Consider the following 57,671-nt stretch of genomic DNA (forward strand, 5'->3'; position numbering starts at 1 on the left):
GAGATAGAATCACCAAATCCACAAATTGATCCTGCTATTTGCGTATCAAAGAGAGGGGAAGGAATAACACCTCCAAGATGATAAATTGTTTCAATATCTTGGCGCGCAGCATGAAAAACTTTTACAACTTTTTTATCGATCATAAGGTCAAAAAAAGGTTGTAAATCAATATCTGGTGCTATGGGATCAATCAAAACTGTGACATCTGGTGATGCGAGCTGGATTAAACACAGTTGAGGCCAAAAAGTTGTTTCGCGGATAAACTCAGTATCGACTGTTACAAAATCAGAGGTACGTAGAGCGTTAAGTGCAATTTCAAGATCTGTTGTTTGTGTAATAAGATTCATCATTTTATTATAATTCGATAAATTAAATTTGTGCTTTATTGACTTTATTTTTGAGTTTTTATTCTCATATCTTGACAAATGGTTATTAAAAAGCGTTTGTAGCGCATGTGAATATTATAATCAAAGGCAAAAAACATGCACCGTTATCGCAGTCATCATTGTGCGGCTCTTCGTAGATGTGATGTAGGAACACAAGTTCGTCTTTCGGGGTGGGTTCATCGTGTTCGTGATCATGGAGGGATTCTTTTTGTGGATTTACGTGATCATTTTGGAATCACACAAATTGTTGCTGATCCTGCTTCACCAGCTTTTAAAGTTATTGAAAAAGTGCGTTCTGAATGGGTTATTCGTGTGGATGGGGAGGTGTGTGCTCGTTCTGATGAGGTTATTAATGCAACGCTTCCAACAGGTGAGATTGAAATTTTTGCACAAGAGGTAGAAATTCTTTCGAAATCTGATGAGCTTCCTTTACCGATTTTTGGTGAGCCTGATTATCCAGAAGATATTCGATTAAAATATCGTTTTCTTGATTTGCGTCGGGAGACTATGCACAAAAATATCATGCGTCGGACTGAAATTATTGCGGCTATGAGACGGGCTATGCAAAATAATGGTTTTACGGAATTTACGACGCCACTTTTGACAGCTTCATCGCCGGAAGGAGCGCGTGATTTTTTGGTTCCAAGTCGTGTTCATCAGGGAAAATTTTATGCGTTACCGCAAGCGCCACAGCAATATAAACAATTGTTGATGATGTCAGGTTTTGATCGTTATTTTCAGATTGCTCCATGTTTTAGAGATGAAGATCCAAGGGCCGACCGTCTTCCTGGTGAATTTTATCAATTAGATGTTGAAATGAGTTTTGTTGAGCAAGAAGATGTTTTAGCAACTATGGAACCTATTATGCGTTCTATTTTTGAAGAATTTGCAGATGGAAAGACTGTGACACAAAGCTTTCCTCGCATTTCCTATGATGAAGCAATGCAAAAATATGGTTCTGATAAGCCTGATCTACGTAATCCGATCATTATGGAAGATGTTTCTCAGCATTTTTATAATTCTGGTTTCAAAGTCTTTGCTCAAATTTTAGCGAATGATGAGAATGCTCAAGTGTGGGCTATTCCAGCTAAAACGGGTGGAAGTCGTGCTTTTTGTGATCGTATGAATGTATGGGCACAAGGTGAGGGGCAACCAGGGCTCGGTTATATTTTTTGGCGTGAAGAAGAAGGAAAATTTGAAGGAGCAGGGCCTATCGCCAAAAATATTGGTGAACAGAGGACTGAAGCAATCCGTATACAGCTTGGGCTTGAAAGTGGGGATGCCTGTTTTTTTGTAGCTGGCGATCCAAAAAAGTTTTCATCTTTTGCCGGAGCAGCACGCACAAGGGTAGGAGAAGAATTAGATCTTCTTGATAGAGATAGTTTCTCTTTGGCGTGGATTGTTGATTTTCCATTTTTTGAATGGAATGAAGATGAAAAAAAGATTGATTTTGGACATAATCCTTTTTCTATGCCTCAAGGGGGAGAAAATGCCCTTGCCTGTCAAGATCCTCTTACTATTAAAGCTTTTCAATATGATCTTGTTTGCAATGGTTATGAAATTGCATCAGGTGGAATTCGTAATCACTTACCAGAAATGATGCTTAAAGTTTTTGAACTTGTAGGACTTTCTAAGGAAGTTGTGAAAGATCGTTTCGGTGGTCTTTATCGTGCATTCCATTATGGGGCTCCACCACATGGTGGTATGGCTGCGGGAATTGACCGCATCATTATGCTGTTGCAAGGTGTTAAAAATTTGCGTGAAGTTGCTTTATTTCCTATGAATCAACAGGCGCTTGATCTTTTGATGAGTGCTCCGTCTGATGTTTCTCCTACACAATTACGTGATTTAGGAATCCGCATGGCTCCTACTCACAAAAATAGCTCATAAAGTTGATAATGGATTGTTTTCATCTTTTCTACGTAGAGTGAAGTTTTGATGCCTTTCAAGAGCCATCGGTGTGTGTGGCTGTTTGTGAAATTTAGATAGGTAAAAACGCTATTGTGTTGATTCTTTACGAGGCATTTTTATTCCTTGTTTCTATAGTGGCTCTTCCACTTGTGATAGGTGAGGAAATGATTATGATTGCTTGATCATGAATAAATTAGAAATGAAAGAACTCTATAATATTCGGGAGTCTCATTTTAGTTGAAAAAAATGAATTATCTTTATGTGTCAATATATTATTTATTTTTTATTGAAGTTTTTACAACGTTGTAGCAGAGAATTGTGTCTCTTCGTTTTTATGAAAATAATGTGATTTTCCATTCTATGGACTTACTCTAAAAAGTTTAAATTTCATAAGTTTTGAATATTTTTTAGTTTTTCATAGAAAAACTGAAGGGGATTGTTATACAATTTATCTTTATAATAAAAGATGATGTTTGAAAGGTGCTTTTGTCATTCCAGAAAGGATGAAATAACTCTTTGTAGGCAGTTAAATTATCGTCGGATTTGACAAAGCTTTCAATAAATTACTTAGGACAAGGGGGACGGACATGTATAAATTTTTCAAATTGATATAATTTTCTGTTCATGTTCTAATTGCAGCGTTTGTTTTTATGTAATTGACTTTTAATAAAAAAGTCGACTCATAGAAGATTTCACTAAATAAATCCTATAAGATAATTTCTTATTATTGTGGGAATTGTTGTTTTAATACTATGTCTGATAAAATGAATTTACCTTTTGATAAAGAACATATTGAACCAATAGAATTACGTTCTGCTTTACAGGAACGTTATTTGGCTTATGCACTTTCTACGATTACACACCGTGCATTGCCTGATGTACGTGATGGATTGAAGCCGGTCCACCGGCGGATTGTTCATGCGATGCGTCTTCTCAAACTAAATCCTGGACAGTCTTATGCGAAATGTGCGCGGATTGTTGGTGATGTCATGGGAAAATTTCATCCTCATGGGGATGCGTCTATTTATGATGCCTTGGTGCGCTTGGCTCAAAGTTTTGCTGTTCGTTATCCGTTGGTTGATGGGCAAGGCAATTTTGGTAATATTGATGGTGATAATGCTGCTGCCATGCGTTATACGGAAGCACGTATGACTGAAGTGGCTGCATTGTTACTTGAAGGAATTAATGAGAATGCTATTGATTTTCGTTTAACCTATAATGAGGAAGATGAAGAGCCGGTTGTTTTACCAGGAGCTTTCCCTAATCTTTTAGCAAATGGTTCTTCTGGTATTGCTGTTGGTATGGCAACATCTATTCCACCCCATAATGTTGCTGAGCTTTGTGATGCAGCACTCCATTTGATTGCGCATCCCGATGTAAATGATGAGGCATTAAATCAATTCGTTCTTGGTCCTGATTTTCCGACGGGGGGAATTTTAGTTGAACCTAAAAAAAGTATTGAGGAATCCTATCGTGTTGGGCGTGGATTCTTTCGCTTGCGTTCACGTTGGCATCAGGAACCTGGTAGCCGTGGTTCTTATGTGATTGTTGTGACTGAAATTCCCTATCAGATTCAAAAGTCACGTCTTATTGAAAAAACAGCAGAGTTATTGCTTGCACGCCGATTGCCAATGCTTGAGGATATCCAAGATGAATCAGCAGAAGATATCAGAATCGTGCTGGTTCCTAAAAATCGGTCGGTTGATCCGGAGCTCCTTATGGAGTCTCTTTTTAAATTGACTGACTTTGAAGTAAGATTTCCCCTCAATCTGAATGTTTTGTCTTTGGGAAAAATACCCAATGTTCTTTCTTTGCGAGAAAGTTTGCAGCAATGGCTTGAACATCGTCAAGAAGTGCTTATTCGTCGCTCTCATTATCGGCTTGATCAAATTGATAGCCGATTGGAAATTCTTCATGGATATCTTATTGCCTATTTAAATCTCGATGAGGTCATTCAGATTATTCGTGAAGAGGATGAACCGAAAAAGAAGCTGATTAATCGGTTTGAATTAACAGAAAATCAAGCTGAAGCTATTCTTAATATGCGCTTGCGTTCTTTGCGTAAACTTGAGGAATTTGAAATTCGTAAAGAATTTGAAAGTTTGAAAGCTGAAAAAGAAAAGCTACAGAATTTATTAGCTTCTCCTATAAAACAGTGGAAAATAATTTCAGAAGAAATCAAAAAAGTTCGAAACACTTTTGGTCCTGAAACACTCTTGGGGAAAAGACGTACGACGTTTGAAGAGGCACCAAGACATGATCTTGATGATATTCAACAAGCAATGATCGAAAAAGAACCGATTACTATTGTTATTTCTGAAAAGGGGTGGATGCGCGCTTTGAAGGGACATTTGACCGATTATAAAGCGCTTTCTTTTAAAGAAGGAGACAGTTTAAAGTTAGCATTTCCGGCATTTACAACCGACAAGATTGTGCTGATCAGTACGGGTGGAAAGTTTTTTGCTATTGGTGCAAATAGTTTACCTGGAGGGCGGGGACATGGTGAACCTATTCGTCTTTTAGTTGATATGGATGATGAGCACGATGTTCTCACAGCTTTTGTGCATCGCGCCGAGGAAAAATTGCTCTTGGTTTCATTTCACGGTAATGGTTTTATTGTTTCTTCTGCAGAAGTGATCGCCAATACACGAAAAGGAAAGCAAGTGATGAATGTGAAAGCTCCTGATAAGGTAAAGCTTTGTGTTCCGGTAAATGGTGATCATGTGGCTGTAGTTGGTGAAAACCGTAAAATGCTTATTTTTTCTATTGAACAAATACCAGAAATGAATCGCGGTAAAGGTGTTCGTTTACAGCGTTATAAAGAAGGTGGTGTTGTTGATGCCAAGACTTTTAATTTATCAGAAGGCTTAAGTTGGCAAGATACAGCTGAACGAATCTTTAACCGTCAGGCGGACGATCTCTTTGAATGGATGGGAACGCGTGCGGGAGTTGGGCGTTTGGTTCCAAAAGGATTTCCAAAATCAGGAAAATTTATTAATTAAATGTATTTTATAAATGGGGAAAATTCCCTATAGTTTTATGATTGTTTAAGATATTAATTTATAAGGATAATTTATTATTTTTTATATTGAAAGAAAGACCTAAAGCGTAAGTTTTTCTCTTATTTCGATCTTGTTCAGGTTAAATCAATCAAAACTGTTTGTTTGCCTATCATGAGATGAGAGACCAGCCCGTCTTCATAAAAACTATTGAAGAAAAGAATAAAAATATTTTTTAATAAACCGTTTCACATACAAGAGTTGTTGCAACAATAGGTATGTTTGTTTTTTTACATTATACCATTTATGGGTGCTGTCGTGAAATGATTTGATATTTCGAGAGCTGTACCTTTAAACAAACAATGTGAATGTTAACACAAGAGTGTTCTATTTGGAGATGTTTTATTTTGTCTGATAGGTTTATCTTCTTATTGTTCAAGAGAGATGTTATTAATCTTTCATAGTAATATTTATTCGTTAGGATTACTATGATATTGTCTAAAAAGATGACCACGTTCAGCCCATAAGACGAGAAGTATGGCAGTGAGACTCAGAAAGAAAAATCCTGCTGAGTTTGGGATGGTTGTTTCATCAAATTGTTGGGCAATAAAAAAGCTAAGTCCTGCACCGATAGATGTTTGAAGAAAGCCGGATACAGAAGAAGCTGTTCCAGCTATTTCTCCTACAGGTTCAAGAGCGAGTGTATTGAAATTGGCCATAATACCACCGCAGGTAAACATTAATATACAATATAACGTCATATAAAAAGGAAAAGGGATAACACCACCTGCTAAGATGGACCCAATAAACCAAATGCATGAAGCAGCACAAAAGAGCAAAAGCATAGTATGAGCAATACGCCGCATTCCAAGGCGTCCAACGAGTTGAGAGTTAAAGAATGATGATAGAGCTTGAAATGCAGCACCAACTGCAAAAGCAATAGGGAACCAAAGTCCTAGATTATAGATCCCTTCATATGTTTGTTGTGATGTATTAACGGCGGTAAAGATACAGCCTAAAATAATGGAAGTTGCAAGTGTATAGCAAAGTGTTGTGCGATTGGTTATTACAATCCATAAGTTGTGTTTAACTGAAAAAAAGGAAAGAGAGCGTTGCGTATAAAGAGTTTCAGGCAAGCGCAGTTGAATCCAAATCATCAGTCCTAAACCAATCATTGCCATGAAAATAAAAATATATTGCCAATGTCCGAGCAGTAAAATGAGCTGTCCTGTTGCGGGACCAACCATTGGTGCAACAAGAAAAACCATCATAACAATAGACATAACTTCTGCCATTTTTCGACCACTGTAAAGATCACGTACGACGGAAACTGTAAGAACCCGCATAGCAGCCCCTCCAATACCTTGCAAGATACGTAAAATAAGCAAGAGAGAAAAATCAGTTACAAAGGCACAGCCAATCGCCGTAAATGAATAAAAAGCAAGCCCGAGAAGAATAAGTTTACGTCGTCCATACCTATCGCTTATTGGACCGAAAAATATTTGAGCAATGCCATAGCTAATAAGATAACTCGAAATGATATAATGTTGATCATTTTCATTGAGAACATTTAAGCCGTCTAAAATATTGGGCATAGCTGGCAGCATAATATCAACAGCTATAGCGTTAATAGCCATAAGCGAAGCAATAAGAATAACAAATTCTTTATAGCCAATTTTGTTTCTAATCGCATCTCTATGCGTTTGTTCATCGACTGAATATGACATATGGCATCCTTGAAATAAAAATTTCGTCTGAAAACAGCTCTTTTTAAGAGTCTGAATAAAATGAAAGATACCTATGATTGATTACAGGGAATATTTTTTTCTTTCAAAAGTTTCTGTAACTCATTGTTTTGAAACATCTCTTTAACAATATCACAGCCTCCGATAAATTCACCTTTGATATAAAGCTGTGGAATTGTTGGCCAATTTGAGTAATCTTTAATCCCTTGACGCAATTCGTTAGAAGTTAAGATATTAATCCCTTTATAATTCAATCCTAAATAATCAAGGATTTGAACCACTTGTCCTGAAAACCCGCATTGCGGAGCGTCAGGTGTTCCTTTCATGAATAAAATGACGTCGTTTGTTTTAATTTCGTTGTCAATAAAATCATGAACAGTGGTCATTTTTATCCCTCGATATTTCAGATTTTTATCAGTGTGTAATTTATATCCATACTGCTTTTAATCGTATTAAATGTGTGAATGCAAGAAAAAATTTTAGATTATTTTGGGACATTTGTTTGCAACATTAAGGCGTGAAGGTCATTTCCCATATTGCCTTTAAGGGCATCATAGACCATTTTATGTTGTTGAACACGGGTTTTACCACGAAAACTTTCAGAAATAACTTCTGCAGCATAATGTTCCCCATCTCCAGCAAGATCACGAATTGTTACAGTAGCATCAGGAATGCCTTCACGAATAAGCGTTTCAATTGCATGGGCACTCATTGCCATCATTATTCTCCTATGTTGTTCATTTTTTTATAAAGGCTGTTTAAGAGAAAAAACAATTTTTATTCTTCACCCATAAATTGTGGAAACCAGTTTTCATAGGCTTTTGTGAGTTTGTCTACTGAAAGTGTTAATATCCCATCTATATTAAGAGAAGTTCCCTCAACTTGACCTAGCTCTGTTAAAGAAACTGTATTGATTTGTGCAAGCTCTTTAAGACTATTAAGAGAGTGAGGTTTGACGGCTAAAAGATAACGTCCTTGGTCTTCTCCAAAAAGTTCTGCATGATGGGGTGATTTATTGCTTAATTTTACTTTAATTCCTTTACCTGCTTTAATCACCATTTCAGCAAGTGCTATCGCTAATCCTCCGTCAGAAAGGTCATGGGCGGCGTGAATAAAACCACGATGTATGACATCTCGAACAAATTGACCATGCTTTTTTTCAAGTTGTAAATCTACAGGGGGGGGGGCGCCTGCATCAATATTTAAAATGTTACGTGCATAGATTGATTGTCCTAAATGGGAGCCGCAATTTCCTACTAAAACAAGAATATCTCCATTTTGCATACCACTTATTGTTACCATTTTAGACCAATCATTAAGAAGACCTACCCCAGCAATTGTGGGGGTTGGAAGAATGGCTTCCCCATTTGTTTCATTGTAAAGAGAAACATTGCCTGAAACGATAGGAAAATCGAGGATTCTACAAGCTTCTCCTATACCTTTAATAGCAAAAGCCAGCTGTCCCATAATTTCAGGTTTTTCAGGGTTACCAAAATTGAGATTATCTGTAGCAGCCAGTGGTGTTGCACCTGTCGTACTAATGTTTCGCCAGCATTCTGCGACAGCTTGTTTCCCCCCTTCATAAGGGTCTGCTTCACAATAGCGAGGTGTTACATCAGAAGAAAAAGCAAGAGCACGTTTGCTGTTGTTTCCTACACGGATAACGCCTGCATCACCTCCTGGACAAACAAGGCTATTTCCTTGGATAAGGGTATCATATTGTTCATAAACCCATCGCCGTGAACTTTGATTAGCAGAATTCAATAAGGTCAGAAGCGCATCACCAAGATTTTCAACTTTTTTGACGTCTTCTGCTTTCAAGGGTGTTTTTTTTGCCGGCTCACTCCAAGGACGATCATAAACAGGCGCTTCATCACCAAGCTCTTTGATGGGAAGATTGACAACTTCTTCCCCTTGATGAAATACACGAAAACGTAAATCATCGGTTGTTTTCCCAATGATAGAAAAATGTAGCCCCCACTTATGAAAAATTGCTTCTGCTTGCTTTTCTAGTTCTGGTTTAAGGACCATGAGCATACGCTCTTGACTTTCAGAAAGCATCATTTCATAGGCTGTCATGTTTTCTTCTCGAACAGGAACTGTATCGAGATTAAGCTGTATCCCTAAATTTCCTTTTGCCCCCATTTCAACGGCAGAAGAAGTGAGTCCTGCGGCTCCCATATCTTGAATAGCAACCACGGCTCTAAGTTCCATGAGCTCTAAACATGCTTCAAGGAGACATTTTTCTGTAAAAGGATCACCTACTTGAACAGTTGGGCGTTTTTCACTGATTGAATCATCAAATTCAGCAGAGGCCATTGTTGCTCCACCGACACCATCACGTCCTGTTTTTGCACCAAGGTAAACAACAGGGAGTCCAATACCTTGCGCTTTAGAATAAAAAAGGGCGTTTGTCTTTGCAATACCGGCGACAAAAGCGTTAACAAGGATATTGCCATTATAACGCTCATCAAAATTTACTTCTCCACCAACCGTTGGAACGCCAAAAGAATTGCTGTAACCACCTATTCCAGAAACAACACCAGAAACAAGATGGCGTGTTCGTGGGTGATCAGGAGCACCAAATCGCAATGCATTCATAGCAGCAACAGGACGGGCTCCCATTGTAAATACATCACGTAAAATACCACCAACACCTGTCGCTGCACCTTGATAAGGTTCAATATAAGAAGGGTGGTTATGGCTTTCCATTTTGAAAACAACACATTGTCCTTCGCCAATATCGACAACACCAGCATTTTCACCAGGTCCTTGGATGACACATTTTCCTTCTGTCGGAAGAGTTTTTAGCCATTTTTTAGATGATTTATAGGAACAATGTTCGTTCCACATTGCAGAAAAAATTCCTAGTTCAGTAAATGTTGGTTCTCTACCAATTAACGTTAGGATACGTTGATATTCATCTTCTTTTAGCCCGTGTTGTGCAATGAGTTCTGGTGTAATAGTGATGTTATTGCAAGGCTTCATGAGTATTTATCCGTCAAGTTAATCGAAATTTAGCATTTTTATTTTTTTAACCTAGCAGCTTATATTATAAACAATAATGTTGTTTAATAATAAAAATATTTATAGACAGTAAGCTGAAGATTTTGTCCGTTTGTTTGGTGGGATTTAAGACTAAAAATGGTCTTAAATAATTATGTGTTTAGAAAATAATATCCATTGTTGTTTGTGAAGAGCTTTGTTTATAGATTTACGATGCGAGAAATGGTATAAATCCTTGTTTTTTTAAATTATGGAGCGCGAGTATTTTTGCAGCATTATCCATTTACTAACTCTAAAGCACTTTGAAAAAGCAAACGACCGTCAGTACCTCCATGGGCGGGTTCAATAAAGTTTTCAGGATGGGGCATCATACCAAGAATATTACCAGTTTTATTAACAATACCAGCAATATCTTTCATTGAGCCGTTCGGGTTTGTATTTTCTGCATAGCGAAAAACAATTTGTTCATTGTCTTCCATTTGTTTCAATGTTTCACTATCAATAAAATAATTTCCGTCATGATGGGCAACAGGACAACGAATAATTTGTCCTTTAGAATAATATCGAGAAAATTTTGTCTTGGCGTTGACGACTTCAAGTTTGATTTCACGACAAACAAACTTTAAAGAAGCGTTACGCATTAAAGTACCGGGTAATAATCCTGCTTCCAACAAAATTTGAAATCCATTACAGATACCTATAATTGTCGTACCTTCTTGTGCTTTTTCACGAATGGCTTTTAAGACGGGAGTTCGCGCTCCAATCGCACCACATCTTAAGTAGTCGCCATAGGAAAAGCCACCAGGAATAATAATAACATCTACATCTGGAATTGTTGTTTCTGTTTGCCAAATTTTTAGTGGCTCAACTCCCGTTATATGATGTAATGCTGCAACCATATCTCGATCACGATTTAATCCAGGAAGTTGAATGATGGCAGTTTTCATGAGCGTTTCACTTAAAAAAGTTCGATTGTATAATTTTCAATGACAGTATTTACGAGTAACTCTTCACACATTTGTTCAAGTTTTTTCTTTGCGGTTTCAGAAGGTAGTTCATCAAGAACAATATCAAAAACCTTTCCTTGACGAATGGATTGAATGCCTTCGAAAGCTAAACTTTTTAAAGCACCGACAATTGCTTCTCCTTGTGGATCAAGAACGCTTTCTCTTAAAGTAACTGTAATGCGTGCTTTCATTTTTTGCTTCCTGCTTTTTTAAAGAACCTCTCCTTTGAAAGAGGGGTATTTATATAAGGTGATGTTTTTTTACCTTGTTTTTACTTTACGAGAACGGGACCACTTGGTCGTGTTGGTTCATTTTCATTCATAATACCAAGACGTTTGGCAACTTCTTGATAGGCATTAATAAGCCCACCCATATCACGACGAAAACGGTCTTTATCCATTTTTTCTTGTGTGTGCATATCCCATAGTCGTGCAGAATCAGGAGAGATTTCATCAGCAAGAACAATGCGCATCGTTTCATCTTCCCACAGGCGACCAAATTCCATTTTAAAATCAATTAATTGGATGTTAACACCGGCAAAAAGCCCAGAAAGAAAATCATTAATACGAATTGAAAGTTGCATGATATCTTCTATCTCTTGTGGGACAGCCCACCCAAAAGCTGTGATATGTTCTTCCGTTACCATAGGATCATCGAGAGAATCATTTTTATAGTAGAATTCAATGATGGATTGCGGAAGCGGGGTTCCTTCTTCCAGTCCTAAACGCTTAGCAAGAGAGCCAGCAGCAACATTGCGAACAACAACTTCCAACGGAATGATTTCCACCGCTTTAATAAGCTGTTCGCGCATGTTTATACGTTTGATAAAATGTGTTGGGATGCCCAAACGTCCAAGATGGCTAAAAATATGTTCCGAAATTCGGTTGTTTAAAACCCCCTTTCCGTCGATAATTTCATGTTTTTTTGCATTAAAGGCAGTTGCATCATCTTTAAAAAATTGAATATAAGTCCCTGGTTCAGGTCCTTCATATAAAATTTTAGCCTTGCCTTCATAAATACGGTGGCGACGATTCATCATGATTCTCTATTTATCTTGAGAGGTTTTTAATAACATTGATAAATGATACTATCCTAATTGATAGAATTTCTCAATGATATTGCTATGATACTTTTATAATTTTTATCATTACACGTTTACCCAAAGGTGAAGATACATAAGCGATGAGAAAGAAGATCACCTCTTTTGGATCAAATTTTTGCAAGAAAGTGAGAGAGGACCATAAGCCCTTCAGGCCAAGGTCCGTGTCCGGATTCTGCGTTAATATGGCCAGAATACCCAGCATCAACAAAGAGTGATCCCCAATCATTGGCAATTTTTTCTGCTACTGAAAATTGACAAAATTCATCGTTGCGACTGGCTATGACAATAGAAGGAAAAGGAAGCTTTTGGCGATGATAGGGGCCAAATGTCATTAAATGTTTGGGACGTATTTTTTCATTGGCGACATCTGGAGGTGCAACAAAGAATGCGCCACAAATTTTTTCTGTATTTTGTACAGTTGCATGAATAACACTGGGAACTCCTAATGAATGAGCAATAAGCATAACAGGCCTTTGAGCTTTTGCGATGGCGGTTTTAACTTTGTTAACCCACTCTTCACAAACAGGCTTTGACCAATGGAGTTGTTCAATGCGGCGGGCTGTCGACAATTTTTTTTCCCAGCGTGTTTGCCAATGATCTGGACCAGATCCTTTGTAGCCAGGAACAATAAGAATATCGAGTTGATTTGCTCTCATGAATTGTTTTCTTTGTTACAACAGATTTTTGATCATAGGTGGAATGGATTTTGGTTTTCTATGTCGCTTTATTGTTCTTCAAAAACACGTTTAAAAATCGTATTGATATGTTTGGTGTGGTAAGAAAGATCAAATTTTTCGCGAAGTTCTTCTTCACTTAAAGCTTTGGTAACATCTTTGTCATTGAGGAGTTCTTCTAAAAAATCTTTTCCTTGTTCCCAAACTTTCATCGCATTTCGTTGTACAATTCGATAAGAATCTTCACGACTAATCCCTGCTTGTGTGAGGGCTAAAAGAACCCGTTGTGAGTGAACAAGACCGCGGAATTTATTGAGATTTTTTTGCATATTTTCTGGATAGACAATAAGATTTTCAATGACAGATGTGAGGCGAGAAAGAGCAAAATCAAGTGTAATAGTCGCATCTGGAGCAATATAACGCTCAACAGATGAATGGGAAATATCACGTTCATGCCAAAGAGCTACATTTTCCATGGCTGGGAGTGCAAATGCACGTACCATACGGGCTAATCCAGTTAAATTTTCTGTTAAAACTGGATTACGTTTATGAGGCATTGCCGATGAACCTTTTTGCCCAGGTGAGAAATGTTCCTCTGCTTCAAGAACTTCTGTTCGTTGTAAATGGCGTATTTCTATCGCTAGCCTTTCAATAGAGGAAGCAATAACACCAAGTGTTGCAAAAAACATAGCATGACGATCTCTTGGTATTACTTGGGTGGAAACTGGTTCAGCACGCATCCTCAAGGCTTTTGCTACATGTTCTTCAACGCGTGGATCGATATTTGCAAAAGTTCCTACGGCTCCTGAAATCGCGCAAGTAGAAATTTCTTCTCGTGCTGCAAGAAGACGTTTGCGACAACGGGAAAATTCAGCGTATGCAAGAGCAAACTTGATTCCAAATGTTGTCGGTTCAGCATGAATGCCATGACTCCGCCCAATAGTGATTGTCTCTTTATGCTCAAAAGCACGTCTTTTTAATGCTTCAAGAAGTTGATCTATATCCTTTAGCAAAATATCACTCGCACGCATCAATTGAATGTTCAGCGTTGTATCGAGAACATCAGATGATGTCATGCCTTGGTGGATAAAACGTGCTTCTGGTCCAATGAATTCAGCTAGGTGGGTTAGAAATGCGATAACATCATGTTTGGTAATTGCTTCAATTTCATCAATGCGATTGACATCAAATTTAGCTGCTGCCCCTTTTTCCCAAATGACTTTGGCGGCTTCTTTCGGAATAATCCCTAAGTGAGCAAGGGCATCACAGGCATGGGCTTCAATTTCAAACCAAATACGATATTTTGTTTCGGGAGACCAAATTGTTATCATTGCAGGGCGGGAATAACGTGCGATCATCATTTTTTTCCTTGTTGTGAGAGGATTGCGGCTTGGCGCAATGCATTAATACGTGTTCTGTAAAGCTCTTTATTTCCATCTTTATAAATTGCAGAGCCTGCGACAAATACATTTGCACCAGCTTTTGCTGCTATCCCAATTGTATCAACGGTGATACCACCATCAACTTCAAGATCAATAGGGCGGTTTGCAATCATGCTTTTAACGCGCTTAATTTTATCTTTTATTTCTGGAATAAAACTTTGTCCACCAAAACCGGGATTGACTGTCATGATGAGAATGAGATCTAATTGATCAAGCAAATATTCAAGTACATGTTCAGGGGTGCTTGGATTGAGTGCGATTCCTGCTTTTTTTCCCATTTTTTTGATTGTTTGTAATGAACGATGAAGATGTGGACTTGCTTCAGCATGAATGGTTATAATATCTGAACCCGCTTTTGCAAAAGCTTCCAAATAAGGGTCTACTGGTGCAATCATCAGGTGGACATCAAATATTGCTTTTGTTAATGGGCGTAGAGCTTTGATGATTTCAGGACCAAAGGTGATGTTAGGAACAAAGTGCCCATCCATAATATCAAGATGAAGCCAATCTGCACCAGCATCAACAACATCTAACATTTCTTGTCCAAGTTTAGAAAAATCAGAAGCCAAGAGAGAAGGCGAAATGAGATGAGAATGGGGCATTAAAATCTCCTTGATTGGCAGTTTTTATCATATCGCTGTGTATACACAAATATCTTTTGTGTTATGACGGAAAAGAAAAAATATGTATTATAGATCTTTTTATGGAAAGATCGCTTGAAATTTTAAAGCTTTATAAGTGAAAGATATGTCGAATCATAAAACATATTTGATGCCTGAACTTCAACATAAACATACTATCGCGGTTTCTTCCCAAGAATATCGAGATGCCATGAGTCTTTTTGCAGGAGCTGTGCATATTGTGACAACAAATGGTATTAAGGGAAGACGCGGGGTGACTGTTTCGGCGTGTTGTTCTTTATCTGATGATCCTCCAACCCTTCTTGTTTGTCTCATGCGCCATAATTTAAAGAATCAGGTGTTTATGGAGAATGGAAATTTTTGTGTTAATAGCTTGGCAGGAAAGCATCGTTCATTAGCGGATGTTTTTTCGAGGCGTTGCAATTCTACACAAAATGAGCGTTTTGATGTTGCTCAATGGGGAGCTTTGCAAACGGGGGCGCCTAGTCTTTCAGACGCTCTAGCATCGTTTGATTGTCGTTTGATTTGTTGGCATGAGCACGCAACCCATTGTGTTTTGATTGGTGAGGTTGTTGCAATTAACTGTAATCAAGAAAAAGATGCTTTGATGTATTTGAAACGTGAATATCACACTTTGCCTTTATAAAGATTTTATTTTTTTGCATTGATGAAATGATTTATTGTTGCTTCATTTAGACTTTAAACAATGAATGAGAGAGTAGGGGAGGGATGGCTCTGATATCTGATATTAGATTTCCTTCTTTTTAAAGTTTTTCAATAAGCGAGAAAAATGATTCTGGATGAGATTTGATCAAGAATCCAATCTACATAAAAAGCGATTAAACCTAAACAGTGCATTTAGACATATTCGTCAATTGTTATGAAAAGACATTTTACTCTTGTGTTGATGGGTATTGCACAATATATAGACCGCACATAGCATATGTGGAGGTTTTTTATTGCATGAGCGAAGAGATTGATGGTCAATATCGCCCTAGTGAAGATGAGCCTTTTATGAATGAGCGGCAAAAGGCGTATTTTCGTGCTAAACTGGTTTCTTGGAAGAATGATATATTAAAAGAAGCTCGTGAGACTTTGGAAAATTTGCAGGAAGAGAATGTTGGTCAACCCGATTTGACTGATCGGGCTTCTTGTGAAACTGATCGTACAATCGAATTACGTGCTCGTGATCGTCAGAGGAAACTTATTTCAAAAATAGATGCTGCTTTAGAGCGCATTGATAATGGGACATACGGTTTTTGTGAAGAAACCGGCGAGCCCATTAGTATAAAGCGTCTTGAGGCTCGGCCGATAGCCGTTTTGTCATTGGAAGCGCAAGAACGTCACGAACGACGTGAAAGAGTTTATCGTGATGATTAAAGTCATTGAAATGATAAAAAACGAAATTCGTGGTGATAAAATTGTGTATTTTTATTTTTGAGGAGTAGGAATGAATAAAGATGGTTCTTGCCGCCCCTCAATTTCGGCGGTGATTGCTGAATCTTTTACCGCTTGATTCGTAAAAGGAGAGGGATTTTTATCCGATATGTTGTTTCTTTCTGTAGGGGCGGAATTTAGATGTGTGTGTGTTTCTCTCTTTTGTATTTTAGATGTACCTGTAATATCGGATTCTACAACCACATCTGTTAATCCGCCAATAAGGAGCAAATGTTCTTTATTATCGCAACGGACTAAAACAAGGCGGCGTACTCGATCTATAGAAATTACTTCACATAATGCTAATCGTGATAGACTTTTTTTTCTATTAATGCTGAATCTTCTCGTACTTAAACGACGTAAAAACAAGATAATTATGGTAATAGCTGTGATTGTTATTATAAAAAACAAAGAGCTTATCGTTATTTTCGCAGCAGATACACCTATTTGCTCTGATAACCAGATATACATAGATTTTCTCCCATTTTTGTGTGAAAATATCGTTTTTTATCGAGATAAATTTATAAATACACCCTTAAAAGGCTCACTTAAATACAAGAAATAAAATTTTTAACATTAAGTGAGCTTTCTTAGAAAGATAATATCATAGTATATACTTTATAACAATGAATATAAAGGAAGTTTTGTGATATAAGAAACAGCTAAATCTAAGGCAATGAGAGATGGATAAAGGTTTTGATAATAATAAAAGATCAGTGTCTTCTGTTCATCGAAGAGTTGTGATTTTTGGTGTTGTTTTTATATTAGTTTTTCTTTTCATTGTGGGTATTTTAGGTTTTTTTTATCCACAAAGCTATTTGCAAAAGGCGATATCAATATCTTTTTTGATTCTAGCAATTATCGGTGTTGCAACACTCGTTTTGTGTGGAATGGGCATTTTAAGATATCATGTGTGGTCGCATGAAGATTTTGATTTTAGCATCTTTAATAGGAGCGATGATGCAATTGTAATCTCTGATCTTTCTGGTTTTGTTTATTATTCTAATCAAAACTATCAAAAAATTCTGACCTATAAGCCTGAAGTGTCTTGTTATATGGTTATTGCTGATCTTCCAGGAGCAGGTGCACTCTCGTATCGCTTAAAGGTTGCTGCCTGTAATAATCTTGCAGCGCAAGAGGAATTGAGAGTAGAACAACCAATTTTTACCGATTCTACACCAAAAAAATCTGTTTGGTATAATATCTCCGTGCAGCCTATCACAAAACAGAAAAAAAAGCTTTTATTTTGGCGTATTACTGATATTTCGCATTTACAACAAACGCGAGAAGTTTTTTTCTCGAACCTTCAAGAGGCTATCAATCACTTGGATCAAGCCCCTATTGGTTTTGTATCCGTTAATAGACATGGAACTATTCTTTATGCCAATGCGATTTTTGCCGAATGGTTTTCAATTGATTTAGCGAATTTCTCAATTGGTCAATATAATTTTGATTCGTTATTTGATAGCGTTGGCGCTAAGAGCTCATGGAGTGATATCTGTTTGCAAACCAACAGATATCAAAGTTCAGGTTACTCTTTACCTTATAGGTTTTCGTTATGTTTAAATTCACACACGACTTGTGAGAAAATATTCCATTGTCTTATATCTGTTTCTTCTCTCTTAGAAGAGGAGGCCATTTATCGTATTGTGATCATTCCACAACAAATACAAAAAGAAGAGGACGATCAATTAAAATTACCCAGTATATTAGGAGAATATTTTGATGCGAGTCCTTTTGCAATAGCCGTGGTGGATCATGCAGGGCAATTGATTCATATGAATAAAGCTTTTTCATCACTCACGGGATGTATGGACAAAGCTGTCAATTTTTATGATGTTATTTCTCGTCGTGATTGTGTGCAGTTAGAGCGTTCTTTTCAGAGAATTGCGACAAATAAAAATTATTTTGTTTCTCTAGAAACTGTTTTAGAAAAAAATGAAGAATGCCATTTACGACTCCATATTATGTCTGTACCGCCTTATCATGGTGATGCATTGCAAGATTTGCTTATTATCTCTGTCATTGAAACAACCGAACAAAAAACACTTGAAGACAAAATGATGCAAAGTCAGAAGATGCAAGCTGTAGGACAATTGGCTGGCGGCATTGCTCATGATTTTAATAATGTTTTAACAGCAATTTTAATGTCGTGTGATCTTCTTTTAAATACGCATCGTAGTTCTGATCCTGCTCATGCTGATCTGATCAATATTAAAAATAATGCTAATCGAGCAGCTGCTCTTGTACAGCAATTATTAGCTTTTTCTAGAAAGCAAACACTTCGACCTGAAGAAGTTGATTTTACTGAATTTTTATCAGATATCCGCAATCTTATTTTACCACTTTTGGGGAATAATATTCAGTTAAAAATTATCCATGGAAGAGATTTGTGGAGCGTTGAAGTTGATCAAGCATCTTTCCAGCGTGTTATTATGAATTTGGTTATTAATGCGCGTGATGCCATGTTAGATGGAGGTATTGTTACGATTGCGACAAACAATATTACAAAGCAACAAAGTGCTGAATTTAATCATCTTGGTTTAGCAATTGGCGAGTATGTGCAATTGACTATTTCAGATACAGGGGCTGGTATATCCGCTGCTATACAAGAAAAAATGTTTGAGCCATTTTTTACAACAAAAGAAGTTGGAAAAGGAACAGGACTTGGTTTATCAATGGTTTATGGAATTATCAAGCAGAGCGGTGGGTACATTTATTGTGAAAGTAAAGAAGGTGAAGGAGCAACATTTCATATTTTTCTTCCCCGTTATATCCCCAATATAAAAGGAGAAATTTCTCAAAAGATTGAAAAAGATGAAGAGAAAGATAAAAATATAGACTTAACAGGATCTGCGACTGTTTTATTGGTTGAAGATGAAGATGCGGTCAGAATGGGGGGGGTAAGAGCTCTTCAAATGAGAGGATATACGGTTTTAGAGGCAGCAAGTGGGGTGGAAGCACTCTCTATTCTTGAGGAACAAAAAGGAGATGTTGATATTATTGTTTCCGATGTGGTGATGCCAGAAATGGATGGGCCCACTTTATTGAAGGAAGTCCGTAAAAACTATCCTGATATCAAATTTCTTTTCGTTTCTGGATATGCAAAAGATGCCTTTGCTAAAAATCTTCCACAAGATGCTGTTTTTGGTTTTTTATCTAAGCCTTTTACACTCAAACAGTTAGCTGTAACAGTTAAAGAAACACTTTCGTCATAAACAAAAATTTATGCAATAGAAAATTGCGTATTTTAAGATTTTTTAGGTGAAATACGAGAGTATTTTGATAAATAGAGCTTATGATAATGTCATAGAATTGAATAAAGAAGAAAAATTTTAAAAATGAACTAAAATTCAAAAAATTACATATTTTGTGCAAAAATTTATGAAGAGATGGACTCTATTATGTCAATATTTCATAGAGATTTTCAATTGTAGATACTGAGCAAAAACTATGTGTAAAGCATTGAAATATGCTGATTAATAGATTGTTGATACACTCAAAAAGATAAAAGCTGTTGTTGCGTATCGACCATTTTGCTCTTCCCTTCAATAAATGCTTTTAAGGCTTCGGGATAGAGTTTATGCTCTGCTTTAAGAACTCTTTGTGCTAAGCACTCAGCAGTATCATGGGGATAGACTGGAACGGCTGCTTGGGCAAGGATTTTTCCTGCATCCATGTCTTCTGTAACAAGGTGAACAGTGCAACCCGTGATTTTTACACCTGCTTGTAAAGCTTTTTCATGTGTGTTTAAGCCTTTAAATGAAGGCAAAAGAGAAGGATGAATGTTTAAAATTCGTCCTTCATAAAGTTTTACAAAACGTGGTGAGATAAGGCGCATATACCCTGCAAAGCAGAGAAAATCCGGTTTATATTGATTTAAAATTGTAAAAATATTTTCTTCATGCTCTTCTTTTGTTTTGTAAATTTTACGATCAACAATATGAATAGGTAAGTTATGGTTTTGCGCTTTTTCAATACCGTTGGCACGCGGATTATCGCAAATAACCGCAACGATTTCAGCAGGATATGCCGTTTGTTGACTAGCTTGAGCAAGGGCGACCATATTGGATCCATTACCAGAAATGAAAACGACGATTTGTTTTTTCATAAATGCAGTACCCCTTTATAAAGTATTCCTTTATTTTGATCTTGGCATTTTGTTAAAATGCCAAGGGGAGTTACAGTCTCTCCTTTTCTTTCAAGAGCTTGTGTAATTGTTTCAGCTGCATGCTGTGCTACGATAATGATCATGCCAATACCACAATTAAATGTTCTTAACATTTCTGTTTCTTCTATTTTACCTTGTTTGGCAATCCATGAAAATACTGCTGGAACATTGATGCTAGAAAGATTAATTTCAGCGCAGAGAGAGGATGGAAGGACGCGTGGAATATTTTCAGGAAAACCTCCACCCGTAATATGAGCAAGAGCTTTAATCCCTTCATATTTTTGCATGATGGGAAGAAGCGATTTTACATAAATGCGTGTTGGTGTAAGAAGTGCTATACCAAGGCTGCTTTCAGGGGAAAAAGGGGCAGGGTCATTCCATTTGAGATAATTTTGCTGGATGATTCGTCGAACAAGCGAAAAGCCATTGGAATGAATTCCAGAGGCGCTTAGACCTAATATAATATCACCTTCTGTCAAATCTTTTGAAGGGAGTAGCTTGCTACGTTCGCATGCTCCAACAGCAAAACCAGCTAGATCATAATCTCCCTCTGCATACATTCCTGGCATTTCTGCAGTTTCTCCTCCAATAAGAGCAGCACCGGCTTGTTTACATCCTTCTGCAATACCGGAAACAATCGCAGCTCCTTGTTCAGGGTCAAGCTTTCCAGTTGCAAAATAATCCAGAAAAAAGAGAGGTTCAGCCCCTTGTACGAGTAAATCATTGACACACATAGCTACAAGATCAATACCTACAGTGTTATGGTGACCTACTTCAATGGCAATTTTTAATTTTGTTCCCACACCATCATTGGCTGCTACTAGGATAGGATCCGTAAAGCCTGCTGCTTTTAAATCAAAAAGTCCACCAAAACCGCCAATTTCTGCATCTGTTCCGGCTCGTTTTGTTGCGCGTATAAAGGGTTTAATTTTTTCTACCATGGCATTACCCATATCGATGTTTACACCGGCTTTTGCGTAGGTAAGACCAGCTTTGGATTTATCCCCAGCCTTGGATTTATTATTTGTAAGATCTTGATTGCTCATTGGAGCCTTCCTTTAATGGAAAATCAGGTTTTGATATTATGCAATGCCATGATAGAGTTCTCTCTGCAAGAGATATTGATAAGAAAATAAGCAACTTTTCTTGTACCTTATTTTGAAGTTGTTTATAATTTTTTGTGAAGAATTTTTTAGGATATTTTATGAGCAAGATATCAGATAATCACGGACAGTCCTCTTGGCAGCTTATGAGAAAGAAAGTGAGTGAGAATACATCTCGTGATCGTTATAAGACTTATGTGCCAGCGTATACTCAATTACCTTTGCCGAATAATATGAAAAGGCAAATCTTTTTTTGGCTTGGTACGCTGATTTTTTTCATTTTTTTTATGTTTGTTTTTGGATCAATTTTGCTTCCTTTTGTGGCAGGGATTGTGTTGGCTTATTTTCTCAATCCCATTGTTCAATTACTTGAAAAATTTGGTATTCGTCGTGTGTTTGGGACTGTCCTTATCACCCTATTTATTGTTATTACCTTTGTTGCTGCTTTAATTATTTTGATTCCTGTTATTAGTTGGCAAATACAGCAATTTATGAGTGATGGTTTACCTGTTTACATTAATCGTATTCAAACCTTTTTTGTTGAGCATGATTTTGATTGGTTAAGGCGCTATTTTGGAAGTGATCCAAATGAATTACGGAATAATATTAAAGGATTTTTGGGAGAAGGTTCGGATTTTATTACGTCTCTTTTGAATTCACTTTTAAAGTCAGGAAAATCAATCGTTAATATCGTTAGCCTATTTGTTGTGGCACCTGTGGTGGCATTTTATATGTTATTAGATTGGCCACGTATGGTAACAGCAATCGATTCGTTAATACCGCGTGATCATCTTGAAACTGTTCGTAGTATTTTTCATGAAATGGATAGAGCTATTGCAGGCTTTGTTCGTGGACAAGGAACAGTTTGTCTCATATTGGGAGGCTATTATGCTATTGGTTTAACGATTGCAGGACTCAATTTTAGTCTTTTGATTGGTATGTTTATTGGTCTTATTAGCTTTGTTCCTTATATCGGCACAATGAGTGGCTTGGTCCTTTCTGTTGGTATTGCATGGGTCCAGTTTTATCCCAATAATTGGGGGGGAATCATCGTTGTGATGGCACTTTTTTTAATTGGTCAGTTTATTGAAGGTTATATCCTTCAACCCAAGCTTGTAGGTTCATCAGTGGGATTACATCCCGTATGGTTGATGTTTTCACTTTTTGCTTTTTCTTCACTCTTTGGTTTTACTGGTATGCTTGTTGCTATTCCTGCGGCCGCGGCTGTTGGCGTTTTAGTTCGTTTTGCTCTTCATACTTATCTGAGTTCTCAGATGTATTCGCGAAGCGGAAATTCGGAGCCGCTAAAATGAATGGGCGTGAAACGCAATTATCTTTAAATTTTCCCTATGATCCGATTTTTCAATTTGAGGATTTAGTGGTAACGGAAAGCAATCGTATGGCTTTTCAGCTTATTGATCACTGGCCCAATTGGAGCTTACCTATTGCAGTTTTGGTTGGTAAAGAAGGCTCTGGAAAAACGCACTTTTCTAATATATGGCTCCAAAAAGCAGATGCTTTCAGGATTCAGCACAATGAAATTGATCAGGCTATTACTATGGCTTCTTTAGGCAGATCATTTTTAATAGAGGATATTGATACAGGTGAAATCAATGAGACAGAACTTTTTCATTTAATTAACAGTATTAAGCAAGCAAATCTTGATGCACGACAAGCTACTTTATTGATGACGGCACGAACACTTCCTTCCGCTTGGAATTTAATGTTAAATGATCTAAAAAGTCGTCTTAATTCGGTAATGTTCGTTGAAATTAATCAGCCTGATGATGCATTGTTAACAGCTGTTGCATTTAAGCTTTTTTCAGATAGGCAACTTATTGTACATCCAGATACGGTTTATTATCTTGTAAGTCGTTGTGAACGTTCTTTATTTTCATTGAAGCGTGTTATTGATTCTGTTGATCAGTTGGCATTACAAAGAAAAAGAAAAATAACACGTTCTGTTATTGCTGAAGTTTTGAATAGAAGAAATCCGTAAATACTCCTTATCATGGCTTACTTATTCTGTCCTTCTACTATCGTTTCAATACGTGGAAAGACAAGTCATTTAAATTTTCTCCTTTTTGGATATCTATATAAAAGTAAAAAATAATATTTTTTACTTTTATCATGTGTTTATTTTAAATAGCTTTGAGATTTTATTGTATGATGTTGAATTCTTTCCATCTTCGCATTTGAAAATTTTTCTAAAAAGAGCGCTTTATTTTATTTATAATAAAATCTTTGTGCTTTGAAAAAATGTTTGTTGTTTATGGATTTGGATTGTAGAAGATTCTAGAATTTTTAATAAAAGCGTCTTTGGGAAGATAGAAAAAGAGAGGAAAAAGCTTAATACAGCTTAATTTTTTGGCTTATGTGCTCTTTGGGAAAGTTTTTCTATGATATTTAAGTCGTTTTTTTCTAAAATTGTATCTGTGGAATGCGTTTTGATACAGTGAGAGCTTGCTTAAAACAGGACAAGAATTATGAAGTCCTTATAGAGAAATTCATTCTTTTTTAATATAGATTGGATTTTCTACGGAGGTTATTTTCTACTACTTGTTAATAAATCTGTTATTGAATAGGGAAAAAGATTTAAAAATGTGCTTTTTTGTAAAGAAATGCAACAAAATTAAAAAAAAGTGTGTTTTTCTCTTGCACTTCTGTTGTGAAAATTTTAGGAAATGTGCATCAAGTAAATGTAAATGGCGGAGCGTAGCGCAGCCTGGTAGCGCACCTGATTTGGGATCAGGGGGTCGTAGGTTCGAATCCTATCGCTCCGACCATATTTGATTGAGTGTGTGAGAATGACCCAATTGGGTACGTGTGGTGAGAAACTATCATTCAAGCGTTGTGTAATCTGAAGGAAAAAGGCATGATCGCACGTATTTATAGTCCTGCTAAGACAGCTATGCAGTCAGGTAAGGGGAATACAGGTTTTTGGATTCTAGAGTATGAGCCGGTGAAAGCGAAAATGCTTGAACCTCTTATGGGGTACACGGCAACGTCTGATATGAATAATCAGGTGAGAATCCGATTTAATAGGAAGGAAGAAGCGATTGCTTTTGCGCGTAAGAATGCTATCTCTTACCGTGTAGAAAAGAAACATACGTCGATTCGACGTGCTATTTCTTATTCTGATAATTTTCGCAGTGATCGGCAGCATTCTTGGACACATTGAATTAAAGATGCTATTTTGAATTGAGAAAATAATCAGTTGGGTCCCGTAGCTCAGCTGGATAGAGCAACGGCCTTCTAAGCCGTGGGTCACAGGTTCGAATCCTGTCGGGATCACCATGTTTAAATGATATTAATAGGCTATAAAAAGTTAGAGAGTTTTCCTTTTATTCTATTAGCTTATTTTTCTGTAAACTCCCGAACCTTTTTGATGTTTTTTGGTTGATTTTGTTGCTAAACGTTTTCTGTTGACTGTTTTAGTATAAAATGATGCTGTTTTCTCTTTTTTCAGTAAAAATTGCTTTTGATTGCTGAAACTTTAGCATTGCATATTCTTGCCGCGTGTTGCTACTATATCACATGCTTTAGGAAACAGATTGCAAAAACTCTTTTTTACGAGCTTCTTTTCATCTTTCTGAAAATGAATATTTTATTTCTTAGATTAGATTTAAGCATTGCGGCTAATGCTGGTGAAATTGCCAAAAAACATCTATTGTGATTTTTTTTATTTTTTATGAATAATATTATTACGTTTTTCAGCATGATCTTTGGTAAGATCGATTTTGATTAGATACAAGGCATGATGGATTCGATTTAGAACTGTTTATGATGAGAATTTACAGACGGCACAAGAGGTAGGGAATATCTTCTTGTCTTGGAAGCTGTGATTCATAACGAATTACTTCTTTATAGTTTTTTCGTATAAAAAGTTGTTATATGTGCCGTCCAGATAAGATATTGTTTTTTTCAATGAGAGACACTTGCGGACAATTTGATTTAACATGATTGTCACTTTTTCTCAGGTAGGGTTATAGGTTGCATCAATGTTTAGGTTTTCTTAGTCTTATAGGTTTAAGAATGTATACTGTGTATTTATATGAATGAAGATAGATTGTATCTTAGAGTTAAATTTTTAGATTTCATATTTACATTTTCAAATGTTTTTTCTTATTTCTTTATAGTTTGTACATCATGTTAGAAGTATTTTAATATTGGATAACAATCACATTAAAATGTTATGCAGATGAGATCTGAAGATCTAAACTCACACGGTTCAAGGTGATCATTATTTCAATAAGAATATAGTGTGAGGAGAATGCCATTTTACAGGCTTTGTTTTAAGAGATATCTCTTAAAGCTCACTTCACGCTGGCACTCGTGAATGGTACAATGATAAATCCATTGAGCTCCATCATCTTTACACTTATGAAGAAATAAGCTGACGCTATCATATACTTTGCCTATTTGTCAGCCTCCGATGTTGCAATAGATCTTAGCACTTAAGGCATTTATCGGCATTTTTGTGCTTTTTTATACAATTTTTACTTAATACTAATTCCTCTTATGACGTGTAAGAGAGACGGTTTTGTTTGATTCAATATAAATTAGGTTTGAAATGAGAAAACATTACGATATTCGGATTTCTCATTGAACATGGCAAACAATAAAACATGATTATAAATCAATGTATTTTTAGAATGAAAAAATTTTCTTTTATCGTGTTTTTTTTACTATTTTTAATATTTTATTATAATCTGTAATTGGTAAACTCAAAATACAGCTCTAAGGTTAAGTGTTTTATATCTATCGAAGTGACTGTGGTTATATCTAACTGTTTGGACAACAAGTGTATACCAATAGACATGAAAGAATTAAGAAAAACAGGGGATAGATCAGGAAATAAACAATATTTTTTAGAACAGAAGCCTATGCTTGTCGCAAAAGTTTTACAATCAAGACTTCTGATCCGTTGAGGCGTGAAGCTGTTGGCATGTTTTTTAGAACTTTAGAGGATTTTTCACAAGAGGATTTAGAAGCATTCAAAACATTATTAGAGATGATTAGCGAAGCGCAAAGAAAAGAAAATGCTACTGTTGTAGAGAAATGTTAGAAAATCCTATTCCCTTAACTTTATTAAGGTATCCCTCATAGCAAAAAACACTTGGAAAACCAATAAGTTATTGTTGATATAAAATGCAATGGTGGGCGTGACAGGGATTGAACCTGTGACCCCTACGATGTCAACGTAGTGCTCTCCCGCTGAGCTACACGCCCATTCATTGATGTTGCATACACCATATAGAATGCCAAACGTCAATGCCTAATTTCATTTTCTCTTTCAACAGATGCAAATAACTTTAAAAATACTTTTTAAGCAGCGATAAGGATCTTTTCAACTTCATTGACGAGTTCACGTAAGTGAAATGGCTTAGAGAGAACCTTTGCATCAGGAGGGGCATCACTATTTGAATTGAGTGCTACTGCTGCAAAACCTGTAATGAACATTACTCGTAAATCAGGGTCAATCTCAGTAGCACGTCGTGCAAGTTCGATTCCGTCCATCTCTGGCATCACAATATCAGTCAGGAGAAGGGAAAATGGCTCTTCTTGTAAACGTTCATATGCGCTAATACCATTATCGAAATCGGCGACTTCGTAGCCTGCACGTTCTAAGGCTTTTACGAGAAAGCGACGCATATCGTTATCATCTTCTGCGAGCAGGATTCGTTTCATGATTATGTTCCAATGGCTCCATTTGTCAGAGTTTTGCCGCATCAATTATACAATATAGAGTATTTAGAAAAAAGATGGTAAAATGCTCATAATTGAAATGAATGGCAAAATGGTTAATTCTTACATTCTTATTCAGAATACAGCATATTCGTTGTGAGTTGGTTAAATTCGAAATATATGTGATTTTGAAAAAAGAAGGGGGGCTCTAAAACTTCTAAGATGATTCATTGTTATCTTTTCTTTTAAATTTGCTGATTATTATCAGAATTCCATTAAAAAACTTATGAAAACCATTATTGTAGGGACTTTCTATATCGATAAATTAAAAGAATATTATGTTAATTTATTGTTTTTAAAAAGTTCTCCTAAGAAATAGAAATTTTATAGTTATTTGTTTTTATAGAGATTTGTAATAAATATTATAAATGCGCTTTATTTCCAGTTTTTTTCCTTAAATAGATGAAAAATATTATTTTTCTAGATATAATATTAAATGAGTATTTTATAACAAATCAAAAATAGTATTTTGATGCTTTATTTATAAATGTGTATCATGTTATATTAAGATAGATTTATTATTTTTATTTATATAAGTAGTTTTTTATTAAGTTATTTTTTATGATATAAAATAATATTGTTTAATGTAATGATATACTTTGTATATTAGTTTTTTTATTAGAATGCGTGGTGAATATTTAGGTCATGGCTTGTCTGTAGAGGCTAGAAAACGAATCATATGAGTGGTTGGAAAGTAAAATCCATTATATTAAAAAGTGTTTGTAGATCCAATGCTCGTAGAAAATTTCTTTTTTGATAGGGCAGAGCGGAAATTAAGGTTTAGTGTTATTTTACAGATATATTATCGGGAATAAATGCATCAAATGCAGCCCAAAATTGCTTTTTATAATCTTCGTTAACCATAATTGTATCCAGTTCAGCGCCTGTAATAGTAATACTTTCTGTCAGACGTGTGTGTTGGCATAATTGCTGCACTTCAATGTTGTTTGCAATATTATTTTGATTGGCAAGAATAAAGAGTGTTGGGATTCGTAAATCTCCATGAAGTACATTTCTCTTTACAGAATCAATCGCATTAAATACTGATGCTATCCATTGGGATGTTGGGGGCTTAATGGAAGAGAGCGGCACTTTATGTATGTGTCCCAATTGTATATTTTTTTGTTTTGTTTTGTTTAATTTTTTACCATCTTTCGCTGGTATAAAGCCAAGACCTATATCAGAAAGAAATTGTGTTAATTTATGTTGAAAACCATTTGTTTTATTGCCGAATGGAGCAAAAAGGGGAGAAACACAGAGCAATCTATTAAACTGATGATTAATGAGATCTAATCCGCTAAGTGCTATCAATCCACCTATGCCGTAGGCAAGCATAGAGTAAGGTGGCGGACAATTAGGATAAACAATATTTTTAAGAAATTTATATAAGTCATTAATATCGTTATTTATATCAAAATAATGATGTCTGTTTTGTTTTCTTATCTTGAGGGATGTTTTTTCTTGATCAAACCAGTCAAATATTGCTGTATGAAAACCGCGTTTAGAAATTTCATTTATTAATAAAAAATATTTTTCTAAAGCATTTGCGTAGCTTTTGAGAATAACAATTGTTCCCTTAGATTTTTCCACCTCAGGATATGTTATAGCAAAACGAATTTCATGATCTATTGCTATTTTAAGAGTACCATGATGGACATTAAGAGGAGTGGCCCCCCAGTCTATGGGATAAAGAGGTGTTTCCAATTGAAATCCTTTACAGTGTATTTGCTGCTTAGTGCTTTGACATTTATGTAATGAAGAAAAAGGATTTAAAAAGGGGTATATTGCTTTTTAGATAGTTTTTATCAATTTAGGTCCCAAAGAGTTGAAATAAAGAAAAACGATTACTAGATAATATAGTGCGGTTGCCATGATGGGGCCGCAGGTTCACAAGTAAGTTTGCCATGTGGGAACTTTGTGAATTAGTTATAAATTATAGTCGCTCTAGAGGAGGGCAATATTATGCGTCAAGTAGATTTTTCACCATTTTATCGTTCCACAGTAGGTTTTGATCATCTTTTTAACTGGTTTGATTCTAGAACACAACCAGACGAAGTTTCTTCTTATCCCCCTTATAATATCGAACGTTTAACTGAAGATTCTTATAGAATTTCTATGGCTGTTGCTGGTTTTTCTCAAGATGAAATTGATATTGAAACGCATTGTAACCAGCTGATCGTTAAGGGAGACAGAAAGTCTAAAAATGATGATGAAGAGCGAGAATTCCTTTATCGAGGTATTGCTTCGCGTGCTTTTGAACGGCGTTTTCATTTAGCTGATCATGTTAAGGTTATTGGGGCAGAACTTGGAGATGGACTTCTTCATATTCAGCTTAAAAGGGAAATGCCAGCTGAATTAAAACCTAAAAAGATAACCGTACAGATGTCACCATCCATTACAAAAAATGATAACAGCGACATTATCGTGTAAAGAAAATTTAGAAAATATGAGATCGAATAATTATAAATTTTTCTGAAGAATAAAAAACGCGAGACAAAAGGTCTCGCGTTTCGTATGTGTTTTCCTAAGAACGAAGCGCATTTAAATAAAACAGCTTATCTCGAATTTATGATAAAATATCATTGCACATTATTCTATGTTGAAGAAAAATTTCATGTGTGTGCAATTGAAATGCATAATAATTCACTTTTTAAGTAAGCTATATTTTATAGCATTTTAAAAATGGTCGGAGCGGCGGGATTTGAACCCACGACCCCTTGACCCCCAGTCAAGTGCGCTACCAAGCTGCGCTACGCTCCGAGTTTGTGTAAAACGATTAAATGACTGTTTCTTTAAAGGCAAGAGAAAAAATAAACAGAATAATCTAAAATGCTCTTGCACTTAGAGCTTTTGAAAGTAAAAATTTTGGACATCAATATTTTGTTGTTAATTCAAGATAAATAACGAATTTGTAAAATTCTTTGTGATCATTAAATTTTTAGCACTATAGTTAATAGATGTATGCATTTAATTACTTTTGAGATTGTGAGGGGGTAAGATTGGTGACTTTAGGGGTATGAATTGGAGCAAATGAGTGCGGAAGGTATATTTTTTTTCTTACCTAATCGTTACTTTTCTAAAAAGATAAAGATTTTCAAAAAAAGAGGAGTGAATGTATGGTTTTGAAAAGTTTTCATTTTTTTAGAGTTTTTATAGATGAGGTATTTTGCATTTTATGTGGACAAAAAATTGTAAGTTCTGGATTATATAATCATAAATCTCATTTTACGGGTATGTATTTTTATCCAAATAAACAAGGTCAGAATGCTTTAATTTATGTTTTGTTTTTTTTCTGAAATATCAGATAAAATATTATAGAGGAAAAACTTTCAAAGTGTCTATTGAACTAAGAAAAGAGTAAACTATGAGCCGTTTTTCGGTAATAAATTTGACGCAAGCAGCAGTGGATCGTGTTAAAGCGATTATGGATGCAAAAGATGCACAGGGTATTCTTGTTGGTATCAAAAAAGGTGGTTGTGCAGGGATGGAGTATACAATTACTCTTGTCAAAGAAAAGGGGATAGATGCGGATGTTGTTGAAGTGAATGGTGCCCGTGTTTTTGTAGCACATGATGCGGTATTATTTTTATTAGGGACGCAGATGGATTATGAAGTGACAACGCTGCGGTCTGGTTTTATCTTTAAAAATCCTAATCAAGTTTCAGCATGCGGGTGTGGAGAATCGGTGGAACTTCGTCCTGCTACGCAGGATCAATATAAAACAAATTGAGCTGAGCTAAATTATAATTTAGTAATTTTAGAGGGGCTTGTTCTTTTAGGTAGAAGAAATCTACTATTTTTTATTGTTCATTTTTAGCTTGCTTCCAAAGTGCTTCCATTTCATTCAAGGATGCGTCAGTGAGTGTTTTAGATTGAGTGGATAGCTTTTCTTCAATATAGGCGAAACGATTTCGAAATTTTATATTCGTTTTTTTTAATGCTTTTTGTGAATCAATCGCTAAGTGGCGCGCGAGGTTAAGGAGTATAAAGTAGAGATCTCCAAACTCTGCTTCTATCTCTGAGTTTTGTTTATTTTTGATGGCTTCTTTGAGCTCTTCGAGTTCTTCTTCTATTTTTTCAAAAACTTTATCACTTTTTTGCCAATCAAAACCTACTTTAGCTGCTGCTTCTTGTAAAGCAAGTGCCTCTTGGTTTGCTGGCTGGATTTGTTTTACTTTTGCGAGTATGCTTGTGGAGGAATTGTTGTTTTTTTCTTCGCACATTCTTTTTTGTTCAACCTGTTCTCTTTTTTTATATATTCCCACTCCTCTTTTATAAATCCTCGTTTTTTTTGCTCGGCATTTCCAAAAACATGAGGATGGCGTCGAATCATTTTTTCCGTGATTGCATAAACAACATCTTCAAAAGTAAAGCTGCCTTCTTCTTGTGCTATGGTAGCATGATAGACAACTTGTAAAAGAAGATCCCCAAGTTCTTCACAGAGATCCTTTCGATTCTTTCGTTCAATGGCATCGATGACTTCGTAAACTTCTTCGAGCATATAGGGTATGAGGGATTCAAAAGTTTGTTTTTTATGCCAGATACAACCATTATCAGAGTTTCGTAATGCAGTGATAATTGCTGTGAGATCTTTGATATCTTTTGAGGCTAACATTTTGCACTTCCTTTGTAAGCAATAGAGCTTATGTTAGATGTCCCAACGCCTATGTAACCACATCCATTGTCCAGGATATTCACGGACCCAAGATTCAACAATATCATTTAATTTTTGCGTAGAAGCAGCTATATCGATATCATTTTTTTCATCACGTGGAAGTTCTACATGTTCATATAACTCTAAACGATGACGTCCACTAGGCAAACGAATACAACGTGCTGGATAAATATCACAGTCATATTGTCGAGCAAGTTTTATAATTAAGGGGTTTGTTTTAAGAGGTCTGTTAAAAAATGTTCCCATGATACCGCGGCGAAATTTTTGATCAACGAGCATACCAACATTTTCACCTTCTTCTAATTTGGCTGCTAATGCCCATGCTGCTCCGGCCTTGGAGGGAACAAGGTGTCCCATAGAAGTTTGTCGTGCTTTAAGGATTCGTTTGGCAACATAGGGATTATTGGGTGGTCTAAATAATACCGTAACATTAAGATCAAAACTTTGTGCACAAATAGGCAGAAGTTCAAAATTTCCAGTATGTGCGGTGAAAAAAATATGTGGTTTTTTTTCATTTTTTAATCGCTCAAATATTTCAATACCTTTAACCTCAATGAAACCTGGCTCGTCTGCATGAGGATCAAAATCAAAAATTTTATCAAGAAAAATATATTCGGCTAGGAAACGTCCTATATTTTCCCACATTTCTATTGCAATCGCACGGAGTTCTTGCTCTGTTTTTTCTGGATATGCACTCCTAAGGTTTGCAAGTGTGATTTGATGACGATGTACAAGGGGACCAATTTTTTTTGCTAACCAAGCAAAAAAAGAAATTCCCATTTTGGCTGGAAAACATTTTAGAATAAATAAAGAACCAAAGAGCAGATATGCCCATAACAAGTAGGATATTTTTTTAGCTATAATTTTAATACGATATATGAGATTTTTAAGAGAAAGCTTCATCATGATTTAATCGATTTTAAGGATAATTTTACCAAAAACATCACGGCTCTCCATTCGTTTTAAAGCTGTATCAATTTCATCCAGCCCAACAATTGTATCAATGACAGGGTGTACGGCTTTTTGTGCCATTTTTTGCATGGCATTTTTCATATTTTCCATACGGCAGCCAAATGAACCGAATATCTTAAGCTGTTGCTGGAATAATTGCATGAGATTTATTGGTGCTGAAACACCAGAGGTAGAACCGCAAGTCACTAAACGTGCTCCTTTTTTCATACATAACAGAGAACCGTTCCATGTATCTACACCAACATGCTCAAAAACAACGTCAACACCTTTTTTTTGGGTTAATTTACGCACTACACCTTCAAAACGATCTTTACGATAATTAATCACATGATCTGCCCCAAGAGAGTGTGCTTTTGCAATTTTTTCATCTGAACCTACAGTTGTGATAACTGTACAGCCCATGTGTTTTGCAAGTTGAATGGCTGCAGAACCAATACCTGAACCACCAGCCTGTATCAGGATTGTTTCTCCTGCTTGTAGTTTTGCGTTATCGAAAAGCATATGTTCTACGGTACCAAAAGTAATTGGAGCAACTGCTGCCTGCAATTCATCACATTGGGGTGGTGATGGAACTAATAAACGTGCTGGCAAATTGACAAGCTCACACGCAAATCCATCAAGGTGAAAACCGTAGACTCCCTTTACCTGACTGCAAAGATTATCCCGTCCTTCATGACAAGCTTGGCATACTCCGCAGGTTTGTGCACCATAAATTGAGACAATCTGTCCAAGTTGGAGATGTTCAACGCCATCTCCTATTTGTATAACCTCACCAGAGGCTTCTGCACCAATGATGAGTGGCATTTTTCTTTTCGCAAAAGCCATGCCACGCCATCCCCATACATCAATATGATTAAGAGCAACGGCTTTTATCCGCACAGTTACTTCACCTATACTAGGTGAAGATGGCGGGGAAATATTGGTGATTTCAAGCCGACGATCATCGAAGAGTTGCAGTGCACGCATTATCATCCCCCTTAAATATATTATTAGGTTAGCGTTATAAAATTTTATTATTAAAGGATTATCCTTTATATGCAGTGATAACAAGACTCATATTTTGACCACCAAATCCAAATGAGTTTGACAAAACCGCATTGACACAGGCCTTACGGCTATGATGAGGAACAACATCTAAAGGGATCGCAGGGTCAGGATTATCATAATTTATTGTCGGTGGAAGTATCCCCGATTGAATGGTTAAAAGCGAAAAAACCGCTTCTATTGCACCAGCAGCAGTTAATGTATGCCCAATCATTGATTTATTAGAAGAGACTGGAATATGCTTTAAAAGATCACCGAATACTGTTGATAATGCAAGATATTCCATTTTCTCATTTTCAGGTGTTGAAGTTCCGTGGGCATTAATATAGTCAATTTCATTGATGGTTATTTTTGCATCGTCTAAAGCTTTGCGAACGGATTCAATTGCTGGTGATGCATCGGGTTTTGAACGTGTACGGTGAAAGTCATCGGCGGTTTCTCCACAGCCAGCTAAAATTCCTAAAACTGTAGCATTACGGTTTAATGCGCTTTGAAGAGATTCAAGAACAAGAGCGCCTGAGCCTTCTGCCATAACAAAACCATCTCGATCACGGCTAAAGGGTTTTGCTGCTTTTTCTGGAGGCTCATTCTGAGTTGAAAGAGCAGATAGTAACGAAAAACGGATGAGAGATTCTGCTGAAACTGATCCATCTGTCGCAATTATGAGAGCTCGATTTGTTTCTCCCCGTCTAATAGACTCAACACCTAATTGAATTGCTGTTGCACCAGATGCACAGGCAGTGGAAAGTGTAACAGGAAGTCCTTTTGTGCCAAATGTTTTTTGAAGTTTTTCTGCAATTGCACCAAATTGTGTGGCTTCAAAAAGCGTCTCATGGAGTTTATCCTTACAGACTTTAAGAAGATGTGCATAAGAAGGCTCATTATTGAATTCTTCCTCTTGATCAAGACTAAAACGTGCTTTCCATTCAAGTTCAACAGGAGGAGCAGCTAGAAAGAGTGGTCCATTAAATTTTTTTTTATCAATAGCAGCTTGTTCTAAAGCTTCTTCAGCAGAAAGATGTGCAAGCTTCTCAGAGAGAGCTGAAGCACCAAGTGTACTTTCTTTAAGAAAATCAATTGTTCCAGCAATATATGTATTTAATCCCTCAACGGGAAAACGTGTTATTTTGTGGATACCACTTACACCACTTGTTAATTTTTGCCAATTTTCATGTTTCCCTTGTCCCAGTGATGTGACAATGCCTGCACCAGTTATTGCTACAAGTGGACGCCCAAAATGATCATGATATTTCACTATAGAAATTCCCCTTCAAACAGCTGTAAGACGCACAATACCTTCAGCTCTTTTTATACCAATAGTTGTAACAAATATTTCACGTACTTCTTTAGAAAAAGGTTTTTCATGAGGACTTAACGCTGGAAAACAATGTTTTTTTTCAATTGAAAGTGCTGCAAGAGCTAGAGCTAGAGGAAATTGTGCTTCCCTCATATAACCAAATAATGTTGTAATGCCACGATAAGATAGATCAGCATTATCAAGAGCATTTTGTTCTGCTTTTGTTGCTTCGTGAGCTCCTGAGGCTGCTGAAATGGCTAAGGCAGATTTAGCGCCAGCAGTTTTCAACATTGTTGCAATTGACTCTCTAAGTGGAATTTTGGTTCTATCTGTTTGGTCTGTAATAATTTGGTTAATTTCAGCATAAGCACGTGCATTGCGTTTTTTGGCATGTTCTCCACTTTCAATAACTAGGAAGATACCACCAGAACCGGCTATGATACCGCCGCCGGGGTGGATTTCACGATCCCACACTGGGCTCCATCCATTATGGGTTAAAAGACCACCAAGCTCATGCGCCAACAACATATCATAACTTTGTGCATTATAGGAACTTCCTACAAGAGCATGGGTGCTTTGACCTGATTTAATACGAGCTACAGCAATTTGAAGTGCAGAAAGACCACTGCCTTCTTCTCCCATAAATGTACGAGATGATCCAGTGACTTTATGAACAATTGAAATGTTTCCTGCCAAAAGGTTTGAAAGTTGTGCCAAAAATAATGTTGGGCGAAGTTCAGTTGAAAGAGCAACATTTAACATAGAGGTATGATCGGCAACTGCGCGCGCTTTAGAAAGAATCTGTGTATCAACAGTAATATCACGTTCTCCCCCACTTGCAGCTACGATCATATCCATTGTTGAAGTGAGTTGTTCATTATTTTTCATGCCGGCATCATCAAGAGCAAGACCAGCCGCATAGGTACCAAGACGCTGCCATGTTCCCATTTGCCGTTGATCACTTTTTTTAGGAATTTGTAAACTCCAATCAATTTCGGGCAATTTATGAACCGTGTAGGGTGAAAAAGTTGTATAATCTAGGTTTGGTGTACGGATTGGATCATTTAAGAGATTCCAATGTTGATCAGTTCCTTCCCCCAGAGAGCTTATGAGACCTATACCAGTGATGAATACAGATTGATCATGCATGGCGAAAAAACTACTCCGCCTGTTTTAAGGCAACGAGATCATCAATTTTTGCACAAAGGTTTTTAAGAACAAAGTATTCTTCTGTTGCAACGGTACCTTCGTTGACTTCTTGTGTCCATTGTTCTAGAGGGACTTTTATTCCGAAAGCTTTATCAATAGCGAAAACAATATCAAGAAAATCAAGACTGTCGATTCCTAGATCGTCAATTGTATGACTTTCAGGTGTAATTGTATTGCGATCAATTTCACTGATTTCTGCAATGATATCAGCAACTTTATCAAACGTGGAAGGCAATGTACGGATTCCTTATTATAGAGTTAGTAAATTCAAAATACATTTAATATTGTTCTTCTAGCCTTTTTTCTCTTTTAAAAAAAGACTTAATCCAAAATATAGCTGTCTTTATCTATAGAGAAAAGAGGTTTACAGTACATGAAATACTATATCTCAATATTTAAAAAACTTTGAAATTTTATTACGCATTTATTTTACGAGACTATTTTTTCTATTGGCAGCAAGGACAGCAAGGGCTGTTATATTAACAACTCCCCGGGAAGTTACTGAAGGTGTTAAGATATGGGCGGGACGTGCTGCCCCGATTAGAATAGGACCAACATGGAGTGCATTTGTGAGGCTTTTAACAGTGTTTAGCGTGATATTGGCTGAATCAAGTGTTGGAAAGACAAGCAAATTAGCTTCACTTTTAAGACGAGAATTAGGAAAAACACGATCACGAAAAACTTTGGAAAGGGCAGCATCAGCATGCATTTCACCATCTGCTTCTAAATCAGGGTGTAATTTGGCAAGAATTTCTGTTGCACGTCGCATTTTACGCGCACTTTCTGTGTTTTTAGAACCAAAGTTTGAGTGTGATAATAAGGCTGCTTTTGGTGTTATTCCAAATGCTTCAACTTCTTGAGCTGCCAACACAGTCATTTCAGCGATTTCTTCTGCAGAAGGATTTTCATTGACGTAAGTATCTGTAAGGAAAAGAGTACGTTGTTGAGAGATAAGCAAACTCATAGCAGAAAAACGGTGAACATTAGGATCAAGACCGATAATTTGTTCAATCAATTCAAGTTGGCGTTCAAAGCGTCCTTCTAAGCCGCAAATCATTGCATCTGCTTCTTCACGCATAACGGCAAGGGCAGCAATAGCCGTTGTTGATGTTCTCACTACTGTTTTTGCCATTTCAGGCGTAACACCACGCCTTCCTGTATAATGAAAAAATAAATTAACATAATCACGAAAACGTGGATCATCTTCAGGGTTTGTTAATTCAAAATCTATACCGGGACGAATTCTTAAACCAAAGCGTTTTAATCTTGCTTCTACGACATGTGGACGGCCGATAAGGAGGGGCGTTGCTGTTTGTTCTTCAATGACAACTTGTGCTGCACGAAGGACGCGTTCATCTTCACCATTGGCATAGATGACGCGTTTACGTTTTGCTGTTTTTGCTGCAGCAAAAACAGGTTTCATTGTTAAACCAGAAAGAAAGACAAATCGATTGAGGATATCATAGTAGGCTTCCATATCTTCAATGGGACGAATGGCGACACCTGTTGCCATTGCTGCTTTAGCAACAGCGGGAGCAATACGCAGTATTAAACGCGGATCAAAAGGAGAGGGGATCAGATAGTCTGGTCCAAAATTGGGTGGTTCTTTTGAGTATGCACGTGCTACAACATCTGAAGTTTCTTCACGTGCAAGGGCAGCAATCGCATGAACAGCGGCCATTTTCATTTCTTCATTAATTGCACTAGCACCTACGTCTAATGCACCACGGAAGATATAGGGAAAACAAAGGACATTATTAACTTGATTGGGATAATCAGAGCGTCCTGTGCAGATCATTGCATCTGGTCGTATAGAGCGTGCTTCTTCAGGCATAATTTCTGGTACTGGATTAGCCAGCGCTAAAATGAGTGGATTTTGAGCCATTCTTTTAAGATATTCAGGCTTTAAAACACCACCCGCAGATAGGCCTAGAAAAATATCCGCATCATCAATAATATCAGATAAAGTTCGTGCGTCCGTTTTTTGTGCGTAATTGATTTTCCAACGATCCATAAGGGTCTTGCGACCTTCATAAACAACTCCCTCTAAGTCACTAAGCCAAATATTTTCAACTTTCGCCCCAAGACGAACCAAAAGATTAAGGCAAGCGAGGGCAGCAGCACCTGCACCTGAGGTAACTATTTTTGCATTTTCAATTTTTTTTCCTGAAAGATTTAAGGCATTTAATACAGCAGCAGAAACAATAATGGCAGTTCCATGTTGGTCATCATGAAAAACTGGAATTTTCATTTTAGCACGAAGCTTTTCTTCGATGTCAAAACATTCAGGAGCCTTAATGTCTTCAAGATTAATACCACCAAATGTAGGTTCTAAGGTCGATATTGTTTGTACCATTTGTTCTATATCGGATGCATCAATTTCAATATCAAAAACATCAATATTCGCAAATTTTTTAAATAAAACGGCCTTGCCTTCCATAACTGGCTTGGAAGCGAGTGGACCAATGTTTCCTAAACCAAGAACAGCAGTTCCATTGGATATAACAGCGACTAAATTAGCACGGGAGGTATATTGAGCAGCAAGATTGGGATCTTCATGAATCGCAAGACATGGTGCTGCAACGCCTGGAGAATAAGCAAGAGCTAAATCACGTTGATTATCAAGAGGTTTTGTTGCTTGTATTTCCAATTTTCCAGGTTTTGGGTGTTGGTGATAAAAAAGTGCGGCACTGTCAAGTTCAGCTTTTGGTGAACTGAAATCACTATTTCGTTCTCTAGACATTTTTATGATATCCAAGTTAGCGTATGTGTATATGAGATGTTCCATCTACGATAAGGTTTTGTCCACTAATAGATCCTCATTTCTCTGAATATCAAAATGCATGAGTATGAGAAAACTCTTCTGGATCGTAAAACCAGTTTGATGATTCTTTTTGTTTGTGCACAATGAATAATTTCATTGATAGCAGCACGATTAGCTTTTTCTTTCCTTAATAAAACGCGTAAAAATTGATTAGTCTACAAACAAATAAAATATTACTAATGATTACATTACCAAGCCATTATTTTTTTTGCAATGCTTACAAATTAAGGAAAAAAAAGAAGAGTGTTTTCTATTAACTTCATCTTCTTTATTTAAATTTCTATAGGGAGATAGAAGAAATTTTAAATAACAATTTGCAATTTATAAATTGTTTTTGCAGCTATTTAAAAGGAAACTGGAACTTTAAAAATGGAAGTCATTTTGTTTATTATTCAATTGAACTCTTAATAATGCGAGCTGTATATTTTTAATATACTTACAAATCTGTGTTTTAATAAACGAAAAGTATATCCGAAACAGCTGTAATTGCATGTTTTATACCTAAAGTTCATATATTCCGTATAATGCGTTACTTTATAATTTATAATGAATCATCTCGTATATTGAATAGAAAATTTGAATACAATAAGCTTCTTTTATTTCAAATTCACCTAATATAATAAAAAAACATTTACTTACATAATTCAAACGAGAGTAATATGTGGATAAAAACATTAAAAAAATAAATAGAAGTGTTTCTATAAGCTATTTTAATACAAAAGCATGAATTTTTTTCACAATTAATAAAAATAATTATTACCGATTTTGTACCTTTATGAAACTATGAAAAATAAAGAAGTTAAGAAAAAGATAAGGAAATAGAAAACATGCTTTATCATTCTTAGAATGATATGTTGTTTGATAAGCCATTACGCTTCTTTAGGGTTATTGCTTAGGATATCAAAGAAAACTCGCATGCCAATTATCCCAACCTTTGAAGTACAAAGCTACAGTTGAAAGAAAAGTACTCTATGATAAGCCATTAAAACAACTGGAGAGAGAGAGAAAGTGGAAAAAATATTTTTTCCACTTTTCTTATTTGTTATTGGATTCGACCACTTGCATGAGCAAGCATAGTGTAAACTTTTCCGGTATCTGATATCAAGTACTTGCGAACTGAGTTGGAAGAGCCAGAACTGCGCGATATATCACGTAAGAGCTTTTCGAAATCTGTAACATATTGATTCACTGAACGTTTAAACCCAAAATCGCTCATATATTTTTTCTTAATCATTTCAAATATTTTTTGTCCATTTAAGGTGTAAAGGCGTTCTGTTACGATGTTTTTTTGTCCACGTTGATAATGATCCCATAGCTCAACAATGGCATTGTGATTAATAGCTTGCACTATACCAGAAGCTAATGAATTAAGAGAGCAGTTTGCAGGAGATGGTTTTGTTTGCACTGATGTTAAAACATCATCACTAGGGGGAGCATCATAAAATGTTTCTTCACGTGAAGCTCTTTCTAAGAGATTTGATACCCATTTATTTGGTCTTTTTTTGCTTTGATCTTGTTGCAAGATAGGCTTAGGTGGCACAATCTTTTTAACAGACTCAGTGGAACTGTCACTTTTTTGATTAAATATTGATGATGTAGGAAATGCTGATATTAGCTGTTTTTGTACGCTCTTTTGATCATTTTGTATAACACTGACTAAATCTTGTAACGCTGTAATCTGTTCATTCAAAGCTGTGCGAATTGTTTGCGTTGTTTCTTTTGTTTTTTCTGGAAGTTTTTTTACATTTTCATTGATATCATTATTAATCTTTGAAAGCTCTAAACGAACTTCATCAGCGGAGCGACGTATATCTTCTGCTGCTTCTGAAAAACGCGTTGATGCTTCACTAATAAGCTTATTAAGTGATTGTTGGAATGAATTTGTGGAGTTACGCGCATTCTTATCAGAGCGTTCAAGTGCTAAGTTGAAGATTTTTTCATAATGCCCAATCATTTGATTAATTTCATGAGACTTTGAAACAAGAGCATCGCTTAATACAGAAAGCGTATTATGTTTTTCTTCAAGTGTTGCACTAAGTGAATTTTCAGACTGTTCAAGAACATGAATAGTTTGGGAAAGTGTCTTTGCATGTTCACCAAAACTGCTCGTTATATGATTAATTTGTTCAAAGGTACTCTTTGAAAGTCCTTGCAGAATTTCAACATTAGTATTGAGCGCTTGATTTGAGGCTGACAAACGCTCTGCTACTTGGTCCGTGTTGCGGAAAAAATTATTCGTACTCTCATTAAACTGCCCATCAATATTTTGAACAGCCGATAATAAAACATTACTATTTTCGTGAAAATTGTGAATTGATTGATTCAACTGTGTTAAGATGGATGAGACATTATTAACAAGCTCTTCCTTCATAATCGTTATTGTTTGAAGTGTTTCAGAGTTGGCTTTGGTTAAGCTATTCACTAAAGATTCATTATGTGCATAAATTCTTTGTTCAGCATCTTGTGTGGAAAGAGAGAGTTGTTCACCGATATGCTGTGTTAAAGAATCAATTGATTCTGTCGTATTTTGCGCTGCTTGATTTAAGTGATTTGTAAGCTCTGTTATTTTTCCAACATGTTGTGAAATTTGTGTTGTTGTTTGATTTCCAGCATCTTCCAGACGGCTCGTGACATCAGAGAGCTGATATCCTAAATTATTTTTAAGATTTTGCATAGAGTGATGAAGAACATCACAGCGTTCATTAAGGACTTGCTCTATTGCTGTTGTTGATGTGTGAATAGTTTCATTCAATAATGCTTGTGCATTATGACTGGCTGTTGCGAAAGCTTCGACAGTATGTGCTGTTTGTTCAGACAGAACGGACAGAACTTTTTCACTGGTATCATAAACAGTTTTTTTGACATTTGATACAATGCGATTGCCTGATTCTGAGAGAATATTTTCTGCTTGTGCAGTAACATTTGTAACAGATGAAAGAATTTGTTCACTCGTAGAAGAAAGAATATCAGAAGCTTTTATAATCTTATTATGCAGGTTATCTGTAACTGTATTAACAGAGTCTTCTAAGGTTACACGCATATTGTCAACACTACTTTCCAGCGCTTGTTGAATTATCTGACTTTGCTCATTATTAAGAATGAGAGACGTTTTTAACGTGTCAGAACGTTCCTCAATAACAGATGTTTGCATATCAATGGCTTCACAGATTTGGCTGAATTTTTCAGATAATGTTTCCTCTAGCGTTGTTGTTCGTTCAAAAATTTTGTGTGCACGATCTTCTAGATCTGTATCAAATGATTCCATACGTGTTTCAAGGGTTTCAAAGAAAACACCACTCGATTGAGAAAGAGTATTCTTTAAAATTTCGGCATGGTTTTCAAGGTTTCTGATATGATCTTGAACCGTTTCAGTAATGTTTTTATTATTGGCGACAATTGCACTCTCAACTAAATCTATTTGTTGTTTCAATGCAACATCGACACGTATATCACTTTTTGCAATGAGGTTATGGATTGTTTCCATGCGTTGCTCAAGTGTGCGTGCTTGATCGGCAAGAACTTCATTGAGAGAAAAACTATTAATCGCTAAAGAGTCGCGCAGAGCATCGGCACGGATATCAATATTTCTCGCCTGTGCTTCTAAAGCATCTTGGGTTGTATTGCAGCTTTGTACAATGACATCTTGTAGCTTTTCAGTGCATTGAATGATGTTTGTAATATGATTTTCAGCTTGTTTATCAACGACTTGAACATTATCAGCCAAAACTTTTTCAATATGAGAAGTATTTTGGGACAAAACATCAATTTGATTTCTTAATGTATCCGCAATTTTATTTTTCTCGTTATCGAGCATGTCTGCCATAAGAGCTCGTTGATCAGAAAGTTGTACTTTAAAATCTTGTGAACGTTCTTGTATGATATCAACAATGGCATTGTCGACATATTGAATTTCTTCTCTCAGACTTTCTTTACTTTTATCAATTGCAGAAAGAATGGCTTCACGTCCATTTGTAAATGCATGGGTAATGTCTGCTGTTTTTTCTTGGAGGTTCTCATTTATTTTCAAGACATGAGCTTCCAAGAAATTACCAAGTTTTTCAGCATTATCCTCTAAAGCCTGACTGCGTTCTATAAAGGAATCAATGATGGAATCACTATGTTCTTTAAGAGAAAGATCAACAGTTGCTAAACGTTGTTCAAAGGCTCCAATTGCTTGCGAGGTTACGTTATCAAATTTAGAAGAGAGTTTATGTGCTTGGTCGTCGAGCTTTAAGATCTTCTCATCAAAATTCTGTAGAGATTGATTATTACGATCAATAAGAGCTTTATCCAAGGCTTTAAACTTTTCATCGACAGCGTGCAAAGTTTGATCTGTTACTGCTTGTATATGTGTTGCAATTTTAGCAACATGTACTTCCGCTTTTTCAGCTGTTTCATTAAAGGTTTTTTCTATTTGTTTTTCATTATGATCAAATCGTTTTGCAAAACCATCAAAGTTTTTTCCTAATTCATGAAAAAATTCCGTGTTTTTCTGCTGAATTTGTGTTGTTGTTTTGTTAAATTTTTCAACAAGTTGATTTGTTACGCCATCACCGGCATAGGAAAGTTTTTCAACAAGGTCTTCACCTTGTTTTTGTAAAGTTTGAGAAAGGGTTTGTGCAAGCTTTTCAACATTGGTCACAATGTTAGAGGTAACCAAACCAAATTCATCACTCAGTTGTTCTTGGGTTCCTTTAATTGTTGATTGTACGCGATCTGCGTGATTCAAAATGGCTATGCGTTCATTACTCAATTCTTTGATTAATGTGTGAATGCGTGATTCATTCTCAGCATAGGCTTGTTCTAGATTGTGAACTTCACCTTGTATGATTGCTTCAAGTTCAACAGCACGTCCGAGGGTACGTTCAATACCTTCGTTCATTGCCGCTACTTCTTCACGAATGGTTTGCCCTATAGCAATAGCTTGTTTTTCAGATAGATGTTGTGGTTCACTAAGGCGCTGTGCAGCATTGGTCATAAGAAGCGCAATATTATGCAAGTCGTTTGAACGTTTTGTTAATTGAGCAACGCCCCAAGATATAAGGATAGGAATTGCTGTTCCGGCTGCTACAGCAAGTCCTGTTGGGGATGTAACAAAAGTGCTGATATTGGATAAGGAGCTGAGTCCGGTAGGTGCGAGCTTATGCGCAATAAAAGCTCCTCCCGTTGCCCATAAAGCACTAAGCGCTGTTGTATACCAGTAGACTCGAGAGGAAGAACGCTGCTTGAATGGTCCAAAATTTACAGGGGTTGTTATATCATCATTTGCAGGAAGAAGTTTTGTAGGCAATAATGTATTATGAACAGTTCCACCTGAAATATCAGGTGAAGGTTTTGGAGCAAAAAGCTGTTCAACAACGGATTTATCAATAACAGCTTCATCATGAATATTAGAAACAAAAGTTGACGTACCGTTTTCAGCAAAAAATTCTTCTTCTGCCATTGCAATTTTTTGAATCAGATCATCGACATTAACAACATTTTCAGAATTATTGGATGATATCGTTTCAAATCCTGTGTCATCGAAATCAAAGTTCATAGCTTTTGTGAGGGCTTCTTCAACTTCAACTTCAAATGTTTGCAATTTGGTTCTGCGTGCCATACTCGCCTCGTACTCTTACAGCCGGAAAAGGGATACGTCCTCTTCCACATAATTTCTATATACTAGCTGTTAATTATTTAGAAAGGAATATGCTTAGGGAAAAATTTTAAAAACTTATCAAGATAAAGTTAACGCAGTTTCTTATACCCTGTTTAAAAATGTTATAAAATATAGTAAAAACAATTTATTATTTAAATCTAACAAAAACAAAAACACTGTTTACAACTTGTGTTTATAAAAAGCTTTATAAGCCGGTAGTCTTTGAAATAAGGACAATTTAATAGCAGTTATATATACAGTAAGGTGCGAACGCCTCTCTTTAATACCGATAATCGTTAATAAATGTTGTTGTCCGCTTACTTTTATTGATTCTAAACGAAGCAGTTTCATCATCACATATAGTCTGTAATAGCTTAGGACGTATAAAAGTATGCCTTTGAATTGTAAGTTCATAAAAAAGTAAACGTGGAAAAATTTTTAATTTAATATAGCTTTTCGTAAGCTGTACTTTATTATTGCCTTAAAGAGCCGTTTTTTCTCTAATTTCAGTTGTTTGTTGCTGAATTTTGAAGCTTCTACGTTGACAATTGGATATTTTTCAGTCGATATGCATGCACGAATATTTTATGCAATCTAGATAAAGGTGTAAGAATAATGGCAGAGCGATCACAACACCTACAAGATGTGTTTTTAAATACGGTGCGTAAGCAAAAAATTTCCCTTACAATTTTTCTTGTCAATGGCGTTAAACTCACGGGTATTGTAACTTCATTTGATAATTTTTGTGTTCTTTTACGCCGAGATGGACACGCGCAATTGGTTTATAAGCATGCTATTTCTACGATTATGCCTGGGCAGCCTGTACAGATGTTTGAGGGTGAAAGTCCTGAGTAAACATATCATTTTAAGATAGACCTCTTATCCCATTTTAAAAGTACTTAGATTGCTATGATAAATGAAAATGAGAGATTAGGAGGGGTATTTGCGCAGAACACAGGACAGGTGCGCGCACTTGTTTTGATACCGTTTTTTCAAGAAAATAGAAGTGAAAGCTCTTTGAGAGAGTGTTCTGTATCTTCTCGTGTTAAAGAGTCATTAGGGTTAGCGCGTGCTATAGGGTTAGAAGTTGTTAATTATGAAACGATTAATATTGCAACGCCTCGCTCTGCGACTCTCTTTGGAAAAGGTAAAGTAGATGCGTTAACCTGTTATATAGATGAATATTCTATTGAGCTTGCGATTGTAGATCACTTTTTAACGCCAGTACAGCAGCGTAATTTAGAAAAATTATGGAATTGTAAAGTTATCGATAGAACGGCTTTGATTCTTGAAATTTTTGGGGATCGTGCACGAACAAAAGAAGGAGTTTTGCAAGTAGAGTTAGCGCGTTTGTCCTATCAAAAAGGGAGGCTTGTGCGTAGTTGGACACACTTGGAAAGGCAACGGGGAGGGCGTGGCTTCCTAGGTGGACCTGGTGAGACGCAAATTGAAGCAGATAGGCGTCTTTTACAAGAGAAAATTATTCGTATTCGCCGCGAATTAGAAACGGTTATTAAAACACGTGCACTTCATAGAGCAAAAAGGAAAAAAACATCTTATCCTGTTGTGGCACTGGTAGGATATACGAATACAGGAAAGTCAACTCTCTTTAACCGTTTAAGCGGTGCAGATGTTTTAGCAAAAAATATGTTATTTGCAACGCTTGATCCGACTTTGCGCAAAGTTGTCCTTCCCCATGGAAAAACTATTCTTTTGTCTGATACTGTAGGGTTTATTTCTAATTTGCCAACAAATTTGATTGCAGCTTTTAGAGCAACCCTTGAAGAAGTGGTTGAAGCGGATCTCATTCTTCATGTAAGAGATATGTCAGATCTTGATCATCGAGCACATGCCCAAGATGTTTTAGAAGTGCTTTCAAGTCTTGATATCGATATTGATGATATGGAGCATATCATAGAAGTTTGGAACAAGATTGATATGTTGGATGGGCAAGCATTGAGTGTTTTACAAACAAGCGCAAAAACACGATTAAATCCTGCTCTCATGGTATCAGCACTTAAAGGGGATGGACTTGATCAATTATTAAGAGCCATTGAAATGCGAATTTTTGGAGAGGTGCAAAGCATTGAATATCTTTTACAGCCTCATGAAATGTCGCTTATCGATTGGTTTTATGAAAACTCTGCGGAAATAGTGCAAGAAGGACATGATGATGGGTCTATTACCATTAGAGCCGTTATTACTTCTGAAGCAAAAAAGCAATTAGAGAATATCAAAAAAAATATGAATTAAGTTCTTTAAAGCTATTGTTGAACATTTATGCTTAAATTTTATGTTTTTCTTATCTCAAAATAATATGACAGCAAATTAAGAGGATAGTTACTACTTTCTCTTAATAAAACAATATGAAGAAGTATTTTGCTGGTTAAAATAAAGATGAGTCTTAAGTGTAATAAAAGACTATTCGTACGTACCGTATGGCGAAGCATTTTGATTGTTTTGCTATTACAAATGCTATGTGTATCTTTGATTTGGTTGTATTATTTTGTCCAGCCCCGTGGTTACCAAGCAACTTTAGTATTTTCATTATCTGATTCTGTAGGAAAACCATTACCAATTAAAAAGCAAGACGATGTTATCGCTTTTTTGTTTTCACAGCCTATGTTCTTCAATGATTCGAATTTTTCTTTAAGCGCTTCTTATAAGAAAAAAAATCATGAAAATATCCATTTATCGCGTCATGGTGATTTTATCGATCTTACTTTTGAAGCCGAGACACTTGAAGCAGCTCAACGTGGTTTGGAAATTTGGTTTTCCGCATTTTCACAAGCAATCATAAAACAGAAACAATTTTTGTTAAATGATAAATTAGAAGACAAACAATATGATAATACTGCAATCGTTAATATCGTGCAGGAATTTCGTAAATCTGTTGATTCTTTTATTCAGCATGGTGTAAAACAAACAGAGCTTCATGATCTTTCGATGCAATTAACGCAAGCAACTTTAAAGCGTATTCATTTAACAAGTTTGAATTCAACAATTAATATGATGCGTGAAAATGGGCAGTCTTTACTGTCTTTATCGTTTATTGCAGGCAATTCAGCAATTGTTTCTCTGGAATCTAAACGTGACCTCTTGGAAACACAAAGAGCACATATGGCTGCGCAATTGGGGTGGACACATCCTCAAATTAAAGCGATGACTGCAGAATTAGAGACAGTTTCTCATCAATTAAAAAATAAAATTTTACAAATCGTTTATCAAGTTCATTCAGATGAGGTTATTGCAACGGAATTAGAAAAACAGCTCAAAAAAAGAATGAACTTTTTTGTAAAAGATCAATCCCAATCTTTGAATGAAATATTTAACGAGTTTGAAAATAAAATAAAAGCAGCAGTCGATGCACAAAATGAAGCGATGAGCAAGTCTGCTCAACGAAGAGAAAAAATTATTGATTCATATCGGAGATTGAGTGATGATCCTCTTCTCTTACAAAATACAAATATCCACGTGGTTATGCCAACAACGTTAGCACCAATTTCTTTTATGGCTCTTTATGGAAAAAATATTCTTGTGAGTGCATTGGCCAGCTTCCTTACTCTTTTGCTAGGAATATTGTTATTTTATCCGTGCTTTAAAAGCAAAAAAGACCAACTCTCAGAAGAGGATTTGAGATCAAAAGAAAATGCTCTTAAGAAGAATGAGAGTATTTTAGTCTCTCAAGAAATGAAAAATTTTGAAGCTTTTATTACGATAGAGGGATTATCTGATGTTTTGAAATGGCGTGCTTCAACCATTGTTTCAATCATTGGACCAGAGGCTGCACGGACAGCGGCAAAGCTTTCACTTCATCTCACAAAAGAGAATAAAACAATTTTGTTGGTCGATATTTCTGGTCAACAAATAGAGAAAGTCATTGGCCCACATCGCGGACTGAGTGATATTTTAACGGGCAATGCCAAGTTGCATGATGTTATTTACCGTGATTATGATACGGGGGTTGATATTCTTCCTCAGGGGTTAACAAGTGCTATTTCTGCACAAGATTTTTCAAATGATATTTCTCATATATTACAAGAATTTAAAAAAGAATATGATTTTATCATCCTAGAGATGGCAAGTGAACCAAAATATGGATTTGAGCAATTTGCAGAGCTAACAGACTATTATATTTGTAATACTGTTCTTAATGAACAAGAATGGATGATGCGGATGGTAGACAGCTTTCCAAAGACTGTTTATCGCATTGTTGCATCATAAGCTTCATAAAAAAGAAATATGTATCGCATGTTATAGTGGTACGCTTGTTTTTTGCTAAAGTTGTAGTACATACTAAAATAGACAAAGAGTTAATGTTTAAATTTTAAAATGCATTTTAGTTGGAGAGAAGCGTGGGGCAATCAGAGATGGCAGTAAAGAGATTAAACAATAGCATTTTAACACCTGTGCAAAAGAAAAATAGAAAACAAATACAGGTGTGGCTTTACTCTATTTTATTGCTTTGTTTGGCAATTGTCTTAGTGGGTGGCGCTACTCGTTTGACGGGATCAGGATTATCTATAACGGAATGGAAGCCAATACATGGCGTTATTCCACCGATTGGTGTGGATCAATGGCAAGAGGAATTTTTAAAATATCAACAGATAGCACAGTATAAGCTGCTTAATCCTGATATGACTTTAAGTGCTTTTAAGGTCATTTTTTGGTGGGAATGGGCGCATCGTTTTCTTGGGCGTCTTGTTGGTCTTGTTGCTTTATTGGGGCTCATTTGGTTTTGGGCGACTAAGCGTGTTGAAAAAAATATCTTACTTCCGCTTATTGTCGTGCCTATTCTTATCGCCTTTCAAGGCTTTATTGGTTGGTGGATGGTTGCTTCAGGGATTGGGCAAAGTAATTTAACAAGTGTGAGCCAATATCGTTTGGCATTTCATCTTATAACGGCATGTTTTGTTATTGTTTTTGTTACTTATTTATCTCGAGGACTTGCAGAATACTCAGAAAAGCCAGCAAATCAAAAGGTGCAATATTTTGCGGCTTGGCTTGTTATTCTCGTCTTGATAGAGATTTATTTCGGAGCTTTGGTTGCAGGGCTTCATGCTGGAAAAGTCTATAATACATGGCCGCTTATGGATGGGCAGATTATTCCTGATGGATTGTTGCAGCATCGTCCTGTTTGGCTCAATTTATTCGAAAATTCCTTAATGGTTCAATTTATTCATCGGTTTTTTTCTTATTTTTTATTTATTGTCTCAGTTGTTCATGCTTTCTATGTACAAAAAAATGTTCCACATTCCACCCATTCTCGTCGTGCATTTCTTATCTGTGTTATGATTATTATCCAAGCACTCTTGGGTATCTTAACACTGTTACATGAGGTTCCGATAAGTTTAGGGCTCATTCATCAAAGTATGGCACTAGCAGTGTTATGTTTTGCGGTTGCGCACTGGCGAGCAACAAAAGGGGCATATCGCGTTGTTGAATAAAAGTTTGTGTTTAAGGAGGTTTAGTCGCTTGAAAGCATTAAATCGAGGTTTTGTATAGCCGCAGCTGATGCGCCTTTTCCTAAATTATCGAATATGGCGCTGAGATTAAAAATACCTTCACGATCATTTCCAAATACGAACAGTTTCATATCATCTTTATTGGCTAAACACTCTGGATTAAGTCTTTGAAGTGAAGCAGTTTCTTCTTGTGATGCAACTAAAATGGTATTTTGTCCATCGTAATGGTTTGCGAGAATTTCGCGCAAATCAGAACAGTTTGCTGATTTTGTGAATAAATGGCGGTGCAGAGGAAGATTCACAATCATTCCCTGAGAAAAACGACCCACACTTGGTATAAAAAGTGGGGTTTGATTGATTTGTCCATAGATTTTGATTTCTGGCACATGTTTGTGTTCAAGATTAAGACCATAGATAAAATAATTGTCCTGAATATTTTGTTGAGATTGATTTTCCATTTGTAAAATCAACTGTTTCCCACCACCAGTATAGCCGGAGATTGCATTAATCGAGATGGGATAATAGGCGTCTAGTAGTCCTGCTTCACGGAGGGGGCGAATCAAACTAATGGCCCCGGTAGGGTAGCATCCGGGATTGGTTACATAATGTGCAGCTTGGATGCGCTTTCTTTGTCCTGCTGTCATTTCAGGAAAACCGTAAACCCAGTCTGGTGCAACACGGTGGGCTGTCGAGCTATCAATAATCCTAATGTTTTTATTTTTTTTAAGCCAATGAACTGTTTCGCGTGCAGCATCATCTGGAAGACACAAAATAGCAATATCGGCTTGATTAAGATAGTCTTGTCGCAGATGAACATTATGGCGATCTTTATGAGCTAGAGAGAGTAGTTTTAAATCTGTACGCCTTTCTAAGCGTTTTTGTATTTGTAGTCCGGTTGTGCCATGTTCACCATCAATAAAAACTTTGGTTAGCATTCTTATTTGCCTTCGTATTAACTTTGCCTATTATATTCAGCTTTTCACATTATAAATTATTTCTAATCATTAAATTATTGAATTTCTTTAGATTATAGATATTTTTTGTAAAAGGTGTAAACAAATTAAGAGTGTAAAAAAAGAAATGTAATCTCATTTTTACCATTCTTGAGAGGGAAGTTTTTCGCTGTTTTTATAACAAAGAATAAGATAAATATTTGCTTCATTATTTTTGAGTGTAAGTGGTTTAAAATGTTTGGTTTGCATGGTTTGCTGTGTTATCGTTTCTTGACTTTATTTTTTTATGTTAGGAATGTGTTTTATGACTCAGCAAGAAAATGACGCACAAAAGCGCTTTTTTAATGATAGTTTACAAACTGTTGATGGTGCAATTTTTGATGCAATTAGAGGGGAGTTTGAGCGTCAACAACATGAAATTGAACTGATTGCTTCAGAGAACATTGTTTCAAGAGCGGTTCTTGAAGCGCAGGGGTCTGTTTTAACTAATAAGTATGCAGAAGGTTATCCAAGAAACCGCTACTATGGTGGATGTCAATTTGTTGATGTCGTTGAAGATTTAGCCATTGAAAGGGCAAAACAGCTTTTCGGTGCTGCTTTTGCAAATGTACAGCCTAATTCTGGTAGCCAAATGAATCAAGCTGTCTTTTTAGCTTTACTGAAGCCTAATGACACATTTATGGGATTAGATTTAAATGCTGGTGGTCACCTTACGCATGGTTCATCTGTTAATATGTCAGGAAAATGGTTTGATGTTGTTTCCTATGGTGTACGTAGAGAAGATCAGATTATTGATATGGATGAAGTTGAGCAGCTGGCAAAAGAGCGTAAGCCCAAACTTATTATAGCGGGTGGTTCATCTTATCCACGGCTATGGGACTGGAAGCGATTCCGTGAAATTGCAGATGAGATTGGTGCTCATCTACTTGTTGATATGTCTCATATTGCTGGTCTTGTTGCTGGTGGCGTGCATCCTTCACCTGTTCCACATGCGCATATTGTAACAACAACAACACATAAGTCGCTTCGAGGTCCTCGTGGTGGTTTAATATTGACAAATGATGAGGCTTTATCCAAAAAAATTAATTCTGCAATTTTTCCTGGTCTTCAGGGTGGTCCTTTAATGCATGTGATTGCCGCAAAGGCTGTTGCGTTTGAGGAGGCTTTGCGTCCCTCTTTCAAGAGCTACAGTGCCAATGTTGTCGCTAATGCGAAAACTTTAGCAAAAACATTACAGAGTAATGGTTTTAATATTGTTTCTGGTGGTACAGATAATCATTTGTTGTTGGTTGATTTACGTTCCAAAAATCTAACAGGTAAACGTGCTGAATTGGCTTTGGGACGCGCTCATATTACCTGCAATAAAAATGGTATTCCTTTTGATTCTGAAACGCCATCTATAACATCGGGAATTCGTTTGGGATCACCTGCTACCACAACGCGTGGTTTTTTAGAAAAAGAGTTTATTCAAGTTGGTCATCTGATTTCAGAAGTTCTTGATGGTCTTCGGAGCGCAAAAAGTGATGAAGATAATCATGCCGTTGAAATGGCTGTTGAGAAAAAGGTAAAAGATATAACGAATCAATTTCCTCTTTACTCTTATCTTAGCACTTGTTAAGGATACAAAGGATGCGCTGTCCTTACTGCCAATATGAGGATACACAGGTTAAAGACTCACGTCCAGCAGAAGAGGGCGCAGTGATTCGTCGCCGTCGTGTGTGTTCCGTTTGTGGTGGTCGTTTTACAACTTTTGAACGTGTTCAGTTGCGCGAGCTCTTGGTTGCTAAAAAAAGTGGACGATGTGAACCCTTCGATCGTGATAAGTTAATGCGATCAGTTGATGTGGCTGTACGTAAGCGCAATATTGATCCTGATCATATTGAACGAGCAATTTCTGGCATTGTACGTCAGCTTGAAAGTTTGGGAGAACCAGAGATTTCTTCAGAAAAAATTGGACGTCTTGTGATGGAAGCATTGAAGAGAATTGATGATATTGCTTATATTCGTTTTGCTTCTGTGTATCGAGATTTTCGTAATGCAAGCGATTTTCACGATGTTATAGATGAATTGTCAAAGGGTATCGCGGATACAGAATCTCGTTTTGATGAATAAAAAAGTGCAAGATGAACGGTTTATGGCTGCAGCTATTCGTTTAGCAGAACGTCATGTCGGTCTTACAGGTGGGAATCCTTCTGTTGGTACGTTAATTGTGCAAAACGATAATGGTGCGGGAGCTTTTATTGTTGGCTATGGCGTAACAGCTATTCATGGGAGTCCTCATGCGGAAGTGCAAGCTTTACACATGGCAGGTTCTTTGGCTCAAGGAGCGACTGCTTACGTTACTTTAGAACCTTGTGCGCATTATGGAAAAACTTCGCCATGTGTGAATGCACTTATTGATTCAGGTGTTTCTCGAGTTGTTGTTGCGCTGACTGATTGTGACAAGCGTGTTGATGGTCATGGTATTGCTCTTTTACGAGCGGCGGGTATTGAAGTGGTTGAGGGCATTTTAGCTGAAGAGGCTTTTGAATCCTTATGGACGCATTGGTGCATAAGGAAGATACAACGCTGTGCGGTTACTTTTAAAATGGCAATTTCTGCCGATAATGGTGTTGGAAAAAGAGAGAAGGGCAGCGTAAAAATTAGTGGAACACTTTCTCATGCCCATACGCATATTCTACGTGCTCAAAATAATGCTATCCTCGTTGGTATTGGTACTATATTAGCAGATGATCCACAACTCAATTGCCGCTTGCCAGGGATGGAGATGCGCTCACCAATTCGTATTATTTTGGATGCAGATTTATCTATCCCCCTTGATGCAAAAGTTGTCCAAACAGCCATAAAAATTCCTACATGGGTTATTTGTGATGTGGATCTTTCAAAGAAAAGCAAAAAAAATGCATTGGAGCAATATGGTGTGTCTGTTTATTCGGTCGAGATGAACAATGGTTGTGTAGAACCCTTTGCTCTTTTACAGATGCTTTATAAACATGGGATTAATAGTGTTTTATTGGAAGGGGGCGTCAAGACAGGGGAAAAATTTTTGAATGCTGGTTGTGTTGATCATTTGATATGTTTTCATACCCCCATTGTTTTAGGCAAAAATCGTATTGAAGCCCCTCATTTTGGAAATTATCTCTCGCAGTTTCATGAGATTGAGACAAGAATGTTTGGAAATGACCGTTTTTATAAGTGGAGACGTAAGACATTATGTTCACAGGAATTATAACGGATATTGGTTGTGTTGAAGATGTTCAACCTTTAAAGCAGGGGATGCGTTTAAAGATTTCTACCCGCTATGCTATAGAAAGCTTAGCAATTGGCGCGTCAATTGCTTGTTCAGGAATTTGTCTGACAATTGTAGAACGAGGATTAAAACAAGAAGATTCCAATTGGTTTGTTGTCGAGGCGTGGGAAGAAACATTACGTTTAACGAATCTTGCACAATGGATAAAAGGAACTTTTGTTAATTTGGAACGTTCGCTTCGATTGGGTGATGAAATGGGAGGACATTTGGTTTCTGGTCATATTGATGGTTTGGCTGAAATCATTGATCAAAAAAATGAAGGGGATGCAATTCGTTTTTATTTAAAAGTTTCAAGACAATTTATGCCGTTCATTGTTAATAAGGGATCTATTGCTCTTAATGGGACATCTTTAACTGTTAATTGTGTTGAGGACTGTGTTTTTGATGTTCTTATTATTCGCCATACACTCGAAATGACAACGTGGGGACAAGCTAAAATTGGAGATCGGGTCAATTTGGAAATTGATCAACTTGCTCGTTATGCTGCAAAAATTTTAGCTTTAAAAAGAGAAGATGAATAAGCCAAAACTTTCTTGATCGTTTTCAGAATTTTATGCTTTATAACCCTGATTTTTTTGATTCGTTTTTTGTGGAATTCCATTATGATGAAAGAGATACGTAAAAAGCCTCACGTATTGATTGTTGAAGCACGTTTTTATGAGGGGATTTCTGATGCGCTTTTGAGAGGTGCAGTGAATACTTTGCAAAAAGCTGAAGCAAGTTATGATGTTGTAACGGTTCCTGGAGCATTAGAAATACCAAGTGCAATAGCTTTTGCTGAAAAAAATAAGATATCGTATGATGGTTATGTTGCTCTTGGTTGTGTTATTCGGGGTGAAACATATCACTTTGAAATTGTTGCTAATGATTCTTGTCGTGCATTGATGGATTTAACTGTTCATCAGCACTTGGCTATTGGAAATGGTATTTTGACTGTTGAAAATGAAGAACAAGCATGGGTGCGTGCAAAACTAGATGATAAAAATAAAGGTGGTTTTGCGGCTGAAGCTGCTTTATGTATGATCGCTCTAAAAAAGAGATTTGGAGATAATCGTTAAATATGGCTGATATAAAAAGCAGACATTTTCCGCGTTCAGCCAATAAACGTGGAGCAGCAAGACTCGCTGCAGTTCAAGCACTCTATCAAATGGATATCGTGGGTTCGGGGGTGTTGGAAACGGCAGCTGAGTATGAGGCTTATCGTTTGGGAAAAGATATTGATGGAGAGCAGTATCTTGAAGCTGATTTTCAATGGTTTTTGGCGATTATAACGGGTGTTGTAAAAGATCAAAAGCAGCTTGATCCTCTGCTTCATCAACAGCTTTCAGCAGAGTGGTCACTTTCACGTCTTGATTCTATATTGCGAGCAATTTTACGAGCAGGTTTATGGGAGTTGATCAACCGTAAAGATGTCCCCGTTGCGGTTGTCATGAATGAATATGTTGACATAGCAAAGGCGTTTTTTGAAGGTGATGAACCGAAACTTGTTAATGCAGTTCTCGACAGTATGGCAAAAAAAGTTCGCCTCTAAGAGCTACAAATTCCCCTATTATTAGGTCTGATAGTATCAGACCTATAATATTGAAACGGTATGTAGACTATATGATTTAGTTATGGCGTGGCAAATTCGCAGGGCCTTTTATAATTTGAATTAAGAAAGGATGTTCTTTTGTTACAGTTGGCGTTGTTTGTGTAATAAAATCAAACACTTGACCGTCTTGTAATCCGTAATTTGCAACTTTTGCAACCTGATTATTTTTATTGAAGTAAATGGCTAAAACTTTGCGATCAATAATCTTTGTTTTCATAAACTGCATCCCACGATAACGTGTCTGTGAGATGTAATAAAAAACTTCATTATCATATTTTGTTTTTAATGAAGGGGTCCCTAAAGTTAAAAGAACTTGCTCTTGACTTGAGCCAATAGAGATAGAACTTAAAGCATTTTTATCAAGAACATAGCCCTCTCTATAAATTTGGCTCGAACCTGAAGAATCAAGAAGACTACACCCAGCAAGCATTCCTATGCTTGCTATTGATAGACCAATTAATAATTTACGTTTGATTAAGGCTATTATGTGAGGCATTTGAAACAATGATATCTCCTTTTTATACTGAGATGTAGGACAAGAAGGCAACCTCAAGTTTTTTCTAATTTTAACTTAATCTACCGTAGCTTACACTGAGTTTCCCTGTTATAAAGCAAATTATGCCATATAGAATTTCTTTAGAAAAGAAAAAAATGCATAAATACTTGAGATAAATAAAAACACAGTGCTTTATGCGTTTTTATGTTTGGGAGTTGTCAATGAATGTTCAAAATGTTCCTCAAATGACATTTGCTTTGGCTTATCCAATATCCGTACGTTCTCTACCTGCTAAAGGTATAAGGGTTCATCTTTGTGCAAATAAAAAAGAATGTACACATTTAGCCCAGAACCATAATTTAATTGAAGTAAAATCTTGTGAGGGAAAATTCCATATTTTCCCGTGGAAAAAACGCGGAGTGCGTATAAAAGGTCTATTGCAAGCGCGTATACTGCAGTTATGTGTTGTTACATTAGAACCATTAGAAAATATCCTTTGTGAAAATATTGAGGTTGTTTTTGTTCCTGAAGATTCAAATTTGATGAAGCCTAAAATATCAGAGGATACAGGAGAATTGTTTTTAGATGTGGAGGGGCTTGATACTCCTGAAGTGTTTTATGATGATAAAATTGATATTGGTGCAATCATGGAAGAGTTTTTTGAGTTGTCTATTAATCATTATCCACGTAAAGAGGGGATACAGATGAATATGGTTGAAAATTTAGAAGAAGCAGAGCAAAAATTCTCTCCATTTTCTGTTTTGAAAAATTGGAAGTGATTGTAAAAACATACAAAAAATATCTATTTGTATGCTAAACGGC

The 57,671-nt window shown here is 36.4% G+C and carries 46 protein-coding genes, 4 tRNA genes and 1 pseudogene (1 of these 51 only partly in view); 23 read left to right on the forward strand and 28 right to left on the reverse strand.

All coding sequences use genetic code 11. From position 1 onward, the window contains the following. Window positions 1-350: the 5' portion of a ribonuclease D gene (rnd, locus tag ACFIKN_RS02835; RefSeq protein WP_375657883.1), read on the reverse strand. The gene continues 805 nt to the left of window position 1, outside the view; only the first 350 of its 1,155 coding nucleotides appear in the window; it begins with the start codon at window positions 348-350; its stop codon lies beyond the left edge, outside the window. A 132-nt stretch (window positions 351-482) separates the two neighbouring features. Between rnd and aspS the strand changes: the two genes are divergently transcribed. Together aspS and parC are read left to right on the forward strand one after the other, a co-directional pair. Next, on the forward strand, window positions 483-2,276 hold the full coding sequence (gene aspS / locus ACFIKN_RS02840) for an aspartate--tRNA ligase (RefSeq protein ID WP_273791187.1): 1,794 nt from the start codon (window positions 483-485) through the stop codon (window positions 2,274-2,276). 773 nt (window positions 2,277-3,049) lie between these two features. Further along, window positions 3,050-5,299, forward strand: coding sequence for a DNA topoisomerase IV subunit A (gene parC, locus ACFIKN_RS02845; protein ID WP_375657884.1), 2,250 nt, complete (start codon window positions 3,050-3,052; stop codon window positions 5,297-5,299). Between the two features lie 467 nt (window positions 5,300-5,766). Here the strand turns inward: parC and ACFIKN_RS02850 are convergent, their stop codons facing one another. From ACFIKN_RS02850 to rpe, 10 genes are all read right to left on the reverse strand, one after another. Continuing rightward, the gene (locus ACFIKN_RS02850; protein ID WP_375631256.1) at window positions 5,767-7,023 is read right to left on the reverse strand and encodes a multidrug effflux MFS transporter; all 1,257 of its coding nucleotides are present in this window, start codon (window positions 7,021-7,023) and stop codon (window positions 5,767-5,769) included. A gap of 71 nt (window positions 7,024-7,094) precedes the next feature. Continuing rightward, complete coding sequence (gene grxD, locus ACFIKN_RS02855; protein WP_375657885.1) at window positions 7,095-7,427, reverse strand: Grx4 family monothiol glutaredoxin; 333 nt, start codon at window positions 7,425-7,427, stop codon at window positions 7,095-7,097. A 98-nt stretch (window positions 7,428-7,525) separates the two neighbouring features. After that, window positions 7,526-7,759, reverse strand: coding sequence for a BolA family transcriptional regulator (locus ACFIKN_RS02860; protein WP_273791183.1), 234 nt, complete (start codon window positions 7,757-7,759; stop codon window positions 7,526-7,528). A gap of 59 nt (window positions 7,760-7,818) precedes the next feature. Further along, complete coding sequence (gene purL, locus ACFIKN_RS02865) at window positions 7,819-10,029, reverse strand: phosphoribosylformylglycinamidine synthase subunit PurL (protein WP_375657886.1); 2,211 nt, start codon at window positions 10,027-10,029, stop codon at window positions 7,819-7,821. A 293-nt stretch (window positions 10,030-10,322) separates the two neighbouring features. Then, complete coding sequence (gene purQ / locus ACFIKN_RS02870) at window positions 10,323-10,994, reverse strand: phosphoribosylformylglycinamidine synthase subunit PurQ (RefSeq protein ID WP_375657887.1); 672 nt, start codon at window positions 10,992-10,994, stop codon at window positions 10,323-10,325. An 11-nt stretch (window positions 10,995-11,005) separates the two neighbouring features. Further along, complete coding sequence (gene purS / locus ACFIKN_RS02875; RefSeq protein ID WP_375654565.1) at window positions 11,006-11,245, reverse strand: phosphoribosylformylglycinamidine synthase subunit PurS; 240 nt, start codon at window positions 11,243-11,245, stop codon at window positions 11,006-11,008. A gap of 80 nt (window positions 11,246-11,325) precedes the next feature. Continuing rightward, window positions 11,326-12,090, reverse strand: a complete 765-nt coding sequence (gene purC / locus ACFIKN_RS02880) for a phosphoribosylaminoimidazolesuccinocarboxamide synthase (protein WP_273791179.1) — start codon at window positions 12,088-12,090, stop codon at window positions 11,326-11,328. A 173-nt stretch (window positions 12,091-12,263) separates the two neighbouring features. Continuing rightward, entirely contained in the window at window positions 12,264-12,812 is a 549-nt protein-coding gene (locus tag ACFIKN_RS02885) for an RBBP9/YdeN family alpha/beta hydrolase (RefSeq protein ID WP_375631257.1), read from the reverse strand. 68 nt (window positions 12,813-12,880) lie between these two features. Beyond that, window positions 12,881-14,188 carry an adenylosuccinate lyase gene (purB, locus tag ACFIKN_RS02890; protein ID WP_375657888.1) on the reverse strand — a complete coding sequence of 436 codons (1,308 nt, stop codon included), beginning with the start codon at window positions 14,186-14,188 and terminating at the stop codon, window positions 12,881-12,883. Then, complete coding sequence (gene rpe, locus ACFIKN_RS02895) at window positions 14,188-14,874, reverse strand: ribulose-phosphate 3-epimerase (RefSeq protein ID WP_375637471.1); 687 nt, start codon at window positions 14,872-14,874, stop codon at window positions 14,188-14,190. The genes purB and rpe overlap by 1 nt, the downstream gene beginning before the upstream one ends. A 145-nt stretch (window positions 14,875-15,019) precedes the next feature. Between rpe and ACFIKN_RS02900 the strand changes: the two genes are divergently transcribed. After that, the gene (locus ACFIKN_RS02900) at window positions 15,020-15,559 is read left to right on the forward strand and encodes a flavin reductase (RefSeq protein ID WP_273791175.1); all 540 of its coding nucleotides are present in this window, start codon (window positions 15,020-15,022) and stop codon (window positions 15,557-15,559) included. Between the two features lie 317 nt (window positions 15,560-15,876). Further along, the gene (gene dksA / locus ACFIKN_RS02905; RefSeq protein WP_015856486.1) at window positions 15,877-16,293 is read left to right on the forward strand and encodes an RNA polymerase-binding protein DksA; all 417 of its coding nucleotides are present in this window, start codon (window positions 15,877-15,879) and stop codon (window positions 16,291-16,293) included. Between the two features lie 51 nt (window positions 16,294-16,344). On the opposite strand, the gene ACFIKN_RS02910 is transcribed toward dksA, so the two are convergent. Further along, the gene (locus ACFIKN_RS02910; protein WP_375637472.1) at window positions 16,345-16,821 is read right to left on the reverse strand and encodes a hypothetical protein; all 477 of its coding nucleotides are present in this window, start codon (window positions 16,819-16,821) and stop codon (window positions 16,345-16,347) included. A gap of 212 nt (window positions 16,822-17,033) precedes the next feature. On the opposite strand from ACFIKN_RS02910, the gene ACFIKN_RS02915 reads away from it, so the two are divergent. Continuing rightward, window positions 17,034-19,568 (forward strand): response regulator, encoded by a 2,535-nt coding sequence (locus ACFIKN_RS02915; RefSeq protein WP_375654566.1) that lies wholly within the window; start codon window positions 17,034-17,036, stop codon window positions 19,566-19,568. Between the two features lie 281 nt (window positions 19,569-19,849). On the opposite strand, the gene purN is transcribed toward ACFIKN_RS02915, so the two are convergent. Beyond that, a complete protein-coding gene (gene purN, locus ACFIKN_RS02920; RefSeq protein ID WP_375613082.1) occupies window positions 19,850-20,461 on the reverse strand; it encodes a phosphoribosylglycinamide formyltransferase in 612 nt (203 codons plus the stop codon). Further along, window positions 20,458-21,567, reverse strand: a complete 1,110-nt coding sequence (purM, locus tag ACFIKN_RS02925; RefSeq protein WP_375643184.1) for a phosphoribosylformylglycinamidine cyclo-ligase — start codon at window positions 21,565-21,567, stop codon at window positions 20,458-20,460. Before purM ends, purN begins: the two co-directional genes overlap by 4 nt. A 158-nt stretch (window positions 21,568-21,725) precedes the next feature. Here purM and ACFIKN_RS02930 point away from each other — a divergent pair, with 158 nt between their 5' ends. From ACFIKN_RS02930 to ACFIKN_RS02950, 5 genes are all read left to right on the forward strand, one after another. Next, window positions 21,726-22,937: an AI-2E family transporter gene (locus tag ACFIKN_RS02930; RefSeq protein ID WP_273791170.1), complete on the forward strand. Its 1,212-nt coding sequence runs from the start codon at window positions 21,726-21,728 to the stop codon at window positions 22,935-22,937. Then, window positions 22,934-23,623: a DnaA regulatory inactivator HdaA gene (hdaA, locus tag ACFIKN_RS02935; RefSeq protein ID WP_375657889.1), complete on the forward strand. Its 690-nt coding sequence runs from the start codon at window positions 22,934-22,936 to the stop codon at window positions 23,621-23,623. Before ACFIKN_RS02930 ends, hdaA begins: the two co-directional genes overlap by 4 nt. Window positions 23,624-24,333: 710 nt before the next feature. Beyond that, window positions 24,334-24,410: transfer RNA gene (locus ACFIKN_RS02940), tRNA-Pro, on the forward strand. Window positions 24,411-24,499: 89 nt separating this feature from the next. Next, window positions 24,500-24,805, forward strand: coding sequence for an ETC complex I subunit (locus tag ACFIKN_RS02945; protein WP_273791168.1), 306 nt, complete (start codon window positions 24,500-24,502; stop codon window positions 24,803-24,805). 39 nt (window positions 24,806-24,844) lie between these two features. After that, window positions 24,845-24,921 (forward strand) — tRNA-Arg (locus ACFIKN_RS02950). Window positions 24,922-26,781: 1,860 nt separating this feature from the next. Here ACFIKN_RS02950 and ACFIKN_RS02955 read toward each other — a convergent pair. The 3 genes from ACFIKN_RS02955 to ACFIKN_RS02965 all read right to left on the reverse strand — a co-directional run bounded on the left by ACFIKN_RS02955 (window position 26,782) and on the right by ACFIKN_RS02965 (window position 29,076). Beyond that, window positions 26,782-26,856, reverse strand: a tRNA-Val gene (locus tag ACFIKN_RS02955). Window positions 26,857-26,952: 96 nt separating this feature from the next. Further along, entirely contained in the window at window positions 26,953-27,315 is a 363-nt protein-coding gene (gene cpdR / locus ACFIKN_RS02960) for a cell cycle two-component system response regulator CpdR (protein ID WP_005773448.1), read from the reverse strand. 843 nt (window positions 27,316-28,158) lie between these two features. Then, window positions 28,159-29,076 (reverse strand): alpha/beta hydrolase, encoded by a 918-nt coding sequence (locus ACFIKN_RS02965; RefSeq protein ID WP_273791399.1) that lies wholly within the window; start codon window positions 29,074-29,076, stop codon window positions 28,159-28,161. Between the two features lie 258 nt (window positions 29,077-29,334). Here ACFIKN_RS02965 and ACFIKN_RS02970 point away from each other — a divergent pair, with 258 nt between their 5' ends. Then, window positions 29,335-29,802, forward strand: coding sequence for an Hsp20 family protein (locus ACFIKN_RS02970; RefSeq protein ID WP_273791398.1), 468 nt, complete (start codon window positions 29,335-29,337; stop codon window positions 29,800-29,802). Between the two features lie 253 nt (window positions 29,803-30,055). On the opposite strand, the gene ACFIKN_RS02975 is transcribed toward ACFIKN_RS02970, so the two are convergent. Beyond that, a tRNA-Pro gene (locus ACFIKN_RS02975) sits at window positions 30,056-30,132 on the reverse strand. A 604-nt stretch (window positions 30,133-30,736) separates the two neighbouring features. Here ACFIKN_RS02975 and ACFIKN_RS02980 point away from each other — a divergent pair. After that, entirely contained in the window at window positions 30,737-31,102 is a 366-nt protein-coding gene (locus ACFIKN_RS02980; RefSeq protein WP_273791397.1) for an iron-sulfur cluster assembly accessory protein, read from the forward strand. A gap of 70 nt (window positions 31,103-31,172) precedes the next feature. Here ACFIKN_RS02980 and mazG read toward each other — a convergent pair. The 8 genes and pseudogenes from mazG to ACFIKN_RS03020 all read right to left on the reverse strand — a co-directional run bounded on the left by mazG (window position 31,173) and on the right by ACFIKN_RS03020 (window position 44,995). Further along, a pseudogene (gene mazG, locus ACFIKN_RS02985) lies at window positions 31,173-31,987 on the reverse strand (nucleoside triphosphate pyrophosphohydrolase). Between the two features lie 33 nt (window positions 31,988-32,020). Next, window positions 32,021-32,950, reverse strand: coding sequence for a lipid A biosynthesis lauroyl acyltransferase (locus tag ACFIKN_RS02990; RefSeq protein ID WP_273791402.1), 930 nt, complete (start codon window positions 32,948-32,950; stop codon window positions 32,021-32,023). 6 nt (window positions 32,951-32,956) lie between these two features. Beyond that, the gene (locus ACFIKN_RS02995) at window positions 32,957-33,985 is read right to left on the reverse strand and encodes a zinc-binding dehydrogenase (RefSeq protein WP_375637475.1); all 1,029 of its coding nucleotides are present in this window, start codon (window positions 33,983-33,985) and stop codon (window positions 32,957-32,959) included. A 58-nt stretch (window positions 33,986-34,043) separates the two neighbouring features. Further along, window positions 34,044-35,318 (reverse strand): beta-ketoacyl-ACP synthase, encoded by a 1,275-nt coding sequence (locus ACFIKN_RS03000; protein ID WP_375631263.1) that lies wholly within the window; start codon window positions 35,316-35,318, stop codon window positions 34,044-34,046. A gap of 15 nt (window positions 35,319-35,333) precedes the next feature. Further along, window positions 35,334-36,509 (reverse strand): beta-ketoacyl-ACP synthase, encoded by a 1,176-nt coding sequence (locus ACFIKN_RS03005; RefSeq protein WP_375657890.1) that lies wholly within the window; start codon window positions 36,507-36,509, stop codon window positions 35,334-35,336. A 10-nt stretch (window positions 36,510-36,519) separates the two neighbouring features. Further along, window positions 36,520-36,804 carry an acyl carrier protein gene (locus ACFIKN_RS03010; protein ID WP_005773457.1) on the reverse strand — a complete coding sequence of 95 codons (285 nt, stop codon included), beginning with the start codon at window positions 36,802-36,804 and terminating at the stop codon, window positions 36,520-36,522. Window positions 36,805-36,993: 189 nt separating this feature from the next. Further along, window positions 36,994-39,312: an NADP-dependent malic enzyme gene (locus ACFIKN_RS03015; RefSeq protein ID WP_375657891.1), complete on the reverse strand. Its 2,319-nt coding sequence runs from the start codon at window positions 39,310-39,312 to the stop codon at window positions 36,994-36,996. A 1,123-nt stretch (window positions 39,313-40,435) separates the two neighbouring features. Next, window positions 40,436-44,995, reverse strand: a complete 4,560-nt coding sequence (locus ACFIKN_RS03020) for a hypothetical protein (protein WP_375657892.1) — start codon at window positions 44,993-44,995, stop codon at window positions 40,436-40,438. Between the two features lie 654 nt (window positions 44,996-45,649). On the opposite strand from ACFIKN_RS03020, the gene hfq reads away from it, so the two are divergent. The 4 genes from hfq to ACFIKN_RS03040 all read left to right on the forward strand — a co-directional run bounded on the left by hfq (window position 45,650) and on the right by ACFIKN_RS03040 (window position 50,481). Further along, window positions 45,650-45,889, forward strand: a complete 240-nt coding sequence (gene hfq, locus ACFIKN_RS03025; protein ID WP_005773461.1) for an RNA chaperone Hfq — start codon at window positions 45,650-45,652, stop codon at window positions 45,887-45,889. A gap of 54 nt (window positions 45,890-45,943) precedes the next feature. After that, window positions 45,944-47,287 (forward strand): GTPase HflX, encoded by a 1,344-nt coding sequence (hflX, locus tag ACFIKN_RS03030; RefSeq protein ID WP_273791390.1) that lies wholly within the window; start codon window positions 45,944-45,946, stop codon window positions 47,285-47,287. Window positions 47,288-47,431: 144 nt separating this feature from the next. Continuing rightward, window positions 47,432-49,258, forward strand: a complete 1,827-nt coding sequence (locus ACFIKN_RS03035; protein WP_375657893.1) for a hypothetical protein — start codon at window positions 47,432-47,434, stop codon at window positions 49,256-49,258. A gap of 146 nt (window positions 49,259-49,404) precedes the next feature. Then, window positions 49,405-50,481 carry a COX15/CtaA family protein gene (locus ACFIKN_RS03040; RefSeq protein ID WP_375631268.1) on the forward strand — a complete coding sequence of 359 codons (1,077 nt, stop codon included), beginning with the start codon at window positions 49,405-49,407 and terminating at the stop codon, window positions 50,479-50,481. Between the two features lie 20 nt (window positions 50,482-50,501). On the opposite strand, the gene argC is transcribed toward ACFIKN_RS03040, so the two are convergent. Continuing rightward, window positions 50,502-51,434, reverse strand: a complete 933-nt coding sequence (argC, locus tag ACFIKN_RS03045) for an N-acetyl-gamma-glutamyl-phosphate reductase (protein ID WP_273791387.1) — start codon at window positions 51,432-51,434, stop codon at window positions 50,502-50,504. A 322-nt stretch (window positions 51,435-51,756) separates the two neighbouring features. On the opposite strand from argC, the gene glyA reads away from it, so the two are divergent. The 6 genes from glyA (at window position 51,757) to nusB (ending at window position 56,293) form a co-directional block, all read left to right on the forward strand. Then, the gene (glyA, locus tag ACFIKN_RS03050; protein WP_273791386.1) at window positions 51,757-53,070 is read left to right on the forward strand and encodes a serine hydroxymethyltransferase; all 1,314 of its coding nucleotides are present in this window, start codon (window positions 51,757-51,759) and stop codon (window positions 53,068-53,070) included. A gap of 11 nt (window positions 53,071-53,081) precedes the next feature. Continuing rightward, a complete protein-coding gene (gene nrdR / locus ACFIKN_RS03055) occupies window positions 53,082-53,564 on the forward strand; it encodes a transcriptional regulator NrdR (protein WP_273791385.1) in 483 nt (160 codons plus the stop codon). After that, window positions 53,557-54,684 (forward strand): bifunctional diaminohydroxyphosphoribosylaminopyrimidine deaminase/5-amino-6-(5-phosphoribosylamino)uracil reductase RibD, encoded by a 1,128-nt coding sequence (gene ribD, locus ACFIKN_RS03060; RefSeq protein ID WP_273791384.1) that lies wholly within the window; start codon window positions 53,557-53,559, stop codon window positions 54,682-54,684. Before nrdR ends, ribD begins: the two co-directional genes overlap by 8 nt. Continuing rightward, the gene (locus ACFIKN_RS03065; RefSeq protein ID WP_375643171.1) at window positions 54,666-55,283 is read left to right on the forward strand and encodes a riboflavin synthase; all 618 of its coding nucleotides are present in this window, start codon (window positions 54,666-54,668) and stop codon (window positions 55,281-55,283) included. The genes ribD and ACFIKN_RS03065 overlap by 19 nt, the downstream gene beginning before the upstream one ends. A gap of 81 nt (window positions 55,284-55,364) precedes the next feature. Beyond that, window positions 55,365-55,820, forward strand: coding sequence for a 6,7-dimethyl-8-ribityllumazine synthase (locus ACFIKN_RS03070; protein WP_273791382.1), 456 nt, complete (start codon window positions 55,365-55,367; stop codon window positions 55,818-55,820). 2 nt (window positions 55,821-55,822) lie between these two features. Next, on the forward strand, window positions 55,823-56,293 hold the full coding sequence (gene nusB / locus ACFIKN_RS03075; RefSeq protein ID WP_273791381.1) for a transcription antitermination factor NusB: 471 nt from the start codon (window positions 55,823-55,825) through the stop codon (window positions 56,291-56,293). Between the two features lie 76 nt (window positions 56,294-56,369). Here the strand turns inward: nusB and ACFIKN_RS03080 are convergent, their stop codons facing one another. Further along, on the reverse strand, window positions 56,370-56,849 hold the full coding sequence (locus ACFIKN_RS03080) for an outer membrane protein assembly factor BamE (protein WP_273791401.1): 480 nt from the start codon (window positions 56,847-56,849) through the stop codon (window positions 56,370-56,372). A 221-nt stretch (window positions 56,850-57,070) separates the two neighbouring features. Here ACFIKN_RS03080 and ACFIKN_RS03085 point away from each other — a divergent pair, with 221 nt between their 5' ends. Then, window positions 57,071-57,628 carry a DUF177 domain-containing protein gene (locus ACFIKN_RS03085; RefSeq protein WP_273791380.1) on the forward strand — a complete coding sequence of 186 codons (558 nt, stop codon included), beginning with the start codon at window positions 57,071-57,073 and terminating at the stop codon, window positions 57,626-57,628. The last annotated feature ends 43 nt before the right edge of the window (window positions 57,629-57,671 follow it).

Source organism: Bartonella sp. CL436QHHD, from assembly GCF_042195105.1.
GTDB lineage: Bacteria > Pseudomonadota > Alphaproteobacteria > Rhizobiales > Rhizobiaceae > Bartonella.

Bases quoted from the DNA above. Each gene is read 5' to 3' on its own strand.
- aspS (WP_273791187.1), top strand. From the start codon at position 483: ATGCACCGTTATCGCAGTCATCATTGTGCGGCTCTTCGTAGATGTGAT.
- parC (WP_375657884.1), top strand. From the start codon at position 3,050: ATGTCTGATAAAATGAATTTACCTTTTGATAAAGAACATATTGAACCA.
- ACFIKN_RS02850 (WP_375631256.1), bottom strand. From the start codon at position 7,023: ATGTCATATTCAGTCGATGAACAAACGCATAGAGATGCGATTAGAAAC.
- grxD (WP_375657885.1), bottom strand. From the start codon at position 7,427: ATGACCACTGTTCATGATTTTATTGACAACGAAATTAAAACAAACGAC.
- ACFIKN_RS02860 (WP_273791183.1), bottom strand. From the start codon at position 7,759: ATGGCAATGAGTGCCCATGCAATTGAAACGCTTATTCGTGAAGGCATT.
- purL (WP_375657886.1), bottom strand. From the start codon at position 10,029: ATGAAGCCTTGCAATAACATCACTATTACACCAGAACTCATTGCACAA.
- purQ (WP_375657887.1), bottom strand. From the start codon at position 10,994: ATGAAAACTGCCATCATTCAACTTCCTGGATTAAATCGTGATCGAGAT.
- purS (WP_375654565.1), bottom strand. From the start codon at position 11,245: ATGAAAGCACGCATTACAGTTACTTTAAGAGAAAGCGTTCTTGATCCA.
- purC (WP_273791179.1), bottom strand. From the start codon at position 12,090: ATGAATCGTCGCCACCGTATTTATGAAGGCAAGGCTAAAATTTTATAT.
- ACFIKN_RS02885 (WP_375631257.1), bottom strand. From the start codon at position 12,812: ATGAGAGCAAATCAACTCGATATTCTTATTGTTCCTGGCTACAAAGGA.
- purB (WP_375657888.1), bottom strand. From the start codon at position 14,188: ATGATCGCACGTTATTCCCGCCCTGCAATGATAACAATTTGGTCTCCC.
- rpe (WP_375637471.1), bottom strand. From the start codon at position 14,874: ATGCCCCATTCTCATCTCATTTCGCCTTCTCTCTTGGCTTCTGATTTT.
- ACFIKN_RS02900 (WP_273791175.1), top strand. From the start codon at position 15,020: ATGTCGAATCATAAAACATATTTGATGCCTGAACTTCAACATAAACAT.
- dksA (WP_015856486.1), top strand. From the start codon at position 15,877: ATGAGCGAAGAGATTGATGGTCAATATCGCCCTAGTGAAGATGAGCCT.
- ACFIKN_RS02910 (WP_375637472.1), bottom strand. From the start codon at position 16,821: ATGTATATCTGGTTATCAGAGCAAATAGGTGTATCTGCTGCGAAAATA.
- ACFIKN_RS02915 (WP_375654566.1), top strand. From the start codon at position 17,034: ATGGATAAAGGTTTTGATAATAATAAAAGATCAGTGTCTTCTGTTCAT.
- purN (WP_375613082.1), bottom strand. From the start codon at position 20,461: ATGAAAAAACAAATCGTCGTTTTCATTTCTGGTAATGGATCCAATATG.
- purM (WP_375643184.1), bottom strand. From the start codon at position 21,567: ATGAGCAATCAAGATCTTACAAATAATAAATCCAAGGCTGGGGATAAA.
- ACFIKN_RS02930 (WP_273791170.1), top strand. From the start codon at position 21,726: ATGAGCAAGATATCAGATAATCACGGACAGTCCTCTTGGCAGCTTATG.
- hdaA (WP_375657889.1), top strand. From the start codon at position 22,934: ATGAATGGGCGTGAAACGCAATTATCTTTAAATTTTCCCTATGATCCG.
- ACFIKN_RS02945 (WP_273791168.1), top strand. From the start codon at position 24,500: ATGATCGCACGTATTTATAGTCCTGCTAAGACAGCTATGCAGTCAGGT.
- cpdR (WP_005773448.1), bottom strand. From the start codon at position 27,315: ATGAAACGAATCCTGCTCGCAGAAGATGATAACGATATGCGTCGCTTT.
- ACFIKN_RS02970 (WP_273791398.1), top strand. From the start codon at position 29,335: ATGCGTCAAGTAGATTTTTCACCATTTTATCGTTCCACAGTAGGTTTT.
- ACFIKN_RS02980 (WP_273791397.1), top strand. From the start codon at position 30,737: ATGAGCCGTTTTTCGGTAATAAATTTGACGCAAGCAGCAGTGGATCGT.
- ACFIKN_RS02990 (WP_273791402.1), bottom strand. From the start codon at position 32,950: ATGAAGCTTTCTCTTAAAAATCTCATATATCGTATTAAAATTATAGCT.
- ACFIKN_RS02995 (WP_375637475.1), bottom strand. From the start codon at position 33,985: ATGCGTGCACTGCAACTCTTCGATGATCGTCGGCTTGAAATCACCAAT.
- ACFIKN_RS03005 (WP_375657890.1), bottom strand. From the start codon at position 36,509: ATGCATGATCAATCTGTATTCATCACTGGTATAGGTCTCATAAGCTCT.
- ACFIKN_RS03015 (WP_375657891.1), bottom strand. From the start codon at position 39,312: ATGTCTAGAGAACGAAATAGTGATTTCAGTTCACCAAAAGCTGAACTT.
- ACFIKN_RS03020 (WP_375657892.1), bottom strand. From the start codon at position 44,995: ATGGCACGCAGAACCAAATTGCAAACATTTGAAGTTGAAGTTGAAGAA.
- hfq (WP_005773461.1), top strand. From the start codon at position 45,650: ATGGCAGAGCGATCACAACACCTACAAGATGTGTTTTTAAATACGGTG.
- hflX (WP_273791390.1), top strand. From the start codon at position 45,944: ATGATAAATGAAAATGAGAGATTAGGAGGGGTATTTGCGCAGAACACA.
- ACFIKN_RS03035 (WP_375657893.1), top strand. From the start codon at position 47,432: ATGAGTCTTAAGTGTAATAAAAGACTATTCGTACGTACCGTATGGCGA.
- ACFIKN_RS03040 (WP_375631268.1), top strand. From the start codon at position 49,405: ATGGCAGTAAAGAGATTAAACAATAGCATTTTAACACCTGTGCAAAAG.
- argC (WP_273791387.1), bottom strand. From the start codon at position 51,434: ATGCTAACCAAAGTTTTTATTGATGGTGAACATGGCACAACCGGACTA.
- glyA (WP_273791386.1), top strand. From the start codon at position 51,757: ATGACTCAGCAAGAAAATGACGCACAAAAGCGCTTTTTTAATGATAGT.
- nrdR (WP_273791385.1), top strand. From the start codon at position 53,082: ATGCGCTGTCCTTACTGCCAATATGAGGATACACAGGTTAAAGACTCA.
- ribD (WP_273791384.1), top strand. From the start codon at position 53,557: ATGAATAAAAAAGTGCAAGATGAACGGTTTATGGCTGCAGCTATTCGT.
- ACFIKN_RS03065 (WP_375643171.1), top strand. From the start codon at position 54,666: ATGTTCACAGGAATTATAACGGATATTGGTTGTGTTGAAGATGTTCAA.
- ACFIKN_RS03070 (WP_273791382.1), top strand. From the start codon at position 55,365: ATGATGAAAGAGATACGTAAAAAGCCTCACGTATTGATTGTTGAAGCA.
- nusB (WP_273791381.1), top strand. From the start codon at position 55,823: ATGGCTGATATAAAAAGCAGACATTTTCCGCGTTCAGCCAATAAACGT.
- ACFIKN_RS03080 (WP_273791401.1), bottom strand. From the start codon at position 56,849: ATGCCTCACATAATAGCCTTAATCAAACGTAAATTATTAATTGGTCTA.
- ACFIKN_RS03085 (WP_273791380.1), top strand. From the start codon at position 57,071: ATGAATGTTCAAAATGTTCCTCAAATGACATTTGCTTTGGCTTATCCA.